Below are 57,671 nucleotides of genomic sequence, written 5' to 3' on the forward strand. Positions count from 1 at the left end.
CGACTCTATTCCTTATGGAGTTCCCTCTTCACGATAAAGAAGGAACTTAAATTAAAGTAGTTAAATCGATAAAAATCGATTATCTAGCGTTACGAGCTTCGATTACAGCTTGTGCAACGTTGTTTGGCGCTTCATTGTACTTCAGGAACTCCATAGAGTATGAAGCACGACCTTGTGTCTGAGAACGCAGGTCAGTAGCATAACCGAACATTTCGGACAATGGTACTTGTGCACGAACAACTTTACCAGTAGGTAAGTCATCCATACCTTCAATCATACCACGACGACGGTTCAGGTCACCAATTACATCGCCCATGTAGTCTTCTGGAGTTTCCACTTCAACTTTCATGATTGGCTCAAGCAGAACTGGTTTCGCTTTTTTGAAGCCGTCTTTAAATGCCAGCGATGCTGCCAATTTAAACGCCAATTCAGAGGAGTCAACATCATGGTAAGAACCGAAATGCAGACGAACACCCATGTTAACTACTGGATAACCAGCTAATGGACCAGACTTAAGCTGCTCTTGCAGACCTTTGTCAACCGCAGGAATGTATTCCGTAGGGATTACACCACCTTTGATTTCGTTGACAAATTCGTAGTCCATTGGCAGACCATCTTTGTCTTTCTTGTCCAGTGGGTACATATCGATAACGACATGACCGTACTGACCACGACCACCAGACTGTTTCGCGTGTTTACCTTCGATGTCAGTCACTTTAGCAGTGATTGCTTCGCGGTAAGCTACTTGTGGTTTACCAACGTTCGCTTCAACTTTGAATTCACGACGCATACGGTCAACCAGAACGTCCAAGTGCAATTCACCCATACCAGCGATGATAGTCTGATTAGTCTCTTCATCACTTGATACGCGGAATGATGGGTCTTCTTGAGCCAGACGGCCTAATGCGATACCCATTTTTTCTTGGTCAGCTTTAGTTTTTGGTTCGATTGCAACAGAGATTACTGGCTCTGGGAATTCCATACGCTCCAGGATGATTGGTGCATCAACTGCACATAAAGTATCACCTGTAGTTACGTCTTTCAGACCGATAGCAGCCGCGATGTCACCAGCGCGAACTTCTTTAATCTCTTCACGCTTGTTAGCGTGCATCTGAACGATACGACCAAAACGCTCTTTCTTCGCTTTAACAGCGTTCAGAACGGTATCACCTGAGTTAACAACACCGGAGTAAACACGGAAGAATGTCAGGTTACCAACGAATGGGTCAGTTGCAATTTTAAATGCTAAAGATGAGAACGGCTCTTCGTCACTTGCATGACGTTCAGCTGGAGTATCTTTACCATCGTCCAGAATACCGTTAATTGCCGGTACATCTGTAGGAGCTGGTAAGTAATCCACGACCGCATCCAGCATCGCCTGAACACCTTTGTTCTTAAATGCAGAACCACAGGTAACCAGGATAATTTCGCTAGCAAGAACACGTTGACGTAAAGCACCTTTGATTTCTGCTTCAGTCAGTTCTTCACCGCCCAGATATTTTTCCATCAGTTCTTCTGATGCTTCTGCAGCGGATTCGATCAGGTTGTTGTGCCACTCTTCAGCCAGCTCTTGCATGTCCGCAGGGATATCTTCGTATTCGAAGGTAACGCCTTGGTCTTCATCGTTCCATTTGATTGCTTTCATTTTCAGCAAGTCAACAACACCAGTGAACGACTCTTCTGCGCCAACTGGTAATTGCAGTGGAACTGCAGTAGCTGCTAAACGAGTTTTTAACTGCTCAACAACACGTAAGAAGTTCGCACCCATACGGTCCATTTTGTTAACGAACGCGATACGTGGAACTTTATATTTGTTAGCCTGACGCCATACAGTTTCAGACTGTGGCTGAACACCACCAACCGCACAGTAAACCATTACCGCGCCATCAAGAACACGCATAGAACGTTCTACTTCGATTGTGAAGTCAACGTGTCCCGGGGTGTCGATGATGTTGATACGGTGTGGTTCATACTGCTTAGCCATACCAGACCAGAATGCAGTAGTCGCAGCTGAAGTGATAGTAATACCACGCTCTTGCTCCTGCTCCATCCAGTCCATTGTTGCAGAACCTTCGTGGGTTTCACCGATCTTATGGTTTACACCAGTATAGAACAGAATACGTTCAGAAGTTGTGGTTTTACCGGCGTCGATGTGTGCACTGATACCGATGTTACGATAGCGTGCTATGGGCGTTTGACGAGCCATTTTTTCCTCTCTCGTGGGCGTTCAATTCTTCATATAAAGGGCAGCTAAAAGCTACCCTGAGATACATCACTAAGATTGGTAAGAGATTACCAACGGTAGTGTGCGAACGCCTTGTTAGCTTCTGCCATACGGTGAACGTCTTCACGTTTCTTAACAGATGAACCTTTGTTCTCAGCAGCGTCTGATAATTCGTTTGCCAGGCGAAGCGCCATAGATTTATCACCGCGTTTACGAGCAGCATCAACGATCCAACGCATTGCCAGGGCATTACGACGAACCGGGCGAACTTCAACTGGAACTTGGTAAGTTGAACCACCAACACGGCGGGATTTAACTTCCACAGTCGGACGCACGTTATCAAGTGCTAATTCGAATGCGTCAAGTTCAGTTTTACCAGAACGCTGAGCAAGGAGCTCAAGTGCGTTATATACGATTGCTTCAGCAGTAGATTTTTTCCCGTCTACCATCAGGATATTTACAAATTTGGCCAGTAATTCTGATCCGAACTTAGGATCTGGAAGAATTTTACGTTGACCAATTACGCGACGACGTGGCATGGATATGACTCCGTTGTTAATTCAGGTTTGTCCAAAACTCTACGAGAGTATTTTGACATTAAGATTAAAAATGTTTGGCCTTACTTAACGGAAATCCATTAAGCCTTAGGTTTCTTCGCGCCGTATTTAGAACGAGCTTGCTTACGGTCTTTAACACCAGAACAGTCCAGTGCGCCGCGAACGGTGTGATAACGCACACCTGGCAAGTCTTTAACACGACCGCCACGGATCAGGATTACGGAGTGTTCCTGCAAGTTGTGGCCTTCACCACCGATGTAGGAAGATACTTCGAAACCGTTAGTTAAACGAACACGGCATACTTTACGTAATGCTGAGTTTGGTTTTTTAGGAGTGGTAGTATATACACGAGTACATACGCCACGTTTTTGCGGGCAAGCTTCCAGTGCTGGAACGTTGCTTTTCACAACTTTCGAGCTACGAGATTTGCGTACCAGCTGATTAATAGTTGCCATTATTAAAAAAGCTCCTGGTTTTTTTGCTTCGTAAACACGGATTTTGACCTCGTTCGCCAACATGACGATACACGAGGACGCGAAATTTTATTGCCGACTGGCTCAGGTGTCAAGAAATATACAACTTTTAGTGACTTTATAAGGCAAAATGTTGCTTATGAGCTTCAGTTAGCTTTACAAAACCTTGATATGAGATGATAGAAACGCCATCAGCTACCTGATCTTGTAGCCCTCGGGCGTCAATATCTGCATCCAAGGCATAGATTTGGGCACCGCTATTTTGTAGTTCCGCAAGATATTTGGATTGTGAGACAGCGGCAATCACACCATCTTGGAAAAGCAATATAGCGTCTTCATTGGTGATTAAACGCAGTAGCGCGGAAAAATCACATTTAAATGGAGAAGTGGCTAGGGTGTATAGCATAGGCAGGATCCTACTATAGATCAAAATCCGAATACAAGATCAAATTTTGAACACAAGATCAAAATTTCAGCACAACATCACAGGCAGATAACTGCTCTTGGATCTGCTGGGGTGTTAAAAATTCAGGCGTCACAATCCACTCATTTTGCTGGCTAAGGCCTCTTTCCTTTAATGACTCTGAACATAGGTAAATGTTTTCAATGTCATAGAGAGGTAAAATTTTGAACGTCGCAATATAGTCCCGAGCTAAAATTTCTTTAGGCTGCTGATGAGCGAGTAATTGGCATACGCCATCAGAAAGAAAGAATACATTGATTTCCTCAGTCAGTGCTGAGGTCGCTAATAACGCATCCAGTCCTTCGCGCCCACTGGCACTACCATGTGGCATAGTCGTAAAAACAAAGGCTATTTTCTTCACAAGAGACCTTATCTTATATCTTATAGAGTGACGTGGTTCATGATGTTCAGGTTTAAAACTGGATTGTGCGGTCAGTCGTTAACATGGATTCAGCCAGACTTCCTAAACCGCTCATGGTAAAACTTTCAGATAAGTTATAGGCAGATAGCGATAGCGCGTTAGCTTGCTCTTCATCTGTAATACCACGACGTAATCCTGCTGCAACGCAGATATTCATTTCACAGCCCGACTCTTGTGCCAGCTGGCGCCATGCTTTGACCAGGTCAAATTCATCATTCGCAGGGGAAGTTAAAGCATTGCCATTCAGAACGCCATCTTGATAGAAAAACACCGTCTTCAATAGATGCCCCTCTTTAAGAAGGGCCTTGGCAAATTGATAGGCACTTGCTGATTGTGAAGTGCCGTATGCAGGGCCTGTCACTAACAAACAATAGGTTAGCGGGGTTGTTTTACTCATTCACCACTCTTAAATTGGCGGATATATAAATAGACAGTGTGCTTGGAAATATTCAGACGATCAGCCACTTGGTTGATAGCATCTTTGATATCAAAGATCCCTTTTTCGTACAGGTTCAGAACCACTTGTTTATTTTTCGCGTTGTTAGAAACATTACGGTCATTGCTAACTTCTTCGATGGTGTATTCCAATGTTTGTGCGACTAAGTCATCAACTGAAGATGCAAAGTTCACATCGGAAGTCACTTCTTGCTTTTCTTCCGGCACAAAAGACTTAATGATTTCAGAGAATGGCACATCCAAGTTCATGTTGATACACAGTAAGCCAATAACACGTTGCTTACGGTTACGAATCGCAATCGTCACAGACTTCATTAAGTCGCCGCTTTTCGCTTTCGTAAAATACGCTTTAGAGACATTGGATTCCGCATCCGCCATGTCATGCAGCATTCTTAATGCTAAGTCAGTGATAGGGGAGCCAATTTTACGCCCTGTATGCTGACCATTCGCTATTCTCACTGCTGAACATTTGAGGTCTTCTAAAGAGTGAAGAACAATTTCACAATGCTCACCGATTAGCATAGCGAGCCCGTCAACCGCAGCTTCATATGATTTTAAAATTTCGTGGTCAGTCTCAGTAAACGGCTGGTTATCAAGAATATTAATATCACTGAGGTCTTGGGATTGTAATGCATCAGACATTTCAACGGCATCCTTCTAAAGTGTATAAAATTCATCACGTCAACCAATGAGGCATTCATTATTCGACTCATTTGCCTTCACTTTATCGTACATAGTCAACGGATGTGATGATTAAAAATAAAAACGAATCTATTGAAGTTAAAACTCCAAGGCGTTGCCGTCAAGCGAATGAATGCAAGAGAGTATGTTTTATCACAAGTTTTAAAGAATATAAGATTTTTAAATGTAAATTTTTAATCGAGAATGACACAACTCTGCTTTTTTAGCATTGAATTGCGTAACCCAATGAAAAAAGCTCAGAACGAATCTGAGCTTTTTTGTTTTTAATGCTGTGAAATCTTATTTTGCAGCAGGTTTGATATCTAATAATTCAACATCAAAGATCAGCGTTGAATTTGCTGGGATACCTGGAACGCCGTTTTCACCGTAAGCTAATTCTGGTGGGATAACTAATGTCATCTTGCCACCTTTCTTCAGGTTAGATAAACCTTCAGTCCAGCCTTTGATCACTGAGTTTAATGGGATAGTCAGTGGCTCGTTACGAGAATAAGAGCTATCGAATTCAGTGCCATCAACTAAAGAGCCTTTATAGTGAACAACAACGGTTTCGTCTTCTTTAGGTTTGGCGCCAGTACCGTCTTTTTCAATTTTGTACAGTAGGCCAGACTTAGTTTTCACTACGCCCTTTTCTTTTGCAAATTTCTCGCGATATTCATCACCTTTCTTCACGTTAGCTACTGATTCAGCTTTAATTTTATCTTCAGCTGCTTTTTTCACTTGTCCTTCGAATTGACGTAATGTTTCTTCAACTTGTGCATCAGTCATTTTGCTTTTGCCGTTGAATGCATCTTGAACACCAGCCAGTAATTGGGCTTTGTCCAAATTAATACCGATCGATTTTTGTTCTTCTAAAGAATTTTGCATGTAGCGACCTAAAGAGGCACCTAATGCATATGCGTTACGCTCTTCTGCATTTTTGAAAGCGCTCGCTTGTGTTTTTGCTTCTTCCGCCATAACTTGTGGGGCAGTAAAAGCGAATGCTAATGTTGTTGCTAATAGACTTGCCTTAAACAGTGATTTCATCCTAATCTCCGATAGCTATTATTCGAGCCATACGGCTCATTTTTATTGATAGCTGTTCCTTATCTTAAAAAACAAGCTGTCAGTTAACACAAAAAATATAAGAATATCTTAGACCACATTAACAAAAAGAGGTTTCGACGCCTACACCTTTAAATAAAACTTATCTGTTGATTTGTAATGTTCGGTTATTATGATGTTTTTTTCATGATGGGAACCCATAAGGAGAGTCTAAAATGGATTCATCAGACAATTTTGAACAGCGTTTAGAACTTTTAGAAAGCAAAGTTGCTTTCCAAGAATTGACTATTGAACAGCTTAACCAAGTGATTACAGAACAACAAATGCAGCTGTCAAAAATGCAGGAACATTTGCGTATCGTTGCGGAAAGATTGAAAGCGTCGCAATCATCTCACCTAGCTCGTCCTGAAGAAGAGACTCCCCCTCCCCATTATTAGTCTCTCAGCTTTTCCCCCTGATATGAAATTGGGAGATATCAATATCAGGCAATGCCATCTCTTCGGGCTTATCCAATTGAGGCACCCATTCATAGGGAACTCGATAAGCCCGATAGATCATGTTATCCCATGCGTATTGTTCATCGGTATAGGGGGAAATATATTCCCAAGCAATTTTATTTTCCTTAGTAACTTCAATAATTCGCCCATCCGCGCCCTCTGTAATCAATGTATTACCATTGAGGAGTCGTTGTGCGCTGCTAACATGCGGACTAAAAAATCGAAAACGATTCGTCGGCATTTTAAATCCCTGCTCGTTTGCAGAATGCTGCCAAACAATACCTAAGCTGATAGGGTCTATCTCCAAGACTCGAGAATAGTCACGACTCGCATTTTTTAATCCATAAAGCGATGTTGGCGTAGCTTGCCCATAGCCTGCTTGCCAGCCATTATCAAACAGTAAAATATTCCCAGCCCCCGGTAACCCTTGAGGAATAAGATGGGCATGATGTTGACCAATAATCCCCCCTAAATGCTTAACATTGTCATGGGTATAATCAGGTCCAATTTGCCATACAATCTTTCCAGTTTCACGGCTGGTAATTCCAATAATATTCGTTTCCCGAGAGCTCCATATCATATTCTCAGGATGAAAATGAGTATTGCCATTATCATAATGTTTGTTGGGACCAAGCCGAGATAGGCTATTGATATGTAAATAATCCCCCACACCATCAGATATGAGATTAGGATTACGATAAAAGACATTCTTTGCGGTTTCAGAAAAACCGAGCTCTGAAAAGTGATCACTGAGCGCCCAGGTCCATACAATATCTCCCTGCCAATTAATCTCAACAAAGACGTCATCCAGTAATGGCTTATCAGATATTTGAGGATTTTGAATATTTCGATGGCAAAGTAATAATGTTTTCCCTTCATAGATAGGGGATATCAAATCAGGCGTATAATACCCGACGGGGTTTCCTTCCCGTTGAAAATCATGATGGGCTCTTGCAGACCAATATTGTTCCCCAACATCATCCGTCAATAATTCGACACGATCAAATGACCAAACTTCGTTATTGTCCCAATCCCGCTGGACCAACCGAGTATATTCGCGATATTTATCACCTTCTTTTGACCGTTCATAACTCAGCAGATTGCCTCGGAGTAACATTTTACAAGGCACTCCATCACTGTCCTGCCAAACATGAACTTCATTGCCATTCATATCAATAAGCACAGCGCCCTTATTAGCCACTGAAAATAATGTATAACCATTCCAGGCTTTATCTGGTTTATAAATTGTTGTTTTTGTAGGATAAATAGAGGGCATTCCCATAATGATTTTCCTAGATAATTGAGACTATGACACGAGATAAACGAAGAAATTAATCTCGATAAAAATCATGGAAATTATAAGCTAGAAAAATAACCAATTGATTTACAATAAATTTCAGTAATTATTAAATTTAATAACAGTGAATGCTTGAGACTGAATTTTGAGTAAAAAAAAGCCCAACATAAAAATGTTGAGCCTACATTCGAAATAAAAAGCTAGTTCGCTTTTTATTAAATCTCTTTTTTAGAGATTAGTGGCAACCGCAACCACCATGCTTGTGTCCGTGACCTTGACCTTCGCCACCACCACAGCAACCACCTTCTGAACCGTGGCTATGACCGCCACCGCCACAGCAACCACCTTCGTGGTCATGGTCGTGGTCGTGACCATCAGCACCATGGACGTGGCCATGTGCGATTTCTTCTTCAGTTGCTTCACGGATAGCCATGACTTCAACATTAAATTTCAGGTTTTGACCTGCTAACATATGGTTACCATCAACGATAACTTCATCGCCTTCGATGCCTGTGATTTCAACAGGAACTGGACCCATGTCAGTGTCCGCTAAGAAACGCATACCCACTTCCAGCTCGTCAACGCCCATGAATACATCTTTCGGTACGCGTTGAACTAAGTTGTCATCGTATTGACCATATGCATCGTCTGAAGCGACTTCAACATCGAAATGTTCGCCAACTGCGCGACCTTCTAATGCTTTTTCCAGACCAGAAATTAAAGAACCACGGCCATGCAGATAGTCCATTGGCGCATTCGCCGGGGACTCATCAACTAAAACACCGTCTTCTGTTCTTACTTGGTAAGCGAGGCTTACAACCAAGTCTTTTGCTACTTTCATGACATCTCCTACGACCCGTAAGGGAAAAATTTTTGCCAATTGTACCGGAAAACAATTGTGCTGTATTGAGAATTGACAAAATTCTCTTATTCTGGCGTAAAAATTCCAATAACTTGTTCTTGCTTTCTCACATGCTCAGTTGCATCGCCTTCAGCTTGACGTTGTTGATCCCCACAATTCACACATTCAACCACATCAATTTTATCTTCTCGCCACATCATTAAGGTGTCTTGAGACTTGCATTTAGGGCAGGTTGCCCCAGCAATAAAACGTTTACGTGTTGCTGCCATTTTTCTACCTTACTGTTCGTTATTCCAGCCATGCGGTTGGCGATTTTCTCTTTGCATCTCTTTTTCAAAAAGTTCGTTGAGTTCACGCCGCGCCTCTTTAATACGCGAAATTTGCCCGCTATCGCTGTTCTCATTTTCAGGAATAATATCCCGCAGCATACGCATATCAAGCCGACGGAAATGCTGTTTCGCTCGATAAGCTTTGTGTGGATGCATTCCGGTGCTAATCAGTGCTTTGCTTCCCATTTCTAACGCGCTTGAGAAGGTTTCACGGCTAAAATCCGTCACGCCGCTGTGCAGTAATTCGTGAGCTTCTAAGCGCCCTTTTGCACGCGCAATAATATGCAAATTCGGGAAGTTTTCTTGGCAAATACGCACAATTTCCATCACTTCTTCAGGAACGTTGCTGGTGATCACAATCGCTTTGGCTTTATCCGCTCCCGCTGAGCGTAGAAGTTGTAGTTCTCGCGCATCCCCATAATAGACGGTGTAACCGTAGCGGCGCATGGTACTAATCGCGGTAACATCTTGTTCAAGCACCGTAATATTCACTTTGTTCGCCATCAATAGACGACCAACCACCTGCCCCATTCGCCCAAATCCCACTAAAATAACGTGAGGATTGGTGTCTTCCACAAACGGTTTTTCGGTAGAGGTTGCTGGCTGATTATAACGGCGGTTGAGATACGCATCTATCAACTGCATCACAAGTGGTGTTGTCATCATCGATAGCGTCACCACGACCAACAATAAATCCATTTGCCTTTCATCAATCACGCTAGCACCGAATGCCGTGGCATAAATGACAAAGGCGAACTCGCCACCTTGGCTAAGCACCCCAGAGAATTGCGCTCGAGCACCTGTGCGTAAACGCGCCACAAATCCCAATACATATAAGACAAGCGCTTTCACGGCGACCAGCACCAAAACTGCCAGTAAAACTTGAGGGAGATAAGCCCACAATACTTGTAAATTTAATGACATACCGACGGAGATGAAAAACAGCCCTAGCAGCAAGCCTTTAAACGGTTCAATATTAATCTCAAGTTCATGACGAAATTCCGTCTCAGCGAGCATCACCCCCGCCATAAACGTACCCAACGCCATTGAGAAGCCAAGGCTTTCCATAATCAACGCGGAACCCAGTACGACTAACAACGCCGCTGCGGTAAAAATTTCATGAACACCCGATTTCGCTGCGAGCCTAAAGAGTGGACGTAATAAATAACGCCCGACAATCCATAGCCCCGCAAACGCCACCACTTTCAATCCAATTTTGTACCAATCGCTGCTTCCCGTATCCCCTGCCAACAGCGGGATCAGTGCCATAATCGGGATTACCGCCATATCTTGGAACAGTAAAACAGAAAAACCGAGCTGCCCACTTTCTTGGTTGGACATCCCTTTTTCATTCATTAATTGCAGCGCCATAGCCGTTGAGGACATCGCCATTCCCAGCCCGCCAACCACAGCTGCCTGCCAAGAAAACTGAGCTAGAATCAAGATCCCAGCCATCAAAGCTGCGGTTACAACCACTTGAATGGTACCGACACCAAAAATCGATCGGCGCAGCTCCCACAATTTCGAAGGTTTCAGTTCCAACCCAATCAAAAACATTAAGAAGACAACACCCAGCTCCGAGAAGTGCAGAATGTCATCCACATTGCGAATAAAGCCTAATACAAATGGGCCAATCGCAATCCCTGCCAGTAAATACCCTAGCACCGCCCCCAGACGAATTTTTTGGGCAATCGGCACCATCACCACACCAGCGCATAAAAATATGATCACCGACTCAAATAGATTTAACTCATCCATTTGAAATATCTCCTGTATTGAGGGGTTGTCTCATCCATTGCTTATACTCTTCAACCATTTGCTGTAACTGTTGTGGGCTCTGCCGACGGGCAGAATAGATAATATTTGGTTCTATCCAGTGCATATCACACATTAATGAGGTCAATTCAAATGGACGAAGAATTTCGGATAATGGATAACGATTATAGCCACCATACTGGTAAGCTTCTTCTGGCTCCCCCGTGGTGATAATCGAGCGCCAATATTTGCCTTTCAGTTTTTGGTATCCTTGGTCTGTGGCAAATCGGCGAGTCAGAACTTGGTCAAACCACTCTTTTAATAGCGCGGGGCAACTATAAGTATACAGCGGGTGCTGAAATACAATGACATCATGCTGGCAAAGCAGCTTTTGTTCTGCGGTGACATCAATAAAATAATCGGGATATGTTGCGTATAAATCGTGGATAGTGACATTGTCAAAATCGCGCACTGCATTTAACAACAGACGATTAGCAACAGATTCATGGGGGTCTGGGTGAGCGTAGACCACGAGCACTTTTGGCGTAATTGACATCTTTCCCTCCTCAAAGGCGTGTCAGGCGGATAATTTTCCGTTACCATGCAGCCTGCTAAATGTACTTTAAGCTTAATATATTTCAGTAATAACTTTATTATTCGAATATATCTAACTCAATAATTTAACATATTTTCAATAGACGGTTTCTATGATTGTTTTCTCTTCATTACAAATTCGCCGAGGTGTACGTGTTCTGCTGGACAATGCAACTGCGACTATCAATCCGGGGCAAAAAGTCGGGTTAGTGGGTAAAAACGGCTGCGGAAAATCCACATTGCTGGCACTGTTAAAGGGTGAATTGCAGGCGGAAGCAGGATCAGCAACCTTTCCAAGCAATTGGTCTATGGCGTGGGTGAACCAAGAAACTCCAGCCCTTGATGTGCCTTGTATTGAGTATGTCATTGATGGTGATCGTGAGTTTCGCGCCTTAGAACATAAGCTCCAACAGGCGAACGAAAAAAATGACGGTCATGCTATTGCCGTCATTCATGGGCAATTAGATGCCATTGATGCGTGGACAATTCAGTCCCGTGCAGCGAGCTTGCTACATGGTCTTGGCTTTAGCCAAGCACAGCTACAGTCTCCGGTAAAATCATTTTCCGGTGGATGGCGTATGCGCCTGAACCTTGCACAAGCCCTACTGTGCCGTTCCGATTTATTACTTCTCGATGAACCGACGAACCATTTAGATTTAGATGCGGTGATTTGGCTGGAAAAATGGCTTAAAAGCTATTCTGGCACGCTGATTTTGATTTCCCATGATAGGGACTTCCTCGACCCAATCATCGACAAAGTGCTGCATATCGAACAAGAAACCATGTTCGAATACACGGGCAACTACTCTTCATTCGAACGCCAACGTGCGACTAAACTCGCTCAGCAACAAGCTTTATATGAGAGCCAACAAGCTAAAGCCGCTCACTTACAAAGCTATATTGACCGCTTTAGAGTGCAAGCCACCAAGGCAAAACAGGCACAAAGCCGAATTAAAATGCTCGAACGCATGGAGATGGTCGCCCCTGCCCATGTGGATAACCCATTCCATTTCTCATTCCGTCAACCGGAAAGCCTGCCGAATCCATTATTAAAAATGGAAAAAGTCAGTGCAGGTTACGGTGAAAAAGTGGTGCTGGAATCCATCAAATTGAATTTAGTTCCGGGTTCTCGCATTGGGTTACTGGGACGAAATGGTGCCGGTAAATCCACACTAATCAAAATGCTAGCAGGTGACTTACCACCATTACACGGTGAAATCTCACTCGCCAAAGGGATCAAACTGGGGTATTTCGCCCAGCATCAATTAGAATATTTGCATGCGGATGAATCCCCGCTACAGCATCTTGCTCGCCTTGCACCTGAACAAACTGAACAGCAATTACGTGATTACCTTGGCGGCTTTGGTTTTAAAGGCGACCAAGTGACGGATCCTAGTGGACGTTTCTCTGGTGGGGAAAAAGCCCGCTTAGTATTAGCTCTGATTGTCTGGCAGCGCCCTAACTTACTGTTACTCGATGAGCCAACCAACCACTTAGATTTGGATATGCGCCAAGCACTAACCGAAGCGTTAATGGCTTTCGAAGGCGCATTGGTTGTGGTTTCCCATGATAGACACTTACTGCGCACCACCACGGATGAGCTGTATCTGGTTCATGGCGGAAAAGTGGAGCAATTTGATGGTGACCTCGAAGATTACCAACAATGGTTAGCTGAGCAGAACAAAATGGAGCTACAACAAGCTCGTGATCTGCTTGATAAAGAAAAGCCAGCCAGTACGTCAACCATGACGGCGCAAGATAGAAAAGACCAAAAACGCCGCGAAGCCGAATTCCGTCAACTAACCCAACCTATCCGTAAAAAAATCACGGAGTTGGAAAAGAAAATGGAAAAACACTCTGTATCCTTAGCGGAGTTAGAGGCGAAGTTATCCGATGCCGCCATTTATGAGCAAGATAAAAAAGCGGAGCTGACTGACTGTTTGAAAAAGCAGACTGAGCATAAATCAGCCCTTGAAGACGTTGAAATGGAATGGATGGATCTGCAAGAGCAGTTAGAAACCATGACCAATGAGTTTGAAGCGGGTTAATTCGTAATCGTTCTTCAATAATAACCCTTTATTAAGATCAAACTAATAAAGGGTTATTTCAATAAATGACCAAAAGAGATAATCATAATTAGAACTTTTAAGTTTAAGAATTTAATTACACATAAAAATCTTATTTATGGTTTCTTTAAAACATAATCCGAAGCGTTGACGTGTTATTAACAGAATTAAATATTAACATATCGTTAACCTAAAGCAGTTGCAGCCACACAACCAAAGTGTAACACTAAAAATAACGCTTATTCTTCAATGAATTAAAATCACTACAAAACGCACAAATTGCCATCTATTTTGTCGCTTAAATATCCCCATTATAATGAAGCCAATCCTACAAATTAAAAATAAAAACCTATAAAGATAAGGCATTAGCACTTATCAAGATTCTATGGTTGGTGCAGCATGATTTATATCATTACGATGCTCTATGGCAGAGACACAGCGAAAAAATATTTCTGGTTTATTCTGGCGCTCACACTATTTGGTGTTCTGATTGGTGCCTGCTTTTTTCTATTACCTTTTTTTGCTGATCCCCATGAGTTTATGATTTTCCTCTGTATTCCAATTTTATTGGAAGCTATTCGCTCGTTTGTCTGCGCGATGTATTGCCAAGGTGCTACCCGAGGGCTGCGGATCAGCCGCGGATTAGTGCTACTTTTTATGGTCTACATTGTCTTATTTTCTAAAATACATGCATGGGAAACGGTTCTCTCTGGATTTATTACTGGCTTATATCTCATGGTCAGTGCTATCTGGAAAATGTCCAATAGCGTGGTTTTAAAATTTGAACGCTGGAAGTTGATGTTCACTGTCTCCATTATTGAATTTTTATTAGGTTTATGGAATTTCATTCCTTGGTCTTTTGACTATTCCTCTCGCCAAGTTTATTGGGATGTCGGCACGCTGATTATGATCTTCTCCCTCGATTCATTCTTTGTTTACTACTTTGTTGTGAGCAGCCAAATTTCCAATGTTAACCAGATGGTATTTACACGCAATCGCAATAATGACGCTTCAAACAGAGAACGCGGCACCTTACACGTATGGACAACGACCGGGCAACTGCCGTTATTTTTTAAAATTATCCAACGTTATATTGTTTCCCGTAATTCATTGGGCGTGATTAGTACGGGGCATGTGGCTTTTGAACTGGATGAAATATATATCAGCCACTACCCAGAGAAAGATATCGACCGCGATACAGCGCAATTTTTGCAGATATTAAAATCCACCGAGGAAAACAATGACACGGGAGTTTTTCAAATCAGCTATCTTGATGAAATGAAAATTGCGCCGCCATCAAACTTCAAATTAACCATTGAAGGGATCAGCAAAGAAAAATTAGACGCATTCTGGCAAGAGTACAGTAAAGACACGACTTATAATTTAACGAATCGCAATTGTTCAACCGTCGTTTCTTTGGCGCTAATAAAAAGTACCGAGGGATATTTTACTGAGAAAAAAGGCGGCTTCATGCTGCTACTTAAATTGCTCTTTAGCCCTGAGCTTTGGGTCATGTCCCAACTCAGAAAACATGCAAGTATAATGACGTGGACACCGGGCATTGTTTTAGATTATTCCCGCGCCATGTCTGTTTTATTAAAAATGTAGCGTGTAGATGAGCAATCTATTACCTCAAAATGAGTGGAGAACCGAGTATCGCTATAAATCCCATATGGATTTTAATCACGAAACTTCGGACGTCGCCATTCATAATTTTCGCTCTTTTCAGTTTGCCGATAAGAATGAATACACTTGGGATACAAAGCATTACAACCTGTCTAACTTGCAAAGCGTAGACTTAGTTCAATCCCACTGGTCTGGTAAAATGATAGCCCATGTCTTTCTGAGCTTCGGTTTTACCAATGGGGACTATGTCTCTTTCTCTATCGAGACAAGGCGAAAAACACATCAACAATTTTCGGTTTGGAAGGGTTTTTTCTATAACTACGATATTATCTATGTGGTCGCTGATGAGCAGGATTTAATTGGTACTCGCGTTAATTTACGCAATGAGCAGGTCTATATTTATCCCTTAAATTTAGATAAGCCACTTATTACCGAACTGTTTCTCAATTATATGAGTAAACTTAATCAGCTCAAAGAGACCAATGAAAAATATCATTCTATGTGGAATAACTGCACGACCAGTATTTATAAAATTGCCAAGAAAACCTATCCTGATTTTAAATTTAACTGGAAACTGTTAGTCAGTGGCTACGCTTCTCAATATTGTCATCAATTAGGTTTTATTGAAGATAAAGATTATTTTAATAAACAAAAAATCCCAATCATTCCATTAATTAACCACACATTCTCACACCAGATAAGGCGTTAATTCCGCTCATAGTAACCGGCAGAAAGGTACAATAGATCCTTAGCTAATCCCTGATAAGGATCTATTTTCGGTATTAAGCCCTAAATTTAATTACATTCTCACTATCGAACTTTCACGCACATCACATGGTATTCGCCATTAATTTTTTCTGTACCTTCCGTTTCATGTTCAAAGCCCGGAAACTCGCTATCCCACGCTTGTAAACTGCGTAAATAACCAATATGCGGGCTGTTGGTTTCGCCAAAGCTTTCGCCGGATAACAACATTGGGATCCCCGGTGGATAAGGAATAATCGAGTTCGCTGCAATACGCCCAGCCAGCTTATCTAACGGCACAGCTTCAACGCGGTTCGCAACAATCTGTTGATAGGCATCACGTGGACTCATCATGACATTGGGTAACTCTGAATAGGCTTGATTCAGCTGGCTACCCGGATTATTGCGCTGCAAGTAAGCAAACATCTTATCCCCCAAGTCTCTCAGCCCCATCTCACCATAAATTTCAGGCGCGACTTCCACCACTTCAGGTAACACTTTTTTCAGCTGCGTGTTGGCATCGTAGTGGCGTTTAAAGGAGAGCAATGCATTAACTAATGTGCCCCATTTCCCTTTAGTGATCCCCATAGAAAACAGGAACATAATTTGGAAATCGGTAGTACGGGTCGGCACAATACCATAATGATTTAGCCATGCGGTCACGAGCGCCGCAGGGACACCGGAATCGAGCAGCTTGCCATCGTCCCCCATTCCTGGCGCCAAAATACTCACTTTGATAGGGTCTAACATCGCCCAATCTGCGGGAATATTTTTGAAACCATGCCACGTATCTTCAGGGTTCATTACCCAACAGCTTTGCTCTTTCATCAGCAATTCAACAGGCGCAAACTCAAAATCGTAGCGCTCGCCAGTTGCAGGATCCTTCACCGTTTCCTGATTCCACGGTTTGAAAAACCACTCGCCATCATTTTGGAACTCTTTGTACAGATAGCCGAGTGATTGACGAAAGTCGATGGCTTCGCGGATCACTTCATCCGTTAATGAGCGCCCGCTATTCCCATCCATCATATCTGCCGCAATATCGTTTGAGGCGCAAATGGCATACAGCGGCGAGGTGGTTGCATGCATGTGATAGGCTTGATTAAAACGATTAAAATCAATAGCGTTACGTCCATTTCGCACATGAATAAACGAGGCTTGCGACAACGCATTCAATAATTTATGGGTTGAGTGAGTCGCGAAAATGGTAGGGTCATCCTCTTTGCGCTCTTCATCACGCATCGCGAAATGGTCACGGTAAATCGGGTTAAATCGCGCGTAACCGTACCATGCCTCATCAAAATGAATTCTATCGAGGGATTTATCCAATAGATTTTGCACTTTACGCGCGTTGTAGCAAACACCATCATAAGTGCAGTTTGTAACCACGCTATACGCCGGCTTTTTACCGATTTTATCAGCGGTAAATGGATTGTCGGCGATCTTTTTCTGAATGGCCTCAGGGGACATTTCTGTTGGGTAAATCGGTCCAATAATCCCATAGCGGTTACGACTCGGGACCATATAAACAGGTTTTGCTCCCGTTAAAATCAAGCCTTGTTCGATGGATTTATGGCAGTTTCGGTCAATGACCACCACGTCGTCGTCCGTCATACAAGCTTGCATAATGGTACGGTTCGAGCCCGAAGTCCCGACCACAACGGAATAGGATTGGTCAGCACCAAAAATCCGAGCCGCGTTTTTCTCGCACTCCCCAAATGCCCCAGTGTGATCGAGCAACGAACCCACAGCAACTCGCTCGATGCCGATATCTGTACGGAATAAATTTTCACCAAAAAAGTCGTGATAAATACGCCCAGCGGGCGTTTTGGTAAAGCCGACACCCCCTTGGTGTCCCGGCGCTGCCCATGAATGTTCGTGTACATCACTGTATTTAATTAAACTTTTCATTAATGGCGGGAGTAACTGCGCACGGTAACGGATGATAGCAGCGAGAACGCGTCCGGCAATAAAGTCCGCCGAATCCTCTAAAATCCATGCAAACTCATCCACCTGCTCCATCATTTTTCTATCAAATGCCACTAAGGCTTCTTCACGATCACTCAAGAGAAAAACGGGTACATCTTCTTGGCGGCGATGAAGCTGGGTAATTAGCCGATGTGCTTGGGCTTGCTCTTCTTTATCGGACATATCTCGCCCGTAAAGCAAGCAGTCAATGCTGGTGTTTGAGCGAATATAGGCAAGACCGTCTTCAAAATCACGGATAATGACCGTTTCGACGTGTTCGTCATTCAGTTCGCTTGCCAGCCGTGCAACCGCATGGCTGATCACAGAATCTTCATCTGTTAGCTCGGTATAAACGATCAATGCCCTCATGGACTCTCCCTCAATGAATTGTTTTAAGCGAAATAATGCCTCCTTTAGTCTTAACGCAGATAAGATTATTTTGCAAAGTTATCGGGGTATTAATAGTTATTCGTCAAGTTTATTAATCATCACTTTGGCATTCATCACCAATGCTTTCGCTTTATCTTCCCGTTTTTGTAACAACGCCATGAACAGTAAATCGGTCAGGGTATTTTGTGCCGTTCTTGAAGAAATTGATGAGCTGCGCCATTCGTTTTCTTCTGCCACACTTTCCAACATATAGTCTGACATTTGAGCGAGTGGAGACTCTTTCGAGCGCGTAATAGCGATAACACAAGCACCATTTTGATGCCCGATATTGGCGGCAGTGAGCATATCTTTGCGCTTTCCAGAGAAGGAAATCACGATTTGCACATCTTTCGGCGTCAAGGTTAATGCGGCCGCAATTTGAACGTGATGATCCGGCTCCACGAGCGTGGTAATGCCGATTTTCTGAAGCTTATAACTTAAATCTTTCGCAGTGAGTCCTGAGCCGCCAATCCCAACAATTTGCACGCGTTGTGCGCTATCTATGCGCTGAATGATTTTTTCAAACTGTTTGAAATCAAGACGTTTTGTGGTTTCTGTGATGGAATAATTTTTCTCTAATGCCAGCTTCTGCGCGACCACCATCAAGCTATCCGTTTGCGTAATACGGTTATGCAACGCGCGGTGAGGCTCCCCCAACTCTTGCTGTTGGCGACCAATGATTTCACTTAGCGCCAATTTCAGCGCGGGGTACCCCTTTACACCTAGCTTTTGACTAAACTTCACTATAGCGGATTGGCTGATCCCCAATTGCTCCGCTAACTGTGAAGATGATAGTTTCAGCACATTTTCCGGACTTTCTAAGATAAATTGTGCAATTTTACGTTGATTTTCCGCAAGTCGCGGTAATAGGTACGTGATGGTATCGAGTAACGTCATAGTAGCCCTCAAGAAGATAAACCTTCATCGACAGAATAAATTTACAAATAAATTATTCCTTTAATAAGAACTCAATGCTTGGTAATTAATTATTAAAATTCAAATCACTATTAATTTATAGGGCAATAAACAACCAAATTTATTCGCTTATATTGACAAGGGAGAATAGATAGCACCGTGATGATTATCACATCAAAGGAATAAATAATTCCATAGCATACCCCTCATGATACGTTTAAGGAGTTATTACTATGTCGATTGATTTAAGCAAGATGGTCACGGAAAGCCGTAACGAAGCCAGCACCCACATTGACCAATTATCTACCATTGAAATGCTGCAAGTCATCAACAATGAAGATAAAAAAGTCCCTTTGGCTGTCGAAAAAACCTTACCGCAAATTGCACAATTGGTCGATAAAGTTGCGGCAGCTTTCCAACAAGGTGGTCGTCTAATTTATTCCGGTGCGGGTACTTCGGGACGTTTAGGGATCCTCGATGCCAGTGAGTGCCCTCCTACCTATGGAACCCCACATGAACAAGTGATTGGGCTGATTGCCGGTGGTCACCAAGCAATCTTCCGTGCCGTTGAAAATGCGGAAGATAAACCCGAATTAGGGGAGCAAGACTTAAAGAATATCGATTTCAATCAAAAAGATATTCTAGTTGGGATCGCCGCCAGTGGCCGCACGCCTTATGTTCTAGGTGCCATGAAATATGCACATTCCTTAGGTGCAACCGTTGCCTCAATTAGCTGTAACCCTGATAGCCCTGTTTCTCAAGCCGCTGACATTGCTATCACCCCGATTGTGGGCGCTGAAGTTGTCACCGGCTCTTCGCGCATGAAAGCGGGAACCGCACAGAAACTGATTTTAAATATGATCACCACTGGGGCGATGATCCGCATCGGCAAAGTCTTTGGCAATTTAATGGTCGATGTGGAAGCGACTAACGCTAAGCTCATTGAGCGCCAGACTAAGATTGTGATGGAAGCAACCGAATGCGACCGCCAAAGCGCAGAATCTGCATTACAACAATGTGATAGACACTGTAAAACAGCGATCTTGATGATTTTATCTGGCTTAAATGCTGATGAAGCTCGTCAATTGCTCGCTAAAAATCATGGCTTTATTCGCACTGCCCTCAACATCGCAAAATCCGTCTAATCGGCGGATCTCTATGAGAGAAACAGTATGGCTAAAATAACAAATGAAATGATACAGCAGATCCTGCAACACGTGGGTGGCGGTCGCAATATTAAGCAGTGCGGTAACTGCATGACGCGTTTACGGCTTACCTTACATGATGACCAGTTTATCGATAAAACCGAAATCAAAAAAATCCCCGGCGTACTGGGCGTAATTGAAAGTGACGACCAGCTGCAAATTGTTTTGGGCCCAGGAAAAGCCCAAGCCGCCGCGGATTTAATGAAGCAAATGTTAGAAAATGGCGAAGCGGATGATGCCCATGACTCTGCTGCGACCCAAGATCTGAAAGAGATTGCTTCAGCCAATAAACAGCAGCTGAAGAAAAAACAAACCAGCGCCGTTCATCGCTTTTTATCTAAATTTGCGACTATTTTTACCCCATTAATTCCGGGCTTTATCGGCGCGGGTCTCTTAATGGGCTTGGCCTCATTACTCACATTATTATCAGCGAACCAAAACTTATTCCCTGCGGATTCAACCCAGCTTGCCCACCTCAAAAGCTTAATTGCGTATATGAGTGTATTCGGTAAAGGGTTATTCACCTTTATGGGATTGTTGATTGGTTATAACGCCCAAAAAGCGTTTGGGGGAAGTGGCGTTAACGGTGCCATTATCGCTGCGCTGTTTATTTTAGGTTACGACCCGGCGGCCACTAAAGGCTTCTATTCCGGTATGACAGACTTCTTTGGTTGGTATATTGACCCGAGAGGCAACATTATCGGGATCCTAATTGCCTGTATTTTTGGTGCTTGGGTTGAAAAACAAGTGCGTAAAATCATTCCGGCTAGTTTGGATATTATTTTAACCTCAACCATTACGCTGTTAATCGTCGGCGCTGCAACCTTTGTCTTCATCATGCCTATTGGCGTTTGGTTATTCGAAGGAATGTCTTGGCTATTCATGCACTTAAACGGAAACCCTATCGGCACAGCCGTCTTAGCGGGTCTGTTCCTGATTGCGGTAATGTTCGGTGTCCATCAAGGCTTTATTCCGGTGTATGTCGCGTTAGTTGAAGCGCAAGGGTTTAACTCGTTATTCCCAATCTTAGCGATGGCAGGTGCAGGTCAAGTGGGTGCGGCACTGGCACTGTATGTGAAGGCGAAGAAAGGCTCTGTTACCCGCAGCCAAATTGGTGGTGCACTCTTCCCCGGCTTCTTAGGTATTGGTGAACCATTGATTTACGGGGTGACGTTACCACGAGTGAAACCGTTTGTGACCGCCTGTTTAGGGGGCGCGGCCGGTGGTTTCTTTATCGGTGCCATCGCGTGGATGGGTCTACCTGTAGGGTTAAATACCGTATTCGGCCCTTCAGGATTAATCGCTATTCCACTGATGACGTCAGACCAAGGCGTGCTTCCTGCAATGGCGGTGTATGCAGGCGGTGTCTTAGTCTCTTATCTGTGCGGGTTTATTTTCACCTACCTGTTCGGTAGTAAAAATGTCGATTTAGACTAGAGGATAACGTGGATTGAAAAACAAAAAAGGCACCTAAGGTGCCTTTTTTGTTACTTTCATATTGTGTTCGTCGGCTTACATCTTTCAGCGTCATAAGGAGAGCACCGTCTCTGTATCCCTACCCACTTAATTTATTGAGACGTTACTCCAACCAAATTAATGGCACACACGCGGCGGTCAGTATCCCCATCACTAGGTTGAAAATAAACCATGCACGGCGGCTACGTAAGAAAACCCCAATCAAAGAACCGAAGCCCATCCAAATCAAGCCTGCGACAAAATTCACAATCACAAAAGCGATGCTCATTACAATGATGGACTGAGTAAATAACTCGCCTGGAAGACTAAAACTCCCTACCGCCCCTAACCCCATCATCCATGCTTTCGGATTTAAGAACTGCAATAGTCCGCCTTGAAACCAAGTGACGCTTTTAGAGGCTTTGCTGTCTGTTTTGAGTGGCTCGTAGCTGGCGGTAGCGGTTTTCCATGCTAGCCATAATAAATAAACGCTACCAATGATTTTCAGCACAATATGAATTGCAGGATATAATAGTAATAGCGCGGCAACACCGAACGCAGACAAATATAAAATTGACTGCATGCCCAGCATAATTCCTAATAATAATCCGATACTGCGACGAAAACCGTAGTTAGCTGCACAAGAGGTCAACAACATGTTGTTAGGGCCGGGTGTGACTGCTGCAATGAATAAAAACGTAAAAAGCGAAAAAATTAGCCCCAGAGTCATTTATACTATGTTCCTCAACCTAAATTTGTTTCTAAGTTTGTTTACTTGCATCGCAGAAAAATAACAGTATGTTATGTGACTCACAAGCGTTCCACTAAATAAAAAATAAGGCCATGTCAGAAAATTTCCGCCCTATGAGTTGGGCAAAAAACCCTCATCTCCAAACCTTATTGCCAAGGATCTTTCGCCGTACCCCGAAAATTATCCCAACATGGCAGCGATTAGAATTGCCTGACGGTGATTTTATCGATCTTGCTTGGAGTGAAAATCCAGAAAAAGCGAGCAAAAAACCTCGTTTAGTGATTTTTCATGGGTTGGAAGGAAATTTTAAAAGCCCCTATGCCCACGGGATGTTAGAAAGCGCCCAAAAGCAAGGGTGGCTCGGCGTGATCATGCATTTTAGAGGATGCAGCGGTGAACCTAACCGTCAAAAACGTATTTACCATTCTGGTGAAACTAGTGATGCACGTTATTTCTTACATTGGCTAAAACAGACATGGGGGGAAGCACCAACTGCTGCTGTAGGTTATTCCCTTGGCGGTAATATGCTAGCCTGTTATTTAGCTGAAAATGGTGAGAAAGCTGAATTAGATGCCGGCGTTGTTGTCTCAGCTCCATTAATGCTCGAAGCCTGCTCCATGAAAATGGAGAAAGGAATTTCTCAGCTCTATCAACGCTACCTATTAAATGGGTTGAAACGTAACGCCACCCGCAAACTGGTACGCTACCCTGGTTCACTCCCTCTTAATTTGTTGCAGCTTAAACAGTTAAAACGCATTCGTGAATTTGATGATGTGATCACCGCGCGTATTCATGGTTTTGATGATGCTGCGGATTATTATCAAAAATGCAGCGCACTACCTAAGTTATCTCAGATTACTAAGCCAACCCTGATTATTCACGCAAAAGACGACCCGTTTATGGCGCCCGAAGTCGTGCCTGATTTAAGTCATTTACCTGAAAATATTGAATACCAAATGACGGAACATGGTGGACACGTCGGCTTTGTCGGCGGTAGTTTTAGAAAGCCACAAATGTGGTTAGAAACTCGTATTCCTCTGTGGCTAACAGCGTATTTGAATGAGCAAAAATCATGATTATTCCGTGGAAAGATCTCGCTCCTGAAACGCTCGAAAACCTTATCGAGAGTTATGTTTTACGCGAAGGAACCGATTACGGCGTTCACGAAAAAAGCTTGCAGGACAAAGTGAATGATGTGAAACGGCAGTTAGTTTCTGGCGAAATTGTGCTAGTCTGGTCTGAGTTACATGAATCGGTAAATTTCATGCCTAATAACCAGTTTCGCCCGTAGCGCTGTTTCTCAAAAATAGTGGTCATGGCGTAAAACAGGGAGTCCACTATGTCGAAGAAGCATCCGATTATTGCAGTGACGGGTTCGAGTGGCGCAGGAACAACCTCAACGAGCCAAGCTTTTCGTAAAATTTTCCATCAATTAAATATCCGCCCAGCCACCCTTGAGGGCGATAGTTTTCACCGTTATACCCGCCCTGAAATGGATATGGCTATTCGTAAAGCCCGCGAGCAAGGGCGCCATATCAGTTATTTCGGCCCTGAGGCCAACGATTTTTCTCTACTTGAACAGACGCTAATTGACTATGCTAAAACTGGCAGCGGTCAATCTCGAAAATATTTACATACTTACGATGAAGCGGTGCCCTATGGTCTGCAACCCGGTACGTTTACCCCGTGGGAATCGCTACCAGCCAATACCGATGTGCTGTTTTATGAAGGATTACATGGCGGAGTAGTTACCCCAGAGCACGATGTTGCACAACATGTTGATTTACTTGTCGGTGTGGTGCCGATTGTTAACCTTGAATGGATCCAAAAACTCATCCGCGATACCACCGAGCGAGGACATTCCCGTGAAGCGGTGATGGATTCCGTTGTCCGTTCGATGGGTGACTATATTAACTATATTACGCCGCAGTTTTCCCGTACTCATATTAACTTCCAGCGGGTTCCTACCGTTGACACCTCTAACCCTTTCTCTGCCAAAGCAATACCTTCACAGGACGAAAGTTTTATCGTTATTCGCTTTAGAGGATTAGAGCAGATCGATTTCCCTTATTTATTATCCATGTTAAATGGCTCGTTTATTTCAGCGATGAATACCATTGTGGTACCCGGTGGGAAATTAGGACTCGCGATGGAACTTATTATGATGCCATTAGTGGAAAAATTAATGAAACAGCGAAATGGGTAGTTTGAGATTCTCATTAAAGAGATAAATAACAAGATGCTTATCTTAATTGTCGATAAGCATCTTAATAGCAAGAAAACAATTACGGCGTTTTAATTTCGAAGCTATGAGTCACGTTAACTGTTTTTTCTAACATGATAGCAACGGAACAATATTTTTCTGCAGAAAGTTGAACCGCACGCTCCACTACTTTGTCCGTTAGTTCACGTCCCGTCACAATAAAATGTAGGTTGATATCCGTAAAATAACGCGGGGCTTCTTCACGACGCTGTGAAGTTAACTTCACTTCACAATCAACAATATCCTGACGACCTTTTTGTAAAATAGAAACCACATCAATCGCACTGCATCCGCCTGCCGCCATTAGAACCATTTCCATCGGACTTGGTGCTTTATCGCCCGCATTACCATCCATCATAATTTGATGACCTGATGCCGACTCACCTAGAAAAGAGAGCCCTTCAACCCACTTTACGCGTGCTTCCATTTTTTATTCCTCTCGAAAATAGTGATATTTATCGCCATATTGTTCCATATATCTAGACAATGTTATATCAGCATTATTAGGCTGAAGCGATACAGGGAAGACTTTCGGCATTGGATATGATACAAACAATGGTCAGTTGATAGGATTAAGATCAAAACTCAACGATTTAATTGATTATATTATACAATTGATATTAATTTGCGTTGGCCTAGAGCAGCATTAATAATAGGCATCAATGCGACTTAATATGCTAAGCTAGACACTTTAAAGTCAGCCTTTTCCTACTTTTCGAAAGGTTGCAATAACATACAGAGGATAACGCTAATGGTTCTCGGCAAGCCACAAACAGACCCTACTCTTGAATGGTTTTTGTCACACTGCCATATTCATAAGTATCCATCCAAGAGCACTCTGATCCATCAGGGTGAAAAAGCAGAAACCCTTTACTACATTGTTAAAGGCTCAGTGGCTGTTTTAATCAAAGATGAAGAAGGCAAGGAAATGATTCTCTCTTACCTAAATCAGGGAGATTTCATTGGCGAACTTGGGTTATTTGAAGAAGGGCAAGAACGTACTGCGTGGGTTCGCGCGAAAGTTGCTTGCGAAGTCGCGGAAATTTCTTACAAAAAATTCCGTCAGCTGATTCAAGTCAATCCAGATATCCTGATGCGCCTTTCCGCGCAAATGGCGAATCGTTTGCAAACCACATCCGAAAAAGTGGGTAACCTTGCATTCTTAGATGTTACTGGTCGTATTGCTCAAACCTTGTTGAATTTAGCTAAACAGCCTGATGCGATGACTCACCCAGACGGTATGCAAATCAAAATTACTCGTCAGGAAATCGGTCAAATCGTAGGTTGTTCTCGCGAAACTGTCGGTCGTATTTTAAAGATGCTGGAAGATCAAAACTTAATCTCCGCACACGGCAAAACGATTGTTGTTTACGGTACCCGCTGATTTGCCTTTCAGCCTCACCCTTTTGGGTGGGGCTTCGATATTGAAATAGCTTTATACTCCACGTACAAAGCTATTTTTTAATTAGAATCCTTTTGTATCCCCTCATTTATATACCTTCATCGATAAGAATCGTTTCTTTATATTATTCTAGCTAATTATCAAACTAAGATAGTGAGAGTTAATCATTATTTGGAGGTTATTAGTCATGCCATATATTTCCCTGAGTTCTATAAAATCAACACCACTTAACATAAGCAATAAGAAAAGTAGTTCAGAAGAAAACCTTGTTACGAAAAATCAGTTTTCTCTAATAAAGCCCCGTACCGAGGCAACTGTTTTACCCCCTGCTGATGCATTAGCAAAAGCAATGAAAATCGCCAACTCAGTTAAAAGTAGTATGAATACTGAATATTTACTTCCTCATCAATTTATTAAATTTCCAGTTAATCAGGAAAACGCTATTCTAACAGATAAATATACGCTTCCACCTTATGAAAATAATAGAAATCGCTCAGCCCCACTCTCTATTATTAATTTAAATAAAAACAACATTTCGCCAAAAGACATTAAATGGGATAACACACCAATGAAAGCTAATAATTCAAGCAGCCAAACAGTGAATACAAAAAGTAGCCGTTTTTTAGTTGAAAATTTCGGCATTAATAAGTTAAAGCATTTTTTCTATGACTCTATTAACACAGTAAAATCAACAGGGAAAATTCAAGCTTTAGTCATTGCAAACAAAGTAATTCCCAGAGAAAAAGATTTATACGACGTTAAGTTTTATAATAAAAAAGGGACGGTTGAAATACAAAAAAACCACAAAGAAAACGCAGCAATGCTAAACGACGTAAAAAACTCACCAATATCATTTTCAGGGAAGGAAAAAGAGAAATTTAATCAAACTAAAGATCTACAGAGGGAGATTCACACTCTAGAAAAGGAAATACTCGAAATTAACAAATCTAATCCCGAAAATATCGGCAACTTAGAAAGTGAATTTAATTATACAAAATCTGCCCAAAGCTTAATTGATGAATGCATTCTATCAAAAAAAAATCAAAGAGATAACAAATTTAACGCCACTATTGAAACAATGAACGGAGTTGTTGATAAATTAAAAAATAAACTTAACCACCTTAAAAAAAATCAAAATTCAATCATAAATGTCACCGTTGAAAACAACATTTACAAGAGTAATGATAGCTTAAACTCCGATTCATCGGGTTATAAATCAGATATAAGCCGATCATCAAATGAAACCCAGCAATCATTTACACTTCAAAGAAAGCCGCGAGTTAAATTACTTTCACGAAGAGAAGAAATGGGACCCAATGAACAGTCAGGTATTGAGAGTAAAAAAAATAACGCTCCACAAAGGAATATATCCTTAGCCATTCCCCAAGTAAGTAGTCAATATTCATCATTAAATAAAAATTTAAATCAAAAGAAACAAGATATTGACAATCTTCTCAATTCATTTAATTCAGATGAAAAACCAAGTTTGACAAAAGGAAATGTTAAATCAAACAAAGATAACTTAGGTTCTTCAACCTTACATACTGATACTCGCATAGTGGCAGCGAGAAAAAGCACAGCAAAAACTAAAGTGATGAATAGGAATACAGTGGGATTAGAACAAACACAAGCAGAGAAAATGGCTCGATTAACAAAAGGGTACAGTACAACGGGTTATATTCACCCATCCCGTCGAGCTCAGCCAACTAACGCAGAAAAAGAACAAAAAATAAAACAGTTTGATGAACAAATTTCTAAATTGTTAGCAATGAAGGAAGAAGCTCAAGCGATGCTTGATGTAACCACAAAAGAGGAAAAGACGGTCAATCAGCTTATGCTTGAAACAAAAAATGACGTTGCAACACTAAAATATAAGTTAAAAGCCTAATACCCCATAGTGACAGAGGCAAATTTGCCTCTGTCACTATAAAAAGACAATTAAGCCAGCAGTTTGCTAATTGCAGTTTCCAATTTCGCCATCCCGCTATTAATTTCATCTTCAGAAATAATCAGCGATGGAGTAAAGCGCAATACATTCGTGCCCGCATTAAGCATCATCAGCCCTTCTGCAGCACAAGCTTGTAGAATATCTTTTGAGCGATTCAGCAATTTGCCATTCAGTTCTGCGCCAATTAATAAGCCCATTCCGCGAATTTCAGCAAAAATTCCATATTGGTCATTAAGCTTGTTTAAATGGGCAACAAATAACTCACGACGCTTAGCAACACCATCGAGTACTTCATCGGTATTGATGATATCGAAAGCGGCATTACCGACCGCACACGCTAGCGGATTACCGCCATAAGTGGTTCCGTGAGATCCTACCTCCATTGTTTTCGCAATTTCCGCGGTTGTGATCATCGCACTGATAGGGAAACCGCCTCCGAGCGCTTTTGCAGTGGTTAATATATCGGGAGTGACATCGTAGTGCATATAAGAGAATAATTTCCCCGTACGCCCCATTCCACTTTGCACTTCATCAAAAATAAGTAATGCATTATTTTCATCGCAAAGTTTACGAACTCCTTGCAGAAATTCTGATGTTGCTGGGGTTACCCCGCCTTCCCCTTGAACCGGCTCCAATACCACTGCGCAAGTATTTTCATCAATCACGGCTTTAACGGCATCAAGGTCATTAAAAGGCACGTGAATAATATCAGCTGGCTTTGGACCAAAACCATCTGCATATTTCGCTTGTCCGCCAACTGAGACAGTAAATAATGTTCTGCCGTGGAACGCTTGCTTGAATGCAATGATCTTTGTTTTATATGGGCTATATTTAGTAATGGCATAACGACGCGCTAATTTAAATGCGGCTTCATTCGCTTCAGAACCAGAGTTCACAAAAAATGCGCGATCAGCAAACGTTGCTTTCGTTAATTTTTGGGCTAGTTTTAACGCCTGTTCATTGGTAAAAACATTGCTCACATGCCAAAGTTTTTCGCTTTGCTCACGTACAGCCGCAACGAGGCTTGGATGGCAATGACCTAGCGCTAAAACCGCGATCCCGCCTGCGAAATCAATGTATTCTTTACCTTGCTGATCCCAAACGCGGCTTCCTTCGCCTTTAACTGGAATAAATTCAGCTGGCGAAAAAATAGGTAACATGACCTGATCAAAAGTCTGCCGATTGACTGCGTGTTGTTCTGACATACCCCTCACCTGCTCTTTATCGAATGCTTAAGTGAAAATATAAGCATCAAATATGAATAAAAAATCAATAAAGAGCAATAGGGAAGGGTAAAATATGCATAATTAATTTTGCTATTCGCGAAAATCAACCACTAATACTTGAGAAAATTACTCAACAGCTCATGACCTTGTTCGCTGAGAATACTTTCAGGATGGAATTGAACCCCTTCAATAGGCAGGGTTTTATGGCGGATCCCCATAATTTCATCGATATCCCCGTTATTCAGTGACCACGCGGAGACATCAAAAGAGGCGGGTAGCGTTTCTGCTGCAATCACTAAAGAGTGATAGCGAGTCACAGTTAAAGGCCGATTCAGTCCTTTAAATACCCCTTGATGATTATGGTGGATAGATGACGTTTTGCCGTGCATCACTTCTCGTGCTTTCACAACAGACGCGCCAAATGCTTGCCCAATAGCTTGATGCCCTAGGCAAATACCCAAAATAGGTAATTTTCCGGCGAAATATTTTATCGCTTCCAACGAAATTCCCGCCTCATCAGGCGTGCAAGGACCCGGTGAAATGACCAAATGGGTTGGAGCCAGTTGTTCAATTTCTTCAATGGTAATTTCGTCATTACGTTTCACCAGCACTTCCGCCCCTAGTTCGCAGAAATATTGGTATAAGTTGTATGTAAATGAATCGTAATTATCAATAAGTAAAAGCATAGTAGCCTATCCGACTGATTTTTATCATTATAAGTTTTTTTTTATGCATAATTCGTGGTGGTTAGCAATTAGAACGCGTCCCAAAAACCATAAATTATCACAAAGGGCGGCTATCATAGCACAGCCAAGACAGGAAAATAGCTTATTTACGTCAAGCAACCCACTTTCAGTACAAAATTTCCATATAAAAATCATGGCATTATGTTCACAAAAATATAACAACATTCAAAATTTGATAATAAATGCTTTAAATACAATGGAATAAAATAGAAGCAATCAGACTAATAAAAAAACAATTAAACGCATGAGTGATGATGAAATAGAAGTGAATTGGGATGACTTATAATGGAAAGAATTTAAGAAAAAATGCAAAGAAAGGCTTTATGATAAGAGGATGATTAACAAGAACCACCCTCTCTATTAGACGATATTACAGCAAACAGTATTAAGGCTTTTTAATCACTTCCGCGGAAATAATCGTAATAGGTTCAACAGGAACATTTTGATATGGACCTACGTTCTCTGTTTTCACTTTAGAAATTTTGTCTGCAACATCCATTCCTTTAACAACTTTACCAAATACCGCATAGCCGAAATCACGTTGCCCGTGATCTAAAAATGCGTTATCAGCAACATTAATAAAGAATTGGCTGGTTGCACTGTCTTTATTTGCGCTACGAGCCATTGAAATAGTGCCACGTAAATTACGTAAACCATTATCAGCTTCGTTAGCGATTGGTGCACGGGTTTGTTTTTGCTGCAATTCTTTATTAAAACCGCCGCCTTGGATCATAAATCCAGGAATAACACGATGGAAGGTTGTTCCGTTGTAATAGCCTTCATTAACATATTGCAGGAAGTTTTCAGTACTAACAGGGGCTTTTTTACTATTGAGTTCTAATTCAATATTACCTGCAGAGGTGACTAATTTAACGTAAGTTTCACCCGCGGCTAATGCAAGAGAAGTGGTGCTCATTGCACAGATTGCCAATAATGGCACAAAAATTCGTTTCAACATTCAAGATCCCTTTTGTTAATACCCAAAAACATATTAATGCCCAATTCTAGAGCGAAGCGGGGGTAATTGCTAAAGATTTACCTATATTTACGCCAAATAGTTAAATTTCGCTGAATTAAATTAATTGTAGAGCAATTTAATGAAAAAGCCTTCGCATAATGTCATTCTCAAATAGATATCACACCAAATATCCCCCTTTTGTTGTTTGTATGCTATTCAGTCGCTATAATCCCCCAGCCTTTTGAGGCTACTCAGGGAGAACCACCAATGGCAATTAAAAACCACAACTACCACATGACAAAATTTGTCATCAGTGCCCCCGATATCCGTCATCTACCAAAAGATACGGGTATTGAGGTGGCATTTGCTGGCCGATCTAACGCGGGCAAATCCAGTGCATTAAATGCATTAACACAGCAAAAAAGCTTAGCGCGAACCAGTAAAACACCGGGAAGAACTCAGCTTATCAACCTATTTGAAGTTGAAGAGGGCATTCGCCTAGTTGACCTTCCGGGCTACGGTTATGCCGAAGTACCTGAAGAGATGAAGCGCAAATGGCAGCAAGCGCTCGGTGAATATTTGCAGAAAAGAGAATGTATCAAAGGGTTAGTGATTTTGATGGATATCCGCCATCCATTAAAAGACCTCGATATGCAGATGATCGAATGGTCCGTCGCCATGAGCATTCCTGTTCTTGTTCTACTGACTAAAGCGGATAAGCTCGCGTCAGGTGCAAGAAAGAAACAGTTAATGGAAGTTCGCCAAGCATTAGCACCGTTATCAGCGGAAGGCGATATTGAAGTGGAATATTTCTCTGCCCTGAAAAAAATGGGTATCGATAAATTACGTATCAAACTCGACAGTTGGTATAGTAACGCCGCAGAATAATCTTTTCATTCCTTGTACGCCAATCGCGGCGTACAACGGTCTATGCCGTTAGCGCATCAGAATTTATGCAAAAAAAATGCTCCAGTCAAAAACTTGACTGGAGCAGCTAATATTCAGCTAAATCCGATTACGTGAAGTAAAAGGTCTGAAAGATAGAACATCTTACCTCTGTACCCTACGCCTGATAATGTACTTTATTTTCCGCTCGAAAAAAAGGCTTTTTGTAGTTTTTTTTCAAAGCTTACTACGATTCAGCCCTTTAAATTGCCTAATAATTCGTTAAAAACGTATTTTTACTACATATTTATGAGATCTAAGTCGCATAATAACAACCTTCTCCATCCCAACGATATATTTAAAATTCAGTGTTTTACCCATGAATTATGTGAAATTTAAAGGGAATAAAACGCCTCCAATTTACTGCGTAAATACCACTATAAAAATATTCCAAACATAAAAAAACACCCCAAACATTGTCGCCAACCTTTGGGGTGTCTTACATTATCTTTTGCTTAGCTCTTGCTCTTGCTCTTGCTCTTGCTTTTAGTTTTTACATCTAAGATCGTTGTGCCAACCAATACTCTAAATAGTTCATGTTGTGGTAAGGCGGTGAACGAAGACAGCTTGGGGAGCATACACAAGTATGTGACCCAAGTGGCTGAGTGAAACCAACGCCGCCACAGCGTGAAATATGACGAGTATTAATGGGCTTCGTCCCAGTTAGAACCCACACCGACTTCCACTTTTAGAGGAACATCCAGCACCATACTCTGCTCCATCAGCGCCTGAACCTTCGCTTTCACCTTCTCTAACTCGGACTCTTTGACTTCAAACACCAGTTCATCGTGCACCTGCATGAGCATATCCGCATCTGGTTTTTCAGTTTCGAGCCAGTTATCTACCGCTATCATCGCTTTTTTGATGATGTCGGCAGCAGTACCTTGCATTGGGGCGTTGATCGCTTCGCGTTCTGCCGCTTTACGGCGCATACCATTACTGGATTTAATATCTGCAAGATACAATCTACGGCCTTCTAGTGTCTCAACATAACCTTGTTCAGACGCTTGCAGACGCGTATTTTCCATATAACGCAACACACCTGGATAACGCTCAAAGTAGAGATCCATATAACGCTGCGCTTCTCCACGTGGGATCCCTAACTGGCGAGCCAAACCAAATGCACTCATGCCATAAATCAAACCAAAGTTAATCGCTTTTGCACTACGGCGTTGGTCGCTGGTAACTTCCTCTAATGGAACCCCAAACACTTCGGCTGCGGTGGCTCTATGGATATCTTTACCTTCCGCAAACGCCGTCAATAAGCCTTTGTCTTGGGAAAGGTGTGCCATAATACGCAATTCAATTTGCGAATAGTCCGCCGCCATCACTTTGTAGCCATCACGCGCCACGAACGCTTGGCGGATACGGCGACCTTCTTCGGTACGCACAGGAATATTTTGCAAGTTCGGGTCACGGGAAGACAAACGCCCCGTCGCCGTTACTGCTTGGTGATAAGAGGTATGCACACGATGAGTTTTTGGATTAATCATCAGCGGCAGCTTATCCGTATAAGTAGATTTTAGCTTCGCTAAGCTACGATGCTCTAACAGTAACTTTGGTAATGCATGGTTTAATGCCAGCTCTTCCAATACTTCTTCGTTGGTTGAAGCGGCGCCACTTGGCGTTTTCTTGATAACTGGCAATTGCAGTTTTTCGAATAAAATCGTCTGCAACTGTTTCGGAGATGCCAAATTGAACTCTTCACCCGCTAACTCAAACGCCTGTTTTTCCAGCTCAGCTAAACGCGCGGTGATCACCTGAGACTGCGCTCCTAATGCCGCCGCGTCAATCAGTACACCTTTGCGCTCCATACGCACCAACACTGGCACCAACGGCATTTCGATATTTTGGAAAACGTGGGCTAATTTTGGCTCGGCTTCCAGTTGCGGATACAGCGCTTGATGCAGTAGCAATGTCACATCCGCATCTTCCGCCGCATAATTTGCCGCTTGTTCCAATGGAATTTGGTTAAAGGTTAACTGCTTTTTGCCTTTACCCGCTATCTCTTCAAAACTCACGGTCTTATGGTTGAGATGGCGATCTGCCAGGCTGTCCATATCATGACGTCCCATGCCTGCCACACTGTTCAACACATAAGATTCCAACATAGTGTCAAACTTGATGCCTTTTAGCGAAATATCGTAATTTAATAACACTTCCGCATCGTATTTTAGGTTCTGACCGATTTTGCCGATTTTCTCATTTTCTAAGATAGGCTTCATCACTGCCAAAACGTCTTTTAAAGGCAACTGATCTGGTGCATCAAGATAGTCATGTCCCACGGGTAAATACGCAGCATGACCCGCTTCGATGGCAAAAGACATCCCGACTAATCGAGCTTCTTGGGTATCCAAGCTGTCGGTTTCTGTATCAAAGGCAAACAGTGTTGCTTCACTGAGCTTTTTCACCCAGTTATCTAACTGTTCTTTATCGAGAATTGTTTGGTAATTTTCAGCACATAACGTTGGAACTGCTGGCTTAGATTTTGTCCCAGACAGGCTTTCTGGTGCACGGTAACTTTCTGCGGCTTTAGTCGGTTTTGCCCCTTTGCCGTCCATCCAGCTACCATTTTCAACATCGGCCAACCAGCGTTTAAATTCATAACGGCTAAACAACGAATGAAGTTTATCCGCGTCCAGTTCCGTCACTTTGAGTTCTTCACACGGTTTTTCTAGCTCAACATCCGTTTTAATCGTCGCCAATTGGTAAGATAACAGTGCAAGTTCACGGTTCTCTTCCATTTTTGGTGCGAGGGTCTTAGAACCACGGAAACCGAGTGGAGCAATCGCATCTAAGTTTTTATAGATGTCATCTAAGCTACCAATACCTTGCAATAACGCTAATGCGGTTTTTTCACCGACACCCGGTACGCCCGGAATGTTATCGGATGAGTCACCCATTAAGGCTAAAAAGTCGATAATTAAGCTTGGTGGAACCCCATACTTCGCTTCCACTTCTTCAGGGCCTAAGATGGTATTGGTCATCGTGTTGATCAGGGTGATATTCGGCTCCACCAACTGCGCCATATCTTTATCGCCCGTACTGATCAGCACTGGCATCCCTTTGCTGCTCGCTTCACGCGCCAATGTACCGATGACGTCATCCGCCTCCACACCAGGCACCACTAGCAGCGGCAGCCCCATCGCTTCCACCATTTCATGCAATGGTGCGATTTGAGCGCGCAGATCGTCCGGCATTGGCGGGCGATGGGATTTGTAGCTTTCAAACAGTTCATCACGGAACGTTTTTCCCTTGGCATCAAAGACAACCGCCACATGACTCGGGGTATATTGCATGATCAGGCTACGCAGCATATTCAACACGCCATACATCGCTCCGGTCGGTTCACCAGCGCTGTTGGTCAATGGAGGGAATGCATGATAAGCACGGTACAGGTAGGAAGAACCATCTACCAAAATAAGGGGATTTTCAGCAATCTGAGCCATAATCTGTCATCATCTTTTTTATCGGGAATGAATGGGGGATAGGATGCCACATTGTGGCTTCAGATACACCTTGAGATTCAATGTCCCGCCAAGTTATCCCATTTTTTACACGATAACTTCCTGTGGATAACTTTGTGAGTAAAATTTAGTTATCTAAAGGATTCAATGAGTAAGAGAATTGCAAGAAGAAAACAATAAAATAAAATCAATAAGTTAGCTAATGAGGCTTTGATTTATCGCAAATCAGGGGGAATGGTCGAATTGTGGATATTGATAACGGACAATCAGCAAATAAAAAGATAGCGGCAAATTGCCGCTATCTTCACGGATTATTTTTTACTGACTAAGAAGTTCACAACTTTTGAGTATTCTTTAGCATAATCCTCTGCGTTATCGACAGAAATTCCGTTATTACGGATTTGATATTTACCATCGACGAATAACGCTGGCACGCCACGCAGTTTTAAATCTTGTGCTGCATTTTGTTGCTTCGCGACGAGTGATTTCACGACAAAGCTATTCAGCGCTGCATCGTATTCTTCACCTGTTACGCCTGCTTTAATAAACGCATTACGGATATCTGCAGGGGTATTGATAGTTTGCGTTTTCTGAATGCCTTCAAACAGAATTGGCGTCACTTTATCTTCAACCTTCAGCACCATCGCCACAGCCCACGCTTGAGTCATTTGGGCCCCTAGAGGACCTAAGAAATCAACGTGATAACGCGCTTTAGTGACGCCTTCTGGCAGGTTTTTCTCAACCGTTTGTGGCACTTTGTAGATGCTTTCAAACTGATAACAGTGTGGACAGTAGAATGAGAAAAACTCCAGCACTTGCGGTAAGTCTTGCACCGGAGGCTTAACATCCGTGTACTCTTTACCTTCTGAATAATTTGCTGCCGCAGCACCAAAAGACATGGCGATACCAATCAAAGCCAACATGATTTTTTTCATAGAAAACTTTCTCCAAAAACACAGTCTTAAATATTAAAATTGCGGGTTCAATTGCAAAGGAGCATCTAACAACCGCTCAGTTTGCTGTGCAAACTCGATAGATTGCTTTTGCCAAAAATCAGCAGATTGGATCCAAGAAAATGCTTTCGGGAAAGCGGGATCTTGCCAGCGACGAAGGATCCATCCTAAATAATGCACCATTCGCATCGCACGTAGCGGTTCAATCAGCTTTAACTCACGTACATCAAAATCACAAAACTCGTTATACGCTTCTAATAACGTATCCAGTTGGATAATTTGCTCTTGGCGCGAACCATTAAGCAACATCCATAAATCTTGCACTGCAGGGCCATTGCGTGCATCGTCAAAATCCACCAGCCACGCTTCATCACGCCACAAAATATTGCCGGGATGGCAATCCCCTTGTAGGCGAATAAAAGATTGCTGAGCAGGCCACAGGGCTTTAACTTGGGCAATCAACTTATCGAGTGAATCTATCAATGGTGCTTTATCACGCTCAGTAATTAATGAACTGGCGGCGATAATATTTCTCGGTTGGTCGAGATACTCTTCCACACCAAGAGTCGGACGAAATGCAAAGTTTCTCTGTTTACCGATTTGATGCACTCGCCCTAATAAATGGCCGACACCCTCAAGCTGGAATAAATTGTCCGTTTCATATTGGCGCCCTCCGATACTCGGAAAGAGTGCAAACATAAACCCACCAAACTCTAATACTGTTTGTCCGGCAAATTCTAACGGCGCAGCCACCGATAAGCCTTCATCTTGCAGCTCAAGGGTAAAATCATGCTCCTCTTGAATTTGAGAACGGTTCCAGCGTTCAGGACGATAAAATTTCACCACATAGCGCTGGCGATTTTCATCCTGAAATTGGAAAACGCGATTTTCATAGCTGTTAAGCTCTGTCAGCCCTGATTCTGGGTAAATCCCCGCTTCCATCAGCGCATCAAGGATCAAATCAGGGGAGATCCCACTAAAGTGGAAGCTCGATTGTTCTGTTAAATCCATGTTCATTTAATCTTTTATGATGCCACGAGCACGTAGAATGGCCGTTTTAAAATCATCTTCGTAATCTTTTTGAATACCGGGGATCACCGCATTGCTGTCGGTGCCACGCATTTTTAGATGATAAATTAATACGTCGTCTGTCAGTTCAGATAAACTGCCTTTAAAACCTGCTTCATCTGCCAGTTTTTGCAGTAATTGCACTAAATTTAAATCTGAATTGTCCTTCCATACTGGATGCAGAAGTTCGATGACTTCATTTAAACGATGGCATTTCATGTTTATTCCTTATCACGAATATTCGATACAAGTTACCAATAATCCTACAAGAGAAAAAGGGAACAGTTGTCAATCTAAGTAAAGTTTAACCGTTTCTTGTATTAATATTCATTGATTTTATAGGAAAATAGAATAGATTTTAGCTGTTACTATACTCAAAAAACTACTTAAGTTCGTTAAAACATTTTCGCTAAGATTTTCAGAGATATTGAACATGTCATTTCGTCAGTCGATTACAGGCGTGATCCTCGCAGGGGGCAAAGGCACCCGCATGGGTGGCCAAGATAAGGGTTTAATTCCTTTATTGGGTAAGCCGCTATACCGCTATATTATTGAACGTTTGCAGCCGCAAGTCGGTCAATTGATGATCAATGCTAATCGCCACCATGCAGAATATGCACAAAGCCAGCTGCCCGTTTTCACGGATTTAACCGCAGATTTTTCGGGCCCCTTAGCAGGGATGCAAGCTGCACTTCATCAAGTCACCACCGATTGGCTGCTATTTGTCCCTTGTGATGTTCCCGAATTCCCAACTGATTTAGCCGAAAAAATGTTTCGCGAAAAAGGCAAGCACCTTGCCTGCTACGCCTGTGATAACGAACGAGAACACCCGACATTTACCCTACTCCATCGGTCTCTCCAGAAACCGTTGGATGATTACCTCGCAAGAGGAGATCGCAAATTGATGCTATTTATGCGTGAGATCGATGCAAAAGGCGTCATATTTACCTCTGAAACTGGCACATTTGCTAACTTAAATACGCCGGAAGATAGCCGTAACTGGGAGTTACAACAAAAAAAATCATGAACCAGAACACGTTACCTCTACTCGGGATCACCGCCTACAGTGGCACCGGGAAAACAACTTTGCTCAAGAAAGTTATCCCTTTACTGAGACAGCGTCATGTTCGTGTGGGCTTAATCAAGCACACGCATCACGATATGGAAATTGATACGCCGGGCAAAGACAGTTATGAATTACGCAAAGCAGGTGCAGACCAAACGTTAGTGGCAAGCAATCAGCGCTGGGCATTAATGACCGAAACCCCTGAATGCAATGAAATGGATCTGAGCTATCTCGCTAGCCGCTTTGATCCTGCTTCGCTAGATCTGATCTTAGTGGAAGGATTCAAGAGTGAGCCCATCGATAAAATCGCACTATTTCGCTCCGATGTAGGTAAACCGCTAAACGGCTTAATCGACGAGTACGTTGTGGCGGTTGCCAGCGACGAAATTATCGATACTGACGTCCCGCAATTGGATATCAATAATCCTGAACAGGTGGCGGACTATATTGTTTCCTGGTGGCAAAAAAGCCAGTAAATTGCCTCTCTAAATGCCTCATTCGAGGCATTTTTTATGCGCTTTTGCGCACAATCAGCTCAGGTTCAAGCTTGATAAGATTCGGTTGATTCTCTGACTGCGCCCAAATGCCTTCGAGCAAGGTAATCACTTGCTGGGCAATACGATTCACAGGCTGCGCCAATGTGGTGAGCTGATACCCTTGCCACCCCGCCATCGGAATATCATCACACCCCACGATTCTGAGTTGTGCAGGAACCGCGATATTCAACTCTTGCCGGCAACAATCCATTACCCCCAGCGCCAAAGAATCTGCGGCACAAAATAAGCCATCCAGCGATTGAAGTTGCTGCTGATGCTGCAACGCCGCCTCAAAGCCTGCTTGATAACGATAACTCCCCGCGGATAGACATACGGGTTCAGGATAGCCCACAGCCATTAAATAGCGTTTAAAACCTTGATAGCGCTCATTTGATGCCTGCCCATCTCCACGCCCTGCCAGAAATCCCAACTGAGTTAAGCCTAAACTTAATAGATATTTTGCCGCCATTTCTCCAGCTAATTGGTTATCTGTTTGTACTGAAGGGATCAATCCCGCATCATCACTGCGCCCCAGTGTAATTAGCGGTAAAGAGAGCTTTAAACATTGATGAAAATGCTCCGCTGGCAGTGACCCCACCACAGCGACCACTCCATCAATTTGGTATCCCGATAATTGCAAAATCGCCGCATCAAGGTCGTCCGCCTGTTTCACATTCAATAGCATTGGCTGTTTCCTGTGCCCTTGTAATGCGCTGGATAAGGCTTCAAACAAATAGGATTCATACGGGTTCGATAAATCACTGACAAGGATCGCCACGATATTGGAACGTTTTTTCTGATTAGGCGTGCTCAGTGTACGAGCAAAAAAATTAGGTTGATAACCCAGTTGCTTCGCCGCATCTAAAATCTTTTGCTGCTTTTTCGGGTGGATACTCGCGCCCTCCGTAAATGCCCGGGATACCGACGAACGGGAAACGCCTGCCACCTCAGCCACATCTGATGCCGTCACTTTTCGATTTTGCATCATGATAAGCATTCCCCCTGCTGAGCCAACTGAAGAAACGGATATTCGACAATATGTTCACTCAAACTATCTCGGGAGCGCTGCTCAATATGATAAAGCCGCCATTGGCTATTCGATTTTGGAGATAACTTTTGTAATCGCTGCTGTAGTGACGCCCAAGAGCCATGACTCGGATGAATATCGAGGGTTTCACATTCCAAAAATACCCAATCACTTTGTAGTGCCAGTTGTTCCCCTTGGGGCGAAATCTCACCATCCCCTGAGTAAAACAGACTGCGCCCCGAATTCGCAGTCAGGTGCAAACTACGGTTACTGACCGAATGTTGAGTTAACGCCGTTATCACTTTCCAATCACCAATAAATTGAATCTCTTCACTATTTTGTTGGATGATTTCAAAACCTAATTGCGCTTTAGGCCAATGGGCAAAGGCAAGAAGCGGCGCTAATAGCCCCCATTGTTCCCGCTGAGCAATAATCGTCAGTGGGCGCTTTCGCCGGTATGAATCCATCCAGTTAAGCAAGGAGGTTAGCCCCAAACAGTGGTCAGGGTGGGTATGGGTCAAGTAGATAGCATCTAACTCTTCCACATGCATTTTTCCAAACAGCGCTTGAGGCACCGTTGGACCACAATCCACCAGCAATTGATAATCTGACTCTTCCACCAGAATGCTGGCATTGATGCGCTCACTATCATAAGCATCCCCCGTTCCCACTACCGTAATTTGAAAGTTAGGCTGCATAGTTTTTCCTTGTTTTAGCCATTTCAATCCGTTGTTCTTGCTCATCAAAAAAGTGCAACGTCGAACGCGCTAAGCTTATGGGTAACTTATCTCCCAAACCATAAACTTGGTCACTTTCCACCACAAAATGCTGCCCTTGCAGAGAACCAGAGCCTTGTAGAGAACCAGAGCCTTGTAGAGAACCATAGTAGAGTCGTGAATGCCCGAGAGGCTCCACCACCGTGATTGGCATAAAGGCATCTGGATTTTGGCTATCCACCACCACTTGATTAGGGCGAACGCCCACACACTCTGCCCCAGCAGGGAGCGAAATATTGATTGAATCGAACATTTTCGGTGCGAGAAAATTCATCACCGGTGACCCAATAAACGACGCTACAAATTTATTGGCAGGCTTCTGGTACAGTGTTTCAGGTGTGCCGACTTGCTCAATACGTCCTTGATTTAAGACTACAATACGGTCAGCCAAAGTCATCGCTTCAACTTGGTCGTGAGTCACATAAATCATGGTGGCTTTCAAGTTTTGGTGAAGTTGCTTCAAGTAAATGCGCATCTCCCCACGTAATTTGGCATCAAGGTTAGACAGTGGCTCATCAAACAAAAATAACTCAGGGTCACGCACAATCGCACGTCCAATCGCCACCCGTTGACGCTGCCCACCAGATAGCGCAGATGGGAGTCGGTCAAGTAAAGGGGTGAGTTGTAAACTCTCAGCGGTTTCCCGTACTTTTTGGGTAATTTCTCGTGCACTCATCCCCGCCATCTTCAGCGGGAATCCCATATTTTTCTCTACGCTCATATGGGGATACAGGGCGTAGGATTGGAACACCATTGCCACTTGTCGCAGTGAGGGATGTACATCATTTAGAGGTTGACCATTGAGTTTCAGCTCCCCCTCGGTGATGGATTCAAGCCCTGCAATCATGCGTAGCAACGTGGATTTCCCGCAGCCAGAAGGCCCGACAAACACCACAAATTCGCCATTGTCGATGGCTAAATCCACTTGCGGGATCACGCAGTGCCCTGCGTAGCTTTTACCAATGTTAATCAGTTCGAGTTTTTTCATGATAAGTGCCTACTATTTCAATCCCATCGAGAAGCCACGTAATAAATAGCGCTGCATATAGCCCGCCAGTGCCAGCATCGGCAATGAAGAAACAATCCCTATCGCCATCATTTCTCCCCACGCGGTACCGTCTTCAGTCATAAAGTTAGAGATAAATAATGGGATGGTGAATTTGTCGGGCGTATGAATAAATAACAGCGAGAATAAAAACTCATTCCAGCCGAGGATCATGGAAAAAATCGCCGTCGCAACTAACCCCGGCGCACAAAGCGGAAAGACAATATAGGCTAAACGCCGCAGTAAGTTCGCCCCATCCATCGCTCCCGCCTCTTCAATTTCTAATGGAATATCGCGAATAAAGCCAAGCAGCATCCAGATACAAAACGGCAAGGTATACACCTGATAAGACAAAATCAGCCCAATGCGCGTATTCAGTAATCCGACATGGTTCATCAAGGAATAGAGCGGGATGGCAATCACAATCGGCGGCATCATTTTGATAATCAATACACCGAGCAAAAACACGTTATCGAGCTTAGCGGGGAAGCGATAACGCACTAAGGCGTAAGCACAAAAGAACGCTAGCACCACCGAAACCGCCGTTGCCCCCACCGAGACTAAAACCGTATTGCCCACTAAACGCAGTAAATCCCCTTCAAATAGCTTTTCAAACGACGATAAGCTCGGTTGACTTGGCAGTAATTGCGCCCCCGATTGCATAATTTCAGACGGGGATTTAAACGCGGTACCGAACATCCAAATAATCGGCAGCGTCATGAAAAACACCGCCAACCAAACTAACAATGTGTGTATTTTGGCTTTCATGATCAGCGTCCTTTCATGACGTTGCGGGCATAAATCAATGTCATCAGCAAGGAGATCGCCAACATCACTAACGCCGCCGCACTGGCCATGCCCAAGTCAAAGAAGCGGAAACCGTATTTATAGACAAACATGGATAATGTCTCGGTTGAATTTCCGGGGCCGCCCCCCGTCATCACATACACTTTGTCGAATAGCTTGAAGGTATCGATAGAGCGCAGTAAAAACGCCAACATTAGTTGCTTTTTGATCAGTGGAAGCGTGATGTACACAAAGGATTTCCAGCCTTTTGCACCATCCACCATCGCCGCTTCACCAATATCTTTAGGAATGGATTGCAAGCCCGCCAAAATGATCAAAAATGCCATTGGCGTCCATTGCCATGTATCTACTAACGCAATGGAATATAAGGCTAAATCTGGATTGAATAACCACTCTTGGGCGGGTAAGCCCACCGCCACCAGCAGGCTATTTAAGAATCCAAAATCGTAGTTATACCAAGAGCGCCAAATCGAGGAGCACACCAGCGTGGAGAGCATCATCGGGTAGATAATGATGGGCAATGCAAATTTACGCCCAGAAAATTGACGGTTAAACAGCAGTGCTAGCCACAGCCCTAAAAGAACTTGGGCGATGGATGCCACGAGGGTAAAAATGAACGTATTTTTGATGGCTGCCAGAAAGAAAAAGTCATCAAACAATTCAGAGAAATTCGACCAGCCAATAAAATGGTAGCTGTCATCGATATAATCCACTTGCCCAAATGCGTGATACAGCACAGATACGATGGGATACAGCGTCAATAACCCCAGCATAATCAACGCTGGGAGGAGTAACCAAAACAACTGTTTACGGTTTTCAAATAACATACTCAGCATTCCATAAAGGCGCTAGAAACTAGCGCCATGAAAACATCACTATTTTTTGGGTGCTATTTTTTGGGTGCTATTTTTTGGTACTACGTTCAATGCGTTTTTGCGCTTGTTCCAAAGCTTGCTCAGCAGTCATTTGCCCCATCATCGCCATTTGTAAAAAGTCCCCAAGAATACTTTCCACTTCGGCCCAATTTTGAATGCGTGGGCGCGCTTTACCGGCTTCTAATGCGGCAGCTTGTTGTGGGTACCAACGGTATTGACTGACAACTTGTGGGTCTGCATACACGCTATGGCGCGTCGGCGGCGTACCGAAGTTTAGTGCTAACGCTTTTTGCATTTCGGCGCTGCTAGCAAATGCGAGGAATTGCTCCGCTTCCACTTTATTTTTCGCATCCGCCGGAATGGCAAGCTGCCAAATACCCAGCATCGGTGCTGGTTGTCCAGTTTCTGCTGGCGGTGCCATCATTTCCATTTTGCCCACCACATTTGATACCTTGGCATTATCAAGATCAGGCACCCATGCTGGCCACACTTCGATAGCCATCGCCGCGGTGCCTTTTTGTAACGCATCGCGAACTTCATCGGCGTTAAACACATCCACCCCTTTCGGCGCATATTGCTTCATCGCTAAGAAGGTTTCTAACGCTTGTTTGGCTTGCAGGGTATTTAAGGTCGGTTTTCCGTTTTTATCGACAACATCACCACCATATCCCCATAAAATGGGTAAAAATCCCGTCACGATTGGGTTGCCTTTCACACCGCGATACACAACGCCATTGGCTTTGCCATCTTGGCTAATAGTTTTCGCTGAGTTCAACACATCCGTCCATGTTTTTGGTTGTTGAAGTTTGTACTGGTCGAACAGGTCTTTATTCCATGCGAACATCGCCACGTTGCCCACCATTGGCAATGCATAGCTCGCGCCTTTGCCATCTTGGCGACCGATATCCACGGTGGATTGAATAAAGTCTTTATCTTGGAGTGAGTCAGGAAGTGGAGATAACCACTTATTGGCTAGGAATTCAGGTGCCCATGTGTCATCCATTAAAATCACATCATAGTTACCGGTTTTTTCACGCATCGAGAGCACGACGCTTTCATACAACCCTTTACTTGGACGCTTCACTAAGGTGATTTCAGCCTTAGGATTATTTTTTTTATATTCATCGACCACAAACTGCATCGCATCACCGTAGCTGCTATCTCGTCCGGCAATAATTAATTCTGAGGCGCTAGCGCCAAGTGTTGAGGCTATCAGAGCGGATGCTAATAATGTGCGCTTAATCATTTGCTTCTCCTAGTGGGTGTCTCTTGTTTTTCTGTACGAATTTTCGGTTGAGTCGTTTTGCACACGCGTTCAAATTGCCATGGCAGGCTACGGCGGGAAGATGACAATCAGATTAAGGTGAAATGAAGGTTTTATTCAGAATGACAAAGACGATTGGAATTCAATAGCGGCTTTCTTTAGTATGATGGCAATTCTTTGCATAACATCCTAACTGAGAGCCGAATGACTCGCACCCAACGCTTACTCACACTGATCCAGATCCTGAAAGAAAATCGCTATCCAGTCACTGCAGACGCCCTCGCCTGTCAGTTAGAGGTGAGTGTTCGTTCCATTTATCGGGATATTGAATCACTGCGAGATCAGGGGGCTGAAATTACCGGGGAAGCGGGCATTGGTTATCAGTTAAAAAGCGGATTATTACTGCCACCATTAATGTTCGATGAAAATGAGCTGGAAGCACTGATATTAGGTTTACGCTGGGTACAAAGTAATGCCGATGAAGAACTCAAAAACTCTGCCCTGCGCGCACTCAATAAAATTAATGCTGTGGTGGGTAAAGAGGCGCAGATCATCCTAAACAGTAATACGTTATTTGCCCCAACGACCCAACTTAATGAAATCGACGAGCATGTGGCTAAAAATTTACGCCTGAGTTTACGGGAAGAGCGCAAAGCCAAAATCGCGTATGTGGATATTAAAGGGCAATCCAGTGAACGGATTATTTGGCCCATTGCGGTAGGCTATATGAAAGACACCCAAGTGTTAGCTGCGTGGTGCGAGCTGCGTCAAAGCTATCGCCATTTCCGCTTAGATAGAATGCAATCTTACACCGTGTTAAGCGACACACTTCCCTACCCGAAAGGCTATTTACTCACCCGCTGGCAGCAAGAAGTCTTGTGCGTCGCTCCTGACAATTTCTGACACTGTCTTCGCTTATAGTCAGTGCTCTACTTCATTTAAGGAAAATCACGATGAGCGAGCTAGTTCTATTTACCAATGCAATGTCCCGCGGCAATACCGCTGAATTACTCTTAAAAATGATGGACGTTCCCTATAAGCGCATTGAATTAGCTTATGGTGCAGAGATGCACACCAAGGAATACCTTGCCATTAATCCGATGGCAAAAGTACCCGCATTAGTTGATGGTGATGTGGTTGTCACGGAATGTGCGGCGATTTGTCTTTATTTAGCCGATAAATTTATTGAAAAGGGCTTTGCCCCTGCGCTCAATAGCCCTGAGCGTGGTGCTTATTACCGATGGTTTTTATTCACCGCAGGTCCGATTGAATCTGCGTTTACCGTCCTTGATTTAGGTGTGGAATTAACAGAAGAACAGCAAAAATCGTCAGGCTTTGGTAGCGTTGAACGCACTTTAGCAACGCTAGATATCTGCCTAGCCAGCGCCAAGCCCTATATTTGCGGTGAAACATTAACCGCAGTGGATGTGTATGTCGGCTGCTTTGTGATGTTTTTAACTAAATATTGCAACTATACCGCCACCCCTGCGATGCAAACTTATATGGATAGCTTAGCAACACACCCAGAGATTGCTGCGCTGCTAGCGATGTAGTACGTTCTCTACGCATCCCTTGAAAACATTTCGAATGAATTCAAGGGATCGTAATGCCACCACCAACGAATCGCATCAAAATCAATCGGCTGAGTTGCATTAAATTGTGACTCTGGGAGTTGCTCTGTCAAACACCCTCCCTCAAATACACTCTCCCCGCCCTGACCGCTGATAGATTTATAGCGTCGTGTATTTTGTGACCAGACTGTCGCGCCCATATAGTAGCGAATCAACGTTTCAATATATTCGCAGACACCCGCAGGGGCTTCTTTTTCAATATCTTTTTTCAAACGCAGAATTAACCCAAGTAGCCGATCACGCATCTCCAAATATTCCTGAATTGCCTCAGCGAACCCATATTGACGCTCACGCATCAGCACACGAATTAAATTATGTTCTTTATCCGTGGCACCGCGTACAGATTCTTTGATATAAGCGTGAGGCTCCGCTTCCCATACCATTAAGTTGGCTAGCGCTTCAAATAACACGCGAACTTTGCGATTTTCATAGTCACGCTGAGCAATATCTACATTTGCAATAATGTGCCCTAATGCTGGAAAAGCGAGTGCACCACCTCCCGTTAAACGGATCGTCATATAGTCATTCAATGAAGGGGCTGGGTTCACTGCTTTCCACATTTCTGCCATCATATACACCCGCATATACTCCACAAATCTCGCGGTTTGTTCTGCCTTTGCGTATTTATCTAAGCGAATACGTAGGTCGCGCGCAGCAAGCGCGTATCGATCATTAGATAGCTTGTATTCCGGCACCTCAAATTGTCGCCAAATCTCTGCTGAATATTGAATCAGCTTTTCAGGTTGATGTGCGACTTCCCCCTCATCGCAGTATTCATCGTCGTAAGCAATTGACCACATACAAAAATCAATGCCGATTTGCAGTAGTTCATCACTGCCGACCGGGAACATTAACGAACCAAACCATGCACAATGACAGCTTGCCAGCCGCGCTCGTTGGGTGTCATCAGCGTATAACTCAAAGTGGTCAGCATAGTCCCGAGTGACTTTTTCAAATGGGTGATGGTCATACTCATCAAGTTGAATATAAGGTGTTGGATTGTTGGGATAAAAGCTAGGATGAATAGCGGGTAAAAATGGGTGAGGTAGAGGAGGAAGTTGTAATGGCATGCAATGACCTCTTTATTTTTTCTCGACAATGATGCTGTAAGTGGAAACTTTGTTTTTTAACAGCGCGACAGAGAAGTTTTCGGCTAAAACCCGTAGCTCTTCTAAAGCTCCATCGACACCTTCAGGGAAGTGGCGTTCAATATTGGCTTTGGATTCCATTAGCCAACGGGCGACATCAATATTTGACGGTAGCACCCGAAAATCGTTAATAACGAATCCGCTATGTTCAATAACTTGCCGAACATACTTGGGAGTTTTGCGGTATTTGCAAGCTAATCGGTCAACTTCATCGGGGGTATCTGACTGATATTCATCCAATTCTATATTGTATAAATTATCTGAAATGATGATTTTTCCACCCTTACGCAATCTTGGATATAGCGCAGAAAATACTTTTTCGAAAACATCGTTGGTGAAATGGGAAATTACGCCGCGAATAATCACTAAGTCATAATATTTTTCTTCATCGGGTAATAATGTGAGGTCATGAGCTTGGCATAAATACAAATTGATACGTTCACGAAGCCGCTCATCACGATAGAGTTGATCGCAATAATCAAGCTGTTGGGCGCTAATATTAATGCCATCTAAGGTGGCACATTCCATAAAGTATTCCGCTAAATATTTCAGCGTATACCCCCAGCCACACCCTAGATCCAGAATTCGGCCTACCGCTGGTCTGTTGGGCCCCGTAACATCGGCAAGAAAAAGCTGCTGATTGAGATGACGTAATCCCGATTTATCTAACGATGACAATAGCCTACCATCGAGATAGTTTTCATTGGAAATGAAAGGTCCATCATAAACACCAAATTGGAACAGCAATAATTCGCCAATCGCTTTTTTCCATTTTTCGGGGTCTTCACTGTAGGTTAAAGCGACTTTATCGACATATTCATCATATTGAACGCTCTGAATTACATGGTATTTTGCACCACACTGTGGCACACCATCAGAAAGCAACGGATCCATATCTACTCCACAAAAAATAAATGATGGAGGGAAGATAATAGGAAGCATATCCAATGAATAATGTAAAAATTAATAGGGGCTGATAAGAACCGTTGATTTTTATTTTATTCAGATAGGTCGATTGAACGGCTCTTACACTTTTTTATACCAACTATTATGTTGGATAGGGTCAAAATAACCAATAATACAATTGGGATTCACAATGCATAGCTGAATATGATTTTTATCACGAAAACCTGCGCCTGAATACAGTTCAGATCCTTCAGGGAACATCCCTCTAACTGAATCGATGAAATTAGAATGATTTTGAACCTTACGTTTATTCTGACCAGCCATATCAGGGAGTTTTAAATCTTGAACAATGAGTTCATTATTCATTTGTTGAAGTCGCAATATCACCTGACAGTCAAGCTCTCGAACAAAACTAATGCCGTTCATGTGTACGCTATTTTGGGGTAAAGCCTGACCGAGTTTTTCAAACTCTAACTCAAGAATATTATAAGTAGATTTAACTTTTTGCAGGTCTTTAGAATCAAGTAAATCGATACAATTACCTAACTTGATAAAGGCACCAATCACTGCTGGTTTAGTTATTTTTTTGCTATTCACAGCCCAATCTAGTGCTCGCTCGTAGCTACCTTCCCAAAAGTAAACGCCGTGCCCCAACCAATCATAATCATTTTCACTACTTGAAATAGAAGAGCCGTTTTTGATTACGGAATCAAAAACGGCTCTATCACAACCATGGAAACCTACAACAATCCCCGGAGATACATACATCAGGAAGCTACTCTCTTAATAATCTTACCTGCATCATCTAGGATACCCGCCTGTTTGAGTGATTTCTGAATGTACTCACTTGTCGTATCATTTGTGGCTACAGACTGTTTGCTATTCACTTTCTTATTCTTTAAGGAAGCCAGTCTTTCATCTAATGCTACTTGTAAGCTAAACATAATCCCTCCAATGTCTATGCTATTTTCTAGATCTTACTATAGATATGCGATTGGGACAATTGCATGATCCTTAATCGCTTGTTAGTCTGCATCCTCGGTTATCATATCCGCCCCGTGAAAACACGAGCCAATACAGGGTAAAATTCGTTAAAAATCCTTATAATTTTAAAAGAGCCATTTCCAAACCTGATGGGTTTGTCAATGGTCTGAGGTCAGATATTATCTGACCTTTTTTACTCTTTACGACTGACTGCACGTAAATGCTTAACGCATTGTCACAAACTCTTCGGCAGCAGTCGGGTGGATTGCGACAGTGTTGTCGAAATCTTTCTTGGTTGCGCCCATTTTGAGAGCGACCGCGAAGCCTTGCAGCATTTCATCCATACCAAAACCGATACCGTGGATGCCGACAATTTTCTCTTCTTTACCCACACACACCAGCTTCATGCGGCATGGTTGGCGATGAGAAGTCACAGCGGTATACATCGCAGTAAATGAAGATTTGTAGCATTTCACTGCATCTTCGCCATATTTTTCAATGGCTTCTGGCTCGGTTAAACCTACTGTGCCAATTGGCGGATGGCTGAATACTACCGTTGGTACGTTGGTGTAATCTAAATGCTCGTCAGGCTTGTTATTAAATAAACGCTCAGACAAACGGCGACCCGCAGCAACCGCTACTGGCGTTAACTCTACCGCACCGGTGTTATCGCCTACCGCGTACACGCCAGCAACATTAGTATTCTGATATTTATCGACTTTAATATAGCCTTTCGCGTTTAGCTCAACGCCTGCCGCTTCAATATTCAGGTTATCCGTCATTGGCTCACGACCGATTGCCCAAATCAGCGCATCAACCGTTTGCTCGTGACCATTTTCTAATTTCAGTGTCAGTGAACCATCTGCATTTTTAACCACTTCTTTCGGAATGGATTCTGTGTGCAGCGTTGGGCCTTCTGCGTTCATCACTTCCACTAACGTTTCAACGATAAGTGGATCAAAGGCACGTAGAGGTGCATGTTTACGCACAAACAGGTGCGCTTCGCTACCTAAACCATTTAAAACACCCGCCAGTTCAACAGCGATATAGCCTGCACCGACGACAGCAACACGTTTAGGCAGCGCTTCCAGCTCAAAGAAACCGTCAGAGGTCATGCCATATTCTGCGCCAAGGATCGCAGGGATCACCGGACGACCACCCGTTGCGATCAGAATATGATCCGCGGTGTAAATTTCGCCATTCACTTCAACAGTATGTGCATCAACAAAACGAGCAAAACCTTTAATTACATCGACTTTATTATTGCCAAGTACGCGATCGTAAGATTGGTGGATACGGTCGATATAAGCTGTACGGCTCTCAATTAATTTCTTCCAGTTGAAATCATTGATAGTAGTATCGAAACCATAATCTGGACCATAAGCACGAATTGCTTCAGAAATTTGCGCTGCATGCCACATCACTTTTTTCGGTACACAACCGACGTTAACACAAGTGCCGCCTAACTCTTTAGCTTCAATCAGGGCACACTTTTGTCCGTACATCGCCGCACGGTTCATTGACGCAATACCGCCGCTACCGCCGCCAATTGCAATATAGTCGTAATGTTTGCTCATAACTTGGTTGTTCCCATTTGTTGAATTACGAATACGTTAATATTCTCTTATTATGCTATGTAAACATAAACATTTAAGATAGCTATTGCCTGTTACTGCAATAGCCAGAGTCTATTGTTACTCAGGTACAATTTACTCAGGTACAATCCACTCAACTAATGTATGCCCAGTGCCTTCTGGCACCAGTGTTTTATGTAACCATGGCAGGACATTTTTCATCTGCTGCTCAAGTTTCCAAGGCGGGTTAATGACAATCATACCGGATGCCGTCATGCCGCGTTGATCGCTGTCAGGGCGCACCGCTAATTCAATTTGCAGAATTTTACGGATACCCGTTGCTTCTAGCTGGTTCACCATACGTTTGATTTGCTGGCGCAGAACCACTGGATACCAAATCGCATAAGTGCCTGTTGCGAAACGTTTGTAACCTTCGACTACGCCTTTTACGACCGCTTCGTAGTCTGATTTCATCTCATAAGGTGGATCCATCAGCATAAAACCACGGCGGCTTTGTGGAGGTAATTTCGATTTTAACTGTTGATAACCATCTTCGCGGGCAACTTGTGCACGCTCATCGCGAGAAAATTCAGCACGCAATAGTGGATAATCACTTGGGTGTAACTCAGTTAAAATCAGTTTATCGTGCTCACGCAGTAAATGTTTCGCTAATAGTGGCGAGCCCGGGTAATAGCGTAAGCGACCGTTTTCATTTAAACGGCGTACAACTTGCATATAAGGCAATAGTTCCTCAGGTAAGTCCGGTTGCTCCCAAACTCGTGCAATCCCTTCGAGATACTCCCCTGTTTTTTCTGAATGTTCGCTGGTTAATTGATAACGACCCGCGCCGGAATGGGTATCCAGATACAGAAATGGTTTCTCTTTTTCTTTAAGAGACTCAATGATCAGACTTTGCACCGTATGTTTGAGAACATCCGCATGGTTGCCTGCGTGAAAGCTATGACGATAACTTAACATGTCGCGTTTATTTCCTGAGGAATTCAGCAGTCACTTTTGTGAATGCTGTTAATAGAATCTGTACAGAAGGTCTGTTGAATGAAAAATAGACCAAATAATTTCTTTCGCGCCATTATAGCTAAAATTTGATGGGATTGTCATAGTGACAAAACATGACAAAATTGCACATGACCTTTCCTTGCCAAAAAGTTATCCTAAGCAAAATTAAAAACCATAATAGGGAAAACCAATGAAACGAGTATTTATAATATCTTCCATATTAGCTGTATTTTTAGTGAATAATCCTGCAATAGCAGGTAATTCATCCCAAGGGTGTGAAATCAAAAAGCAGAAAATTGAAACTCAGCTCAAATATGCCAAAGCACACGGTAATACCTACCGTGTAAATGGCTTAGAGCGCGCACTCGAAAACGTTAACCGCTACTGTACCTCTGATTCGCTGTATCGCGATAGCCAGGAGAAAATTGCCGAAAAGCAAAAAAAAGTTGCTGAGCGCGAAGCTGAATTGCAGGAATCTATTCAAAAAGGTGACCCTGAAAAAATCGCTAAACATAAGCGTAAAGTTGCCGAAGCAAAGGCAGAGCTTCAAGAAGCCCAAGACCTTGCAGACATCTACAAAGACACCCTTTAATAAAAATTAAAGTTTAATCAAATAGTTAATTGTTATTCTTTATCTCACCCTATGCCTAATTTTGGATAAATAAAGGCATAGGGTGAAATTATCAACAAACTTAGGCTATAGTATAAAAGAATATAGAATGGTGAATTATAAGCATATTTTGATTAAGCAGTGAAAAGGGGAACGCATGTCAGACATGCAAGATGAGCAACAAAAAGAGACCAACAAATTAAAATCTACTCTAAACAAAAGCCTAGATGGCAGTAAAAAAGCCCTAACGTTCTCAATGAGGGTGGTTGATTTTATTTGTGCAATTCCATTTATTGCACATTTAATCCGCACGGCTCAACGTTTTACCGATAGAATGGGTAACCAGTTTGGCGCCGCAATTACCTATTTCTCATTTTTATCTCTAATCCCCGTACTGATGTTTAGCTTCGCTGCGGCAGGTTTCGTGTTAGCCAGCAATCCTGAATTACTTGAAAAGCTCATTCGTGGCATTTCTGCCAACATTACTGATCCCACACTTGCCAATACCCTTGAACAGACCATTGATACCGCCATCCGCCAACGTACCACCGTGGGGTTAACGGGTTTAGCATTAGCCGTTTACTCTGGAGTTAACTGGGTCAATAACTTGCGCTTAGCCATTTTGGCGCAATCTCGTACAATTTGGGAACGGAATGAAGCCGAGCAAGAAAATATCATTTTCCGCTATGTTCGTGATTTTTTCGCGCTAATTGGCTTACTAATTGCGTTGATTGTCACTATTACACTGACCTCCGTAGCAGGCTCTGCGCAAGCGACCATTGTCAGTACACTTGGCTTAGACAGCATTGAGTGGCTTAAGCCCGTTTGGACCCTGATTGGTTTAGCGATTTCAATTACCGCTAACTTCTTATTATTTTTGTGGATTTTCTGGATTTTACCACGTATGCAGCACCGTCGCCGCTCACTGCTGAAAGGCACCTTACTCGCTGCTATTGGGTTTGAAATCATCAAATCTGTCATGACATGGATTTTACCAACCTTAGCCTCTTCACCATCGGGCGCAGCTTTCGGTTCAGTATTGGGGTTAATGGCATTTTTCTATTTCTTTGCCCGACTCACGCTCTTTTGCGCCGCGTGGATTGCCACGGATGAGCCGAAAGGTGACGCACAAGACGTTCTCACTTCTTAATCTCAATCATAGGGGAATGACGGATTTATCATTCCCCTCACTCATTTATTCCATTTCTTTGCTTATTGCATCTCTTTAATGAGCGTCGCCATCAAATCTTTTGCGCTCATTTCACGGACTTTTGCCACATTTTGTCCCGCCCAATGGGCTGCAAATTCATCACAGCCTGAGTGAGTAGCCGCGGCATTCAGCTGCTTACCCACATCGTAAGCAATCGGGTAATCTGGCAATTTATTCACATCATATTCCTGCCCTGCCTGCATAAATTGATTGAAAATACCTCGAGCAGGCCGCCCTGAGATAGCGGCAGTTAAATAAGTATTGTCCATCGTTTGGCTTTTCAGCTTACGACGATATCCTTCATTTGCCGCAGATTCTGGGCATAACAGAAAGGCGGTTCCTAATTGTGCGGCAGAGGCACCATGAGCAAGGGCTTGCTTGATATCCGCACCGTCCATGATCCCCCCTGTTGCAATAATCGGTAATTGGCTGTGTTTAGCAAGTAGAGTAACTAACTGATTTGTCGTCAGTTCTTCATCTTTGGATTGCATATCAAACATACCACGGTGTCCACCCGCTTCTATTCCTTGCGCCACAATCGCATCAATACCCGCTTGTTCAATTAACTGAGCTTCATGTAAGTTTGTCGCCGTCGCCATCGTAAAAATACCTTTTTCTTTCAAGGCATTAACAACTTCACGAGACGGCACATTGAAGTGGAAACTCACAACTGCGGGTTTCATTTCTAAGAAAAGCGCCAACATGGCTGGGTTATCTAAAAATGAGAGATAAATTTCATCCAATTGCTCCGGAGCTTGATGGTTAAATTGCTGAAATTTAGGCTGCAAATGAGCCAACCAAGCCTGTTCATTCTGGTTATTGCGTTGTGGTGTCGTATGGCAAAACACATTCACATTAAACGGTTTGTCCGTCAGTGCTTGAGTGGCAGCAATCATTGACCTTGCTTGATCTACCGAGCTCGCACCCAGTGCTAAGGAGCCCAATCCACCCGCCTCACAAACAGCGGCTACCAATGCAGGTGTTGAAACAACCGCCATAGGTGCTTGAATAATAGGATAACGTAGGTCGAGGCGATACAGTAATACATTGGAATGGCTCATACTTTCCTTACCTTTTTATGCTTACACGATAGATGAATAGCATGTTAATAAATTGCATATAATATGTATCTTTATCATTCTATCCCAATATTAATCCAATGAACCTAACTGTTTTTCGGAATGTGATAACAGCCGCATTTCTCATTACTATCATAAAATTAGCAAACTAAACTCATTCTAAGCGTGTATGTTATAGCGATAAACTGCCAAAGATACAGTGAGCCCGCGCCTAAGGAAGCCGACAATGCTAATCTCGCAATTGGAAAATCTATCTTGTGGTGTCGTCGTTTATTACCATAATCAGCCACAAAACTGCATTGGAACATTCTGCGCGCGAGGTAGCGATCTTGCGGGGAAACCATTAACTGTCGATACGCCTTTGCGCATTGCGAGTAACACCAAACCCTTTACCGCCGCGGCGATTTTACGCTTGGCTGAAATGGGAAAACTATTTGTGGATGACGGTATTTCTCATTATATTTCACCAAAATACAATCAATTACTCTCACCAAAATATGACACTGAGGCGATTACCATCCGCCACCTACTCAATCACAGTAGCGGGCTATTGGATCATGCCAACGAAGAATACCTCAAAGACGTCTTAAAGCGCCCTGATTATCAATGGACACGTTCAGAGCAAATTGAGCTATATGTTCAGCAAGATCACTCCTTTTTCCGTCCTTCCGAAGCTTTTATCTATTCCGATACGGGCTATATTCTGCTTGGAAATATTATTGAGCGAATGACGGGGCAAGCATTGGGAGAAGCCGTCCGAGAACTTTTGAAATTTAATGAAATTGGCTTGCAGAGCGCTTACTGGGAAACGTTTGAGTCCCCTGCCACAACGGAACCTCGTGCAAAACAGTACCTCGGAAAACTCGATTGCTCCGACATGGATCCTTCAATGGATGTGTATGGCGGTGGTGGCTTAGTGATGTCCTCGAAACAAATGGCGCAGTTCTTTGAAGCGCTATTTAGCGGTAAGATTTTTACCAAATCAGAAACCTTAGACACCATGTTAAGTGCAGGTTCCCATGAAGGGGCGCAAGGTTATCGACAAGGGATCATGGTCAACGAGGTTAACGGCATGACACTCTATTCCCATTTAGGCTTTTGGGGTTCCGTTGCGTACTACTCACCGGCAACTCAAACCAGTGCTGCGGGTTTTGTGGATAATCGAGATTCACGGAACGTACTAATAAACGCGATTGAAGCATTGTTGACGTCTAAATAAAGAGCTATCAACACAAAGAATAACCCTCACTAGTGAGGGTTATTCTTATTCAGTTGACCACTAACGAGTCAGCGGTGCTGGAATCGGTAACGCAGGTGCAGGTTGACCTTCTTGAGGCTCTGCTACGGCTGGAGATTCCGGTGCTGCCTCCACAACCGCAGGCAATTTAGGCCATAACACTTGCGTGAATTTCTGACGAATTTGCTCCGCATCCATGGTCTGTTTTTCTTTCGGTTGCGCTAAGACAATCGCTGCTTCTTGAGACAGTAAACGACGCGCTTCCATGTTCACTTGTTCAAGATTTTGAGTCCCTAAGAACGCTTGTCTGAGTAATTGATACTGCTCAGGAGCGATATCCACAACACCATTTTGTTGTGAAATCAAACGCTGGCTAATTAACACATCTGTACTGGTACGCGCATATGCCGCAAACAGTTGTGATAATTGAACCTGCTTCTCTTTCATCATGTCATTGAACAGCTCTGGGTCAATACCATTTTGATTGATTGCCGCCAGCTCATTCAACGCCACATCCGCCACTGCGGCCATTTTTTCTGGTGGTGCAGAAATGGCTAACGTACAGCTCGCTTTTTGATACTGAACACGACAATCTAAGCCCGGAGTCACACCATCTTCAGCAAACTTTTGTTTAAAGGTTTTCTGCAATGAGCGGTAAATGGCTTCACGAGCGAGGTCGCTTCCCCAATAACGCAGCAATACGTTGGAATCTTTAATTGGTAACCAATCGATATCCCAAATTAAAGAAAGCGTATCTTGCGTTGATTTATCTTGAAGAATATCAATTGCCTGAGGCTTAACTGACGATAAAACGGCAACCGAAACAGGCTCAGAGCGCTTGCCTTCTAATGATGAAAATGCTTGAGTAATACTGTCAGATAACATGCGAGAATCCACATGCCCCGCGACGTATAACGTCATAACATCAGGTGTGTACCATTTTTGATAGAACGAATTCACACTGGCTAAATCGACTTTACCGTTTGGCTTCTGCCCTGGATCATAACCTAGCATCGCCGACCCATTGAGACGAGCACGCCAAACAGGGTCATTGGCATTTACAGGCAAGGTAG

58 protein-coding genes (1 of these 58 running past the window's edge) are annotated in these 57,671 nt (G+C 43.2%); 19 read left to right on the forward strand and 39 right to left on the reverse strand.

The window, feature by feature from the left end:
- Positions 1–79: 79 nt before the first annotated feature.
- The 8 genes from fusA to fkpA form a co-directional block, all read right to left on the reverse strand.
- Positions 80–2,206 (reverse strand): elongation factor G, encoded by a 2,127-nt coding sequence (fusA, locus tag PR799_RS09050; protein WP_154602339.1) that lies wholly within the window; start codon positions 2,204–2,206, stop codon positions 80–82.
- Positions 2,207–2,292: 86 nt separating this feature from the next.
- Entirely contained in the window at positions 2,293–2,763 is a 471-nt protein-coding gene (gene rpsG / locus PR799_RS09055) for a 30S ribosomal protein S7 (RefSeq protein ID WP_006813694.1), read from the reverse strand.
- 98 nt (positions 2,764–2,861) lie between these two features.
- On the reverse strand, positions 2,862–3,236 hold the full coding sequence (rpsL, locus tag PR799_RS09060; RefSeq protein WP_004265905.1) for a 30S ribosomal protein S12: 375 nt from the start codon (positions 3,234–3,236) through the stop codon (positions 2,862–2,864).
- A 136-nt stretch (positions 3,237–3,372) separates the two neighbouring features.
- The gene (gene tusB, locus PR799_RS09065) at positions 3,373–3,660 is read right to left on the reverse strand and encodes a sulfurtransferase complex subunit TusB (RefSeq protein WP_154602338.1); all 288 of its coding nucleotides are present in this window, start codon (positions 3,658–3,660) and stop codon (positions 3,373–3,375) included.
- 58 nt (positions 3,661–3,718) lie between these two features.
- Entirely contained in the window at positions 3,719–4,078 is a 360-nt protein-coding gene (gene tusC, locus PR799_RS09070) for a sulfurtransferase complex subunit TusC (protein ID WP_272521787.1), read from the reverse strand.
- A 52-nt stretch (positions 4,079–4,130) separates the two neighbouring features.
- Positions 4,131–4,535, reverse strand: coding sequence for a sulfurtransferase complex subunit TusD (gene tusD, locus PR799_RS09075; RefSeq protein WP_154626532.1), 405 nt, complete (start codon positions 4,533–4,535; stop codon positions 4,131–4,133).
- The gene (locus PR799_RS09080; protein ID WP_036948726.1) at positions 4,532–5,236 is read right to left on the reverse strand and encodes a helix-turn-helix transcriptional regulator; all 705 of its coding nucleotides are present in this window, start codon (positions 5,234–5,236) and stop codon (positions 4,532–4,534) included. The genes tusD and PR799_RS09080 overlap by 4 nt, the downstream gene beginning before the upstream one ends.
- Positions 5,237–5,575: 339 nt before the next feature.
- Positions 5,576–6,319, reverse strand: a complete 744-nt coding sequence (gene fkpA / locus PR799_RS09085) for an FKBP-type peptidyl-prolyl cis-trans isomerase (protein ID WP_154602336.1) — start codon at positions 6,317–6,319, stop codon at positions 5,576–5,578.
- Positions 6,320–6,552: 233 nt separating this feature from the next.
- Between fkpA and PR799_RS09090 the strand changes: the two genes are divergently transcribed.
- Entirely contained in the window at positions 6,553–6,774 is a 222-nt protein-coding gene (locus PR799_RS09090) for a SlyX family protein (RefSeq protein ID WP_036948724.1), read from the forward strand.
- A 4-nt stretch (positions 6,775–6,778) separates the two neighbouring features.
- Here the strand turns inward: PR799_RS09090 and PR799_RS09095 are convergent, their stop codons facing one another.
- From PR799_RS09095 to kefG, 5 genes are all read right to left on the reverse strand, one after another.
- On the reverse strand, positions 6,779–8,116 hold the full coding sequence (locus PR799_RS09095) for an arylsulfotransferase family protein (protein ID WP_272521788.1): 1,338 nt from the start codon (positions 8,114–8,116) through the stop codon (positions 6,779–6,781).
- Between the two features lie 250 nt (positions 8,117–8,366).
- Positions 8,367–8,972: a peptidylprolyl isomerase gene (gene slyD / locus PR799_RS09100; protein ID WP_154602334.1), complete on the reverse strand. Its 606-nt coding sequence runs from the start codon at positions 8,970–8,972 to the stop codon at positions 8,367–8,369.
- A gap of 86 nt (positions 8,973–9,058) precedes the next feature.
- Entirely contained in the window at positions 9,059–9,262 is a 204-nt protein-coding gene (locus tag PR799_RS09105; protein WP_036948717.1) for a YheV family putative zinc ribbon protein, read from the reverse strand.
- A gap of 9 nt (positions 9,263–9,271) precedes the next feature.
- Complete coding sequence (gene kefB, locus PR799_RS09110; protein ID WP_154626528.1) at positions 9,272–11,080, reverse strand: glutathione-regulated potassium-efflux system protein KefB; 1,809 nt, start codon at positions 11,078–11,080, stop codon at positions 9,272–9,274.
- Positions 11,073–11,633, reverse strand: coding sequence for a glutathione-regulated potassium-efflux system ancillary protein KefG (kefG, locus tag PR799_RS09115; RefSeq protein ID WP_272521789.1), 561 nt, complete (start codon positions 11,631–11,633; stop codon positions 11,073–11,075). The genes kefB and kefG overlap by 8 nt, the downstream gene beginning before the upstream one ends.
- A gap of 151 nt (positions 11,634–11,784) precedes the next feature.
- Between kefG and PR799_RS09120 the strand changes: the two genes are divergently transcribed.
- The 3 genes from PR799_RS09120 to PR799_RS09130 all read left to right on the forward strand — a co-directional run bounded on the left by PR799_RS09120 (position 11,785) and on the right by PR799_RS09130 (position 16,072).
- Positions 11,785–13,719 (forward strand): ABC transporter ATP-binding protein, encoded by a 1,935-nt coding sequence (locus PR799_RS09120; protein WP_272521790.1) that lies wholly within the window; start codon positions 11,785–11,787, stop codon positions 13,717–13,719.
- Positions 13,720–14,136: 417 nt separating this feature from the next.
- Complete coding sequence (locus tag PR799_RS09125; protein WP_272521791.1) at positions 14,137–15,345, forward strand: peptidase; 1,209 nt, start codon at positions 14,137–14,139, stop codon at positions 15,343–15,345.
- A 7-nt stretch (positions 15,346–15,352) separates the two neighbouring features.
- A complete protein-coding gene (locus PR799_RS09130) occupies positions 15,353–16,072 on the forward strand; it encodes an Lnb N-terminal periplasmic domain-containing protein (RefSeq protein WP_272521792.1) in 720 nt (239 codons plus the stop codon).
- 101 nt (positions 16,073–16,173) lie between these two features.
- On the opposite strand, the gene adiA is transcribed toward PR799_RS09130, so the two are convergent.
- Together adiA and PR799_RS09140 are read right to left on the reverse strand one after the other, a co-directional pair.
- Positions 16,174–18,444: an arginine decarboxylase gene (adiA, locus tag PR799_RS09135; RefSeq protein ID WP_272521793.1), complete on the reverse strand. Its 2,271-nt coding sequence runs from the start codon at positions 18,442–18,444 to the stop codon at positions 16,174–16,176.
- Between the two features lie 96 nt (positions 18,445–18,540).
- A complete protein-coding gene (locus tag PR799_RS09140) occupies positions 18,541–19,401 on the reverse strand; it encodes a MurR/RpiR family transcriptional regulator (protein ID WP_154626520.1) in 861 nt (286 codons plus the stop codon).
- A gap of 251 nt (positions 19,402–19,652) precedes the next feature.
- Here PR799_RS09140 and murQ point away from each other — a divergent pair, with 251 nt between their 5' ends.
- Positions 19,653–20,564, forward strand: a complete 912-nt coding sequence (gene murQ, locus PR799_RS09145) for an N-acetylmuramic acid 6-phosphate etherase (RefSeq protein ID WP_154626518.1) — start codon at positions 19,653–19,655, stop codon at positions 20,562–20,564.
- Between the two features lie 27 nt (positions 20,565–20,591).
- Positions 20,592–22,061 carry a PTS N-acetylmuramic acid transporter subunit IIBC gene (gene murP / locus PR799_RS09150; protein WP_154626516.1) on the forward strand — a complete coding sequence of 490 codons (1,470 nt, stop codon included), beginning with the start codon at positions 20,592–20,594 and terminating at the stop codon, positions 22,059–22,061.
- 142 nt (positions 22,062–22,203) lie between these two features.
- Here murP and PR799_RS09155 read toward each other — a convergent pair whose 3' ends face one another.
- Positions 22,204–22,809, reverse strand: a complete 606-nt coding sequence (locus tag PR799_RS09155) for a LysE family translocator (protein WP_108478756.1) — start codon at positions 22,807–22,809, stop codon at positions 22,204–22,206.
- Positions 22,810–22,922: 113 nt separating this feature from the next.
- On the opposite strand from PR799_RS09155, the gene PR799_RS09160 reads away from it, so the two are divergent.
- From PR799_RS09160 to PR799_RS09170, 3 genes are read left to right on the forward strand one after another with little or no spacing between them, the layout of a single operon-like run.
- Complete coding sequence (locus tag PR799_RS09160) at positions 22,923–23,906, forward strand: hydrolase (protein ID WP_154626514.1); 984 nt, start codon at positions 22,923–22,925, stop codon at positions 23,904–23,906.
- A complete protein-coding gene (locus tag PR799_RS09165; RefSeq protein ID WP_108478754.1) occupies positions 23,903–24,121 on the forward strand; it encodes a YheU family protein in 219 nt (72 codons plus the stop codon). The genes PR799_RS09160 and PR799_RS09165 overlap by 4 nt, the downstream gene beginning before the upstream one ends.
- A 48-nt stretch (positions 24,122–24,169) precedes the next feature.
- A complete protein-coding gene (locus PR799_RS09170) occupies positions 24,170–25,036 on the forward strand; it encodes a phosphoribulokinase (protein WP_154626512.1) in 867 nt (288 codons plus the stop codon).
- Between the two features lie 79 nt (positions 25,037–25,115).
- Here PR799_RS09170 and PR799_RS09175 read toward each other — a convergent pair whose 3' ends face one another.
- Complete coding sequence (locus tag PR799_RS09175) at positions 25,116–25,520, reverse strand: OsmC family protein (RefSeq protein WP_154626510.1); 405 nt, start codon at positions 25,518–25,520, stop codon at positions 25,116–25,118.
- A gap of 324 nt (positions 25,521–25,844) precedes the next feature.
- Here PR799_RS09175 and crp point away from each other — a divergent pair, with 324 nt between their 5' ends.
- Both crp and PR799_RS09185 read left to right on the forward strand, forming a co-directional pair.
- The gene (gene crp, locus PR799_RS09180; protein WP_006659550.1) at positions 25,845–26,477 is read left to right on the forward strand and encodes a cAMP-activated global transcriptional regulator CRP; all 633 of its coding nucleotides are present in this window, start codon (positions 25,845–25,847) and stop codon (positions 26,475–26,477) included.
- Positions 26,478–26,682: 205 nt separating this feature from the next.
- The gene (locus tag PR799_RS09185; RefSeq protein WP_272521796.1) at positions 26,683–28,383 is read left to right on the forward strand and encodes a hypothetical protein; all 1,701 of its coding nucleotides are present in this window, start codon (positions 26,683–26,685) and stop codon (positions 28,381–28,383) included.
- Positions 28,384–28,433: 50 nt separating this feature from the next.
- On the opposite strand, the gene PR799_RS09190 is transcribed toward PR799_RS09185, so the two are convergent.
- From PR799_RS09190 to ppiA, 3 genes are all read right to left on the reverse strand, one after another.
- Positions 28,434–29,648, reverse strand: coding sequence for an aspartate aminotransferase family protein (locus tag PR799_RS09190; RefSeq protein ID WP_272521798.1), 1,215 nt, complete (start codon positions 29,646–29,648; stop codon positions 28,434–28,436).
- 131 nt (positions 29,649–29,779) lie between these two features.
- Complete coding sequence (locus PR799_RS09195; protein WP_154602318.1) at positions 29,780–30,355, reverse strand: aminodeoxychorismate synthase component II; 576 nt, start codon at positions 30,353–30,355, stop codon at positions 29,780–29,782.
- A 445-nt stretch (positions 30,356–30,800) separates the two neighbouring features.
- Positions 30,801–31,373 carry a peptidylprolyl isomerase A gene (ppiA, locus tag PR799_RS09200; protein WP_108478750.1) on the reverse strand — a complete coding sequence of 191 codons (573 nt, stop codon included), beginning with the start codon at positions 31,371–31,373 and terminating at the stop codon, positions 30,801–30,803.
- Positions 31,374–31,640: 267 nt separating this feature from the next.
- Between ppiA and yihA the strand changes: the two genes are divergently transcribed.
- Positions 31,641–32,261, forward strand: a complete 621-nt coding sequence (gene yihA, locus PR799_RS09205) for a ribosome biogenesis GTP-binding protein YihA/YsxC (protein ID WP_132496945.1) — start codon at positions 31,641–31,643, stop codon at positions 32,259–32,261.
- 113 nt (positions 32,262–32,374) lie between these two features.
- Here yihA and PR799_RS17665 read toward each other — a convergent pair whose 3' ends face one another.
- The 5 genes from PR799_RS17665 to PR799_RS09225 all read right to left on the reverse strand — a co-directional run bounded on the left by PR799_RS17665 (position 32,375) and on the right by PR799_RS09225 (position 38,025).
- Entirely contained in the window at positions 32,375–32,422 is a 48-nt protein-coding gene (locus tag PR799_RS17665; RefSeq protein ID WP_438361642.1) for a hypothetical protein, read from the reverse strand.
- Between the two features lie 540 nt (positions 32,423–32,962).
- The gene (gene polA, locus PR799_RS09210) at positions 32,963–35,767 is read right to left on the reverse strand and encodes a DNA polymerase I (protein WP_272521799.1); all 2,805 of its coding nucleotides are present in this window, start codon (positions 35,765–35,767) and stop codon (positions 32,963–32,965) included.
- Positions 35,768–36,096: 329 nt separating this feature from the next.
- Entirely contained in the window at positions 36,097–36,720 is a 624-nt protein-coding gene (gene dsbA / locus PR799_RS09215; protein ID WP_036948659.1) for a thiol:disulfide interchange protein DsbA, read from the reverse strand.
- A gap of 33 nt (positions 36,721–36,753) precedes the next feature.
- Complete coding sequence (locus PR799_RS09220) at positions 36,754–37,755, reverse strand: serine/threonine protein kinase (protein WP_418055364.1); 1,002 nt, start codon at positions 37,753–37,755, stop codon at positions 36,754–36,756.
- Positions 37,756–38,025 (reverse strand): YihD family protein, encoded by a 270-nt coding sequence (locus PR799_RS09225; RefSeq protein WP_006659561.1) that lies wholly within the window; start codon positions 38,023–38,025, stop codon positions 37,756–37,758.
- 214 nt (positions 38,026–38,239) lie between these two features.
- Here PR799_RS09225 and mobA point away from each other — a divergent pair, with 214 nt between their 5' ends.
- Both mobA and mobB read left to right on the forward strand, forming a co-directional pair.
- Positions 38,240–38,833 carry a molybdenum cofactor guanylyltransferase MobA gene (gene mobA / locus PR799_RS09230; protein ID WP_154626502.1) on the forward strand — a complete coding sequence of 198 codons (594 nt, stop codon included), beginning with the start codon at positions 38,240–38,242 and terminating at the stop codon, positions 38,831–38,833.
- On the forward strand, positions 38,830–39,348 hold the full coding sequence (gene mobB, locus PR799_RS09235; protein ID WP_154602313.1) for a molybdopterin-guanine dinucleotide biosynthesis protein MobB: 519 nt from the start codon (positions 38,830–38,832) through the stop codon (positions 39,346–39,348). Before mobA ends, mobB begins: the two co-directional genes overlap by 4 nt.
- A 34-nt stretch (positions 39,349–39,382) precedes the next feature.
- On the opposite strand, the gene PR799_RS09240 is transcribed toward mobB, so the two are convergent.
- From PR799_RS09240 to PR799_RS09265, 6 genes are all read right to left on the reverse strand, one after another.
- Entirely contained in the window at positions 39,383–40,396 is a 1,014-nt protein-coding gene (locus tag PR799_RS09240; RefSeq protein WP_272521801.1) for a LacI family DNA-binding transcriptional regulator, read from the reverse strand.
- Positions 40,393–41,133, reverse strand: coding sequence for a ribonuclease Z (locus tag PR799_RS09245; RefSeq protein ID WP_272521802.1), 741 nt, complete (start codon positions 41,131–41,133; stop codon positions 40,393–40,395). Before PR799_RS09245 ends, PR799_RS09240 begins: the two co-directional genes overlap by 4 nt.
- Positions 41,123–42,199 (reverse strand): ABC transporter ATP-binding protein, encoded by a 1,077-nt coding sequence (locus tag PR799_RS09250; RefSeq protein WP_272521803.1) that lies wholly within the window; start codon positions 42,197–42,199, stop codon positions 41,123–41,125. Before PR799_RS09250 ends, PR799_RS09245 begins: the two co-directional genes overlap by 11 nt.
- Positions 42,200–42,211: 12 nt before the next feature.
- Positions 42,212–43,024, reverse strand: coding sequence for a carbohydrate ABC transporter permease (locus PR799_RS09255; RefSeq protein ID WP_154626494.1), 813 nt, complete (start codon positions 43,022–43,024; stop codon positions 42,212–42,214).
- Between the two features lie 2 nt (positions 43,025–43,026).
- The gene (locus tag PR799_RS09260; RefSeq protein ID WP_154626492.1) at positions 43,027–43,890 is read right to left on the reverse strand and encodes a carbohydrate ABC transporter permease; all 864 of its coding nucleotides are present in this window, start codon (positions 43,888–43,890) and stop codon (positions 43,027–43,029) included.
- Positions 43,891–43,966: 76 nt separating this feature from the next.
- Complete coding sequence (locus PR799_RS09265) at positions 43,967–45,184, reverse strand: ABC transporter substrate-binding protein (RefSeq protein ID WP_272521804.1); 1,218 nt, start codon at positions 45,182–45,184, stop codon at positions 43,967–43,969.
- Between the two features lie 222 nt (positions 45,185–45,406).
- On the opposite strand from PR799_RS09265, the gene PR799_RS09270 reads away from it, so the two are divergent.
- Both PR799_RS09270 and PR799_RS09275 read left to right on the forward strand, forming a co-directional pair.
- The gene (locus tag PR799_RS09270) at positions 45,407–46,105 is read left to right on the forward strand and encodes a helix-turn-helix transcriptional regulator (protein ID WP_154626488.1); all 699 of its coding nucleotides are present in this window, start codon (positions 45,407–45,409) and stop codon (positions 46,103–46,105) included.
- 50 nt (positions 46,106–46,155) lie between these two features.
- The gene (locus tag PR799_RS09275; protein ID WP_272521805.1) at positions 46,156–46,755 is read left to right on the forward strand and encodes a glutathione S-transferase family protein; all 600 of its coding nucleotides are present in this window, start codon (positions 46,156–46,158) and stop codon (positions 46,753–46,755) included.
- An 8-nt stretch (positions 46,756–46,763) separates the two neighbouring features.
- On the opposite strand, the gene PR799_RS09280 is transcribed toward PR799_RS09275, so the two are convergent.
- The 6 genes from PR799_RS09280 to PR799_RS09305 form a co-directional block, all read right to left on the reverse strand.
- The gene (locus PR799_RS09280) at positions 46,764–47,903 is read right to left on the reverse strand and encodes a terpene synthase family protein (protein WP_272521807.1); all 1,140 of its coding nucleotides are present in this window, start codon (positions 47,901–47,903) and stop codon (positions 46,764–46,766) included.
- A 12-nt stretch (positions 47,904–47,915) separates the two neighbouring features.
- Complete coding sequence (locus tag PR799_RS09285) at positions 47,916–48,875, reverse strand: SAM-dependent methyltransferase (RefSeq protein WP_272521809.1); 960 nt, start codon at positions 48,873–48,875, stop codon at positions 47,916–47,918.
- Positions 48,876–49,007: 132 nt separating this feature from the next.
- A complete protein-coding gene (locus tag PR799_RS09290; RefSeq protein ID WP_272521810.1) occupies positions 49,008–49,655 on the reverse strand; it encodes a hypothetical protein in 648 nt (215 codons plus the stop codon).
- Positions 49,655–49,831: a hypothetical protein gene (locus tag PR799_RS09295; protein ID WP_272521811.1), complete on the reverse strand. Its 177-nt coding sequence runs from the start codon at positions 49,829–49,831 to the stop codon at positions 49,655–49,657. The genes PR799_RS09290 and PR799_RS09295 overlap by 1 nt, the downstream gene beginning before the upstream one ends.
- A gap of 264 nt (positions 49,832–50,095) precedes the next feature.
- Positions 50,096–51,448 (reverse strand): glutathione-disulfide reductase, encoded by a 1,353-nt coding sequence (gene gorA / locus PR799_RS09300; protein WP_272521812.1) that lies wholly within the window; start codon positions 51,446–51,448, stop codon positions 50,096–50,098.
- 132 nt (positions 51,449–51,580) lie between these two features.
- A complete protein-coding gene (locus PR799_RS09305) occupies positions 51,581–52,423 on the reverse strand; it encodes a 23S rRNA (adenine(2030)-N(6))-methyltransferase RlmJ (protein ID WP_154626482.1) in 843 nt (280 codons plus the stop codon).
- 229 nt (positions 52,424–52,652) lie between these two features.
- Between PR799_RS09305 and PR799_RS09310 the strand changes: the two genes are divergently transcribed.
- Together PR799_RS09310 and yhjD are read left to right on the forward strand one after the other, a co-directional pair.
- A complete protein-coding gene (locus PR799_RS09310; RefSeq protein WP_272521813.1) occupies positions 52,653–53,054 on the forward strand; it encodes a DUF1090 domain-containing protein in 402 nt (133 codons plus the stop codon).
- A gap of 175 nt (positions 53,055–53,229) precedes the next feature.
- Positions 53,230–54,222: an inner membrane protein YhjD gene (gene yhjD / locus PR799_RS09315; protein WP_272521814.1), complete on the forward strand. Its 993-nt coding sequence runs from the start codon at positions 53,230–53,232 to the stop codon at positions 54,220–54,222.
- Between the two features lie 62 nt (positions 54,223–54,284).
- Here yhjD and PR799_RS09320 read toward each other — a convergent pair whose 3' ends face one another.
- Positions 54,285–55,343, reverse strand: a complete 1,059-nt coding sequence (locus tag PR799_RS09320) for an NAD(P)H-dependent flavin oxidoreductase (protein ID WP_272521815.1) — start codon at positions 55,341–55,343, stop codon at positions 54,285–54,287.
- A 244-nt stretch (positions 55,344–55,587) separates the two neighbouring features.
- Here PR799_RS09320 and PR799_RS09325 point away from each other — a divergent pair, with 244 nt between their 5' ends.
- Positions 55,588–56,580: a serine hydrolase domain-containing protein gene (locus PR799_RS09325; protein ID WP_272521816.1), complete on the forward strand. Its 993-nt coding sequence runs from the start codon at positions 55,588–55,590 to the stop codon at positions 56,578–56,580.
- A 60-nt stretch (positions 56,581–56,640) separates the two neighbouring features.
- Here PR799_RS09325 and PR799_RS09330 read toward each other — a convergent pair whose 3' ends face one another.
- On the reverse strand, positions 56,641–57,671 hold the 3' portion of the coding sequence (locus PR799_RS09330) for a M16 family metallopeptidase (protein ID WP_272521817.1). The gene runs 502 nt beyond the window's last position; only the last 1,031 of its 1,533 coding nucleotides appear in the window; its start codon lies off the right edge, out of view; the stop codon is at positions 56,641–56,643.

Source organism: Providencia sp. PROV202 (genome assembly GCF_028479565.1).
GTDB classification, from domain to species: Bacteria; Pseudomonadota; Gammaproteobacteria; order Enterobacterales; family Enterobacteriaceae; genus Providencia; species Providencia zhijiangensis.

What these genes read in the sequence shown, in the direction of transcription:
- fusA (WP_154602339.1), bottom strand. Translation starts at nt 2,206, where the DNA reads ATGGCTCGTCAAACGCCCATAGCACGCTATCGTAACATCGGTATCAGT.
- rpsG (WP_006813694.1), bottom strand. Translation starts at nt 2,763, where the DNA reads ATGCCACGTCGTCGCGTAATTGGTCAACGTAAAATTCTTCCAGATCCT.
- rpsL (WP_004265905.1), bottom strand. Translation starts at nt 3,236, where the DNA reads ATGGCAACTATTAATCAGCTGGTACGCAAATCTCGTAGCTCGAAAGTT.
- tusB (WP_154602338.1), bottom strand. Translation starts at nt 3,660, where the DNA reads ATGCTATACACCCTAGCCACTTCTCCATTTAAATGTGATTTTTCCGCG.
- tusD (WP_154626532.1), bottom strand. Translation starts at nt 4,535, where the DNA reads ATGAGTAAAACAACCCCGCTAACCTATTGTTTGTTAGTGACAGGCCCT.
- PR799_RS09080 (WP_036948726.1), bottom strand. Translation starts at nt 5,236, where the DNA reads ATGTCTGATGCATTACAATCCCAAGACCTCAGTGATATTAATATTCTT.
- fkpA (WP_154602336.1), bottom strand. Translation starts at nt 6,319, where the DNA reads ATGAAATCACTGTTTAAGGCAAGTCTATTAGCAACAACATTAGCATTC.
- PR799_RS09090 (WP_036948724.1), top strand. Translation starts at nt 6,553, where the DNA reads ATGGATTCATCAGACAATTTTGAACAGCGTTTAGAACTTTTAGAAAGC.
- PR799_RS09095 (WP_272521788.1), bottom strand. Translation starts at nt 8,116, where the DNA reads ATGGGAATGCCCTCTATTTATCCTACAAAAACAACAATTTATAAACCA.
- slyD (WP_154602334.1), bottom strand. Translation starts at nt 8,972, where the DNA reads ATGAAAGTAGCAAAAGACTTGGTTGTAAGCCTCGCTTACCAAGTAAGA.
- PR799_RS09105 (WP_036948717.1), bottom strand. Translation starts at nt 9,262, where the DNA reads ATGGCAGCAACACGTAAACGTTTTATTGCTGGGGCAACCTGCCCTAAA.
- kefB (WP_154626528.1), bottom strand. Translation starts at nt 11,080, where the DNA reads ATGGATGAGTTAAATCTATTTGAGTCGGTGATCATATTTTTATGCGCT.
- kefG (WP_272521789.1), bottom strand. Translation starts at nt 11,633, where the DNA reads ATGTCAATTACGCCAAAAGTGCTCGTGGTCTACGCTCACCCAGACCCC.
- PR799_RS09120 (WP_272521790.1), top strand. Translation starts at nt 11,785, where the DNA reads ATGATTGTTTTCTCTTCATTACAAATTCGCCGAGGTGTACGTGTTCTG.
- PR799_RS09125 (WP_272521791.1), top strand. Translation starts at nt 14,137, where the DNA reads ATGATTTATATCATTACGATGCTCTATGGCAGAGACACAGCGAAAAAA.
- PR799_RS09130 (WP_272521792.1), top strand. Translation starts at nt 15,353, where the DNA reads ATGAGCAATCTATTACCTCAAAATGAGTGGAGAACCGAGTATCGCTAT.
- adiA (WP_272521793.1), bottom strand. Translation starts at nt 18,444, where the DNA reads ATGAGGGCATTGATCGTTTATACCGAGCTAACAGATGAAGATTCTGTG.
- PR799_RS09140 (WP_154626520.1), bottom strand. Translation starts at nt 19,401, where the DNA reads ATGACGTTACTCGATACCATCACGTACCTATTACCGCGACTTGCGGAA.
- murQ (WP_154626518.1), top strand. Translation starts at nt 19,653, where the DNA reads ATGTCGATTGATTTAAGCAAGATGGTCACGGAAAGCCGTAACGAAGCC.
- murP (WP_154626516.1), top strand. Translation starts at nt 20,592, where the DNA reads ATGGCTAAAATAACAAATGAAATGATACAGCAGATCCTGCAACACGTG.
- PR799_RS09155 (WP_108478756.1), bottom strand. Translation starts at nt 22,809, where the DNA reads ATGACTCTGGGGCTAATTTTTTCGCTTTTTACGTTTTTATTCATTGCA.
- PR799_RS09160 (WP_154626514.1), top strand. Translation starts at nt 22,923, where the DNA reads ATGTCAGAAAATTTCCGCCCTATGAGTTGGGCAAAAAACCCTCATCTC.
- PR799_RS09165 (WP_108478754.1), top strand. Translation starts at nt 23,903, where the DNA reads ATGATTATTCCGTGGAAAGATCTCGCTCCTGAAACGCTCGAAAACCTT.
- PR799_RS09170 (WP_154626512.1), top strand. Translation starts at nt 24,170, where the DNA reads ATGTCGAAGAAGCATCCGATTATTGCAGTGACGGGTTCGAGTGGCGCA.
- PR799_RS09175 (WP_154626510.1), bottom strand. Translation starts at nt 25,520, where the DNA reads ATGGAAGCACGCGTAAAGTGGGTTGAAGGGCTCTCTTTTCTAGGTGAG.
- crp (WP_006659550.1), top strand. Translation starts at nt 25,845, where the DNA reads ATGGTTCTCGGCAAGCCACAAACAGACCCTACTCTTGAATGGTTTTTG.
- PR799_RS09185 (WP_272521796.1), top strand. Translation starts at nt 26,683, where the DNA reads ATGCCATATATTTCCCTGAGTTCTATAAAATCAACACCACTTAACATA.
- PR799_RS09190 (WP_272521798.1), bottom strand. Translation starts at nt 29,648, where the DNA reads ATGTCAGAACAACACGCAGTCAATCGGCAGACTTTTGATCAGGTCATG.
- PR799_RS09195 (WP_154602318.1), bottom strand. Translation starts at nt 30,355, where the DNA reads ATGCTTTTACTTATTGATAATTACGATTCATTTACATACAACTTATAC.
- ppiA (WP_108478750.1), bottom strand. Translation starts at nt 31,373, where the DNA reads ATGTTGAAACGAATTTTTGTGCCATTATTGGCAATCTGTGCAATGAGC.
- yihA (WP_132496945.1), top strand. Translation starts at nt 31,641, where the DNA reads ATGGCAATTAAAAACCACAACTACCACATGACAAAATTTGTCATCAGT.
- polA (WP_272521799.1), bottom strand. Translation starts at nt 35,767, where the DNA reads ATGGCTCAGATTGCTGAAAATCCCCTTATTTTGGTAGATGGTTCTTCC.
- dsbA (WP_036948659.1), bottom strand. Translation starts at nt 36,720, where the DNA reads ATGAAAAAAATCATGTTGGCTTTGATTGGTATCGCCATGTCTTTTGGT.
- PR799_RS09220 (WP_418055364.1), bottom strand. Translation starts at nt 37,755, where the DNA reads ATGAACATGGATTTAACAGAACAATCGAGCTTCCACTTTAGTGGGATC.
- PR799_RS09225 (WP_006659561.1), bottom strand. Translation starts at nt 38,025, where the DNA reads ATGAAATGCCATCGTTTAAATGAAGTCATCGAACTTCTGCATCCAGTA.
- mobA (WP_154626502.1), top strand. Translation starts at nt 38,240, where the DNA reads ATGTCATTTCGTCAGTCGATTACAGGCGTGATCCTCGCAGGGGGCAAA.
- mobB (WP_154602313.1), top strand. Translation starts at nt 38,830, where the DNA reads ATGAACCAGAACACGTTACCTCTACTCGGGATCACCGCCTACAGTGGC.
- PR799_RS09240 (WP_272521801.1), bottom strand. Translation starts at nt 40,396, where the DNA reads ATGATGCAAAATCGAAAAGTGACGGCATCAGATGTGGCTGAGGTGGCA.
- PR799_RS09245 (WP_272521802.1), bottom strand. Translation starts at nt 41,133, where the DNA reads ATGCAGCCTAACTTTCAAATTACGGTAGTGGGAACGGGGGATGCTTAT.
- PR799_RS09250 (WP_272521803.1), bottom strand. Translation starts at nt 42,199, where the DNA reads ATGAAAAAACTCGAACTGATTAACATTGGTAAAAGCTACGCAGGGCAC.
- PR799_RS09255 (WP_154626494.1), bottom strand. Translation starts at nt 43,024, where the DNA reads ATGAAAGCCAAAATACACACATTGTTAGTTTGGTTGGCGGTGTTTTTC.
- PR799_RS09260 (WP_154626492.1), bottom strand. Translation starts at nt 43,890, where the DNA reads ATGTTATTTGAAAACCGTAAACAGTTGTTTTGGTTACTCCTCCCAGCG.
- PR799_RS09265 (WP_272521804.1), bottom strand. Translation starts at nt 45,184, where the DNA reads ATGATTAAGCGCACATTATTAGCATCCGCTCTGATAGCCTCAACACTT.
- PR799_RS09270 (WP_154626488.1), top strand. Translation starts at nt 45,407, where the DNA reads ATGACTCGCACCCAACGCTTACTCACACTGATCCAGATCCTGAAAGAA.
- PR799_RS09275 (WP_272521805.1), top strand. Translation starts at nt 46,156, where the DNA reads ATGAGCGAGCTAGTTCTATTTACCAATGCAATGTCCCGCGGCAATACC.
- PR799_RS09280 (WP_272521807.1), bottom strand. Translation starts at nt 47,903, where the DNA reads ATGCCATTACAACTTCCTCCTCTACCTCACCCATTTTTACCCGCTATT.
- PR799_RS09285 (WP_272521809.1), bottom strand. Translation starts at nt 48,875, where the DNA reads ATGGATCCGTTGCTTTCTGATGGTGTGCCACAGTGTGGTGCAAAATAC.
- PR799_RS09290 (WP_272521810.1), bottom strand. Translation starts at nt 49,655, where the DNA reads ATGTATGTATCTCCGGGGATTGTTGTAGGTTTCCATGGTTGTGATAGA.
- PR799_RS09295 (WP_272521811.1), bottom strand. Translation starts at nt 49,831, where the DNA reads ATGTTTAGCTTACAAGTAGCATTAGATGAAAGACTGGCTTCCTTAAAG.
- gorA (WP_272521812.1), bottom strand. Translation starts at nt 51,448, where the DNA reads ATGAGCAAACATTACGACTATATTGCAATTGGCGGCGGTAGCGGCGGT.
- PR799_RS09305 (WP_154626482.1), bottom strand. Translation starts at nt 52,423, where the DNA reads ATGTTAAGTTATCGTCATAGCTTTCACGCAGGCAACCATGCGGATGTT.
- PR799_RS09310 (WP_272521813.1), top strand. Translation starts at nt 52,653, where the DNA reads ATGAAACGAGTATTTATAATATCTTCCATATTAGCTGTATTTTTAGTG.
- yhjD (WP_272521814.1), top strand. Translation starts at nt 53,230, where the DNA reads ATGTCAGACATGCAAGATGAGCAACAAAAAGAGACCAACAAATTAAAA.
- PR799_RS09320 (WP_272521815.1), bottom strand. Translation starts at nt 55,343, where the DNA reads ATGAGCCATTCCAATGTATTACTGTATCGCCTCGACCTACGTTATCCT.
- PR799_RS09325 (WP_272521816.1), top strand. Translation starts at nt 55,588, where the DNA reads ATGCTAATCTCGCAATTGGAAAATCTATCTTGTGGTGTCGTCGTTTAT.